Annotated in this window: 55 protein-coding genes and 2 pseudogenes (1 of these 57 running past the window's edge); 23 read left to right on the top strand and 34 right to left on the bottom strand. The window is 41.3% G+C overall.

The genetic code is table 11. The features are described from left to right. The 13 genes from G3O08_RS10560 to G3O08_RS10500 all read right to left on the bottom strand — a co-directional run. Positions 1-1355, bottom strand: the 5' portion of a protein-coding gene (locus G3O08_RS10560; protein ID WP_163285332.1) for an alpha/beta hydrolase-fold protein. 31 nt of this gene lie to the left of the window's left edge; 1355 of the gene's 1386 nt are visible here — the first part of the coding sequence; it begins with the start codon at positions 1353-1355; its stop codon lies off the left edge, out of view. A 439-nt stretch (positions 1356-1794) separates the two neighbouring features. Further along, entirely contained in the window at positions 1795-2172 is a 378-nt protein-coding gene (locus G3O08_RS10555) for a GxxExxY protein (RefSeq protein WP_163285331.1), read from the bottom strand. A 360-nt stretch (positions 2173-2532) separates the two neighbouring features. Further along, positions 2533-3888, bottom strand: coding sequence for an oxygen-independent coproporphyrinogen III oxidase (gene hemN, locus G3O08_RS10550; protein ID WP_163285330.1), 1356 nt, complete (start codon positions 3886-3888; stop codon positions 2533-2535). After that, positions 3885-4586, bottom strand: a complete 702-nt coding sequence (locus tag G3O08_RS10545) for a sulfite exporter TauE/SafE family protein (RefSeq protein ID WP_163285329.1) — start codon at positions 4584-4586, stop codon at positions 3885-3887. Before G3O08_RS10545 ends, hemN begins: the two co-directional genes overlap by 4 nt. Beyond that, positions 4583-5020, bottom strand: a complete 438-nt coding sequence (locus G3O08_RS10540) for a FixH family protein (RefSeq protein WP_163285328.1) — start codon at positions 5018-5020, stop codon at positions 4583-4585. The genes G3O08_RS10545 and G3O08_RS10540 overlap by 4 nt, the downstream gene beginning before the upstream one ends. A gap of 12 nt (positions 5021-5032) precedes the next feature. After that, on the bottom strand, positions 5033-6445 hold the full coding sequence (gene ccoG / locus G3O08_RS10535; RefSeq protein WP_163285327.1) for a cytochrome c oxidase accessory protein CcoG: 1413 nt from the start codon (positions 6443-6445) through the stop codon (positions 5033-5035). Next, positions 6442-7641, bottom strand: a complete 1200-nt coding sequence (locus G3O08_RS10530; protein ID WP_163285326.1) for a cbb3-type cytochrome c oxidase N-terminal domain-containing protein — start codon at positions 7639-7641, stop codon at positions 6442-6444. The genes ccoG and G3O08_RS10530 overlap by 4 nt, the downstream gene beginning before the upstream one ends. Beyond that, positions 7634-7843, bottom strand: coding sequence for a cbb3-type cytochrome c oxidase subunit 3 (locus G3O08_RS10525; protein WP_163285325.1), 210 nt, complete (start codon positions 7841-7843; stop codon positions 7634-7636). Before G3O08_RS10525 ends, G3O08_RS10530 begins: the two co-directional genes overlap by 8 nt. Positions 7844-7845: 2 nt before the next feature. Further along, entirely contained in the window at positions 7846-9978 is a 2133-nt protein-coding gene (gene ccoN, locus G3O08_RS10520) for a cytochrome-c oxidase, cbb3-type subunit I (protein ID WP_163285324.1), read from the bottom strand. A gap of 6 nt (positions 9979-9984) precedes the next feature. Beyond that, positions 9985-10155: a cbb3-type cytochrome oxidase assembly protein CcoS gene (gene ccoS / locus G3O08_RS10515; protein WP_317164057.1), complete on the bottom strand. Its 171-nt coding sequence runs from the start codon at positions 10153-10155 to the stop codon at positions 9985-9987. A 70-nt stretch (positions 10156-10225) separates the two neighbouring features. Then, on the bottom strand, positions 10226-12688 hold the full coding sequence (locus G3O08_RS10510) for a heavy metal translocating P-type ATPase (RefSeq protein WP_163285322.1): 2463 nt from the start codon (positions 12686-12688) through the stop codon (positions 10226-10228). Next, positions 12688-13416 carry a hypothetical protein gene (locus tag G3O08_RS10505; RefSeq protein WP_163285321.1) on the bottom strand — a complete coding sequence of 243 codons (729 nt, stop codon included), beginning with the start codon at positions 13414-13416 and terminating at the stop codon, positions 12688-12690. The genes G3O08_RS10510 and G3O08_RS10505 overlap by 1 nt, the downstream gene beginning before the upstream one ends. A 503-nt stretch (positions 13417-13919) precedes the next feature. Further along, positions 13920-14636, bottom strand: coding sequence for a Crp/Fnr family transcriptional regulator (locus G3O08_RS10500; RefSeq protein ID WP_163285320.1), 717 nt, complete (start codon positions 14634-14636; stop codon positions 13920-13922). A gap of 201 nt (positions 14637-14837) precedes the next feature. On the opposite strand from G3O08_RS10500, the gene G3O08_RS10495 reads away from it, so the two are divergent. Continuing rightward, positions 14838-15992, top strand: coding sequence for a thioredoxin family protein (locus G3O08_RS10495; protein WP_163285319.1), 1155 nt, complete (start codon positions 14838-14840; stop codon positions 15990-15992). Between the two features lie 236 nt (positions 15993-16228). Here the strand turns inward: G3O08_RS10495 and G3O08_RS10490 are convergent, their stop codons facing one another. The 3 genes from G3O08_RS10490 to G3O08_RS10480 are packed head-to-tail and all read right to left on the bottom strand — an operon-like array spanning position 16229 to position 18046. Further along, positions 16229-16951, bottom strand: coding sequence for a TIGR04283 family arsenosugar biosynthesis glycosyltransferase (locus tag G3O08_RS10490; protein ID WP_163285318.1), 723 nt, complete (start codon positions 16949-16951; stop codon positions 16229-16231). Continuing rightward, complete coding sequence (locus G3O08_RS10485) at positions 16948-17550, bottom strand: TIGR04282 family arsenosugar biosynthesis glycosyltransferase (protein WP_163285317.1); 603 nt, start codon at positions 17548-17550, stop codon at positions 16948-16950. Before G3O08_RS10485 ends, G3O08_RS10490 begins: the two co-directional genes overlap by 4 nt. Then, a complete protein-coding gene (locus G3O08_RS10480) occupies positions 17537-18046 on the bottom strand; it encodes a rhodanese-like domain-containing protein (protein WP_163285316.1) in 510 nt (169 codons plus the stop codon). The genes G3O08_RS10485 and G3O08_RS10480 overlap by 14 nt, the downstream gene beginning before the upstream one ends. A 236-nt stretch (positions 18047-18282) precedes the next feature. On the opposite strand from G3O08_RS10480, the gene G3O08_RS10475 reads away from it, so the two are divergent. Further along, a complete protein-coding gene (locus tag G3O08_RS10475; protein WP_163285315.1) occupies positions 18283-18801 on the top strand; it encodes a hypothetical protein in 519 nt (172 codons plus the stop codon). A 342-nt stretch (positions 18802-19143) separates the two neighbouring features. Here G3O08_RS10475 and G3O08_RS10470 read toward each other — a convergent pair whose 3' ends face one another. The 3 genes from G3O08_RS10470 to G3O08_RS10460 all read right to left on the bottom strand — a co-directional run bounded on the left by G3O08_RS10470 (position 19144) and on the right by G3O08_RS10460 (position 22179). Further along, the gene (locus G3O08_RS10470) at positions 19144-19608 is read right to left on the bottom strand and encodes a hypothetical protein (RefSeq protein ID WP_163285314.1); all 465 of its coding nucleotides are present in this window, start codon (positions 19606-19608) and stop codon (positions 19144-19146) included. A gap of 113 nt (positions 19609-19721) precedes the next feature. Then, entirely contained in the window at positions 19722-20309 is a 588-nt protein-coding gene (locus G3O08_RS10465) for a type 1 glutamine amidotransferase domain-containing protein (protein ID WP_163285313.1), read from the bottom strand. A 679-nt stretch (positions 20310-20988) separates the two neighbouring features. Beyond that, positions 20989-22179, bottom strand: coding sequence for a porin (locus tag G3O08_RS10460; protein ID WP_163285312.1), 1191 nt, complete (start codon positions 22177-22179; stop codon positions 20989-20991). Between the two features lie 594 nt (positions 22180-22773). Between G3O08_RS10460 and G3O08_RS10455 the strand changes: the two genes are divergently transcribed. Beyond that, positions 22774-24789, top strand: coding sequence for a glycyl radical enzyme family protein (locus tag G3O08_RS10455; protein ID WP_163285311.1), 2016 nt, complete (start codon positions 22774-22776; stop codon positions 24787-24789). A 259-nt stretch (positions 24790-25048) separates the two neighbouring features. Here the strand turns inward: G3O08_RS10455 and G3O08_RS10450 are convergent, their stop codons facing one another. Then, positions 25049-26329, bottom strand: coding sequence for a dockerin type I domain-containing protein (locus G3O08_RS10450; protein WP_163285310.1), 1281 nt, complete (start codon positions 26327-26329; stop codon positions 25049-25051). Between the two features lie 366 nt (positions 26330-26695). After that, positions 26696-27709, bottom strand: coding sequence for a DNA topoisomerase IB (locus tag G3O08_RS10445; protein WP_163285309.1), 1014 nt, complete (start codon positions 27707-27709; stop codon positions 26696-26698). A gap of 287 nt (positions 27710-27996) precedes the next feature. Between G3O08_RS10445 and G3O08_RS10440 the strand changes: the two genes are divergently transcribed. The 12 genes from G3O08_RS10440 (at position 27997) to G3O08_RS10385 (ending at position 38753) form a co-directional block, all read left to right on the top strand. Beyond that, positions 27997-29283, top strand: a complete 1287-nt coding sequence (locus G3O08_RS10440) for a hypothetical protein (RefSeq protein ID WP_163285308.1) — start codon at positions 27997-27999, stop codon at positions 29281-29283. Between the two features lie 68 nt (positions 29284-29351). Further along, the gene (locus tag G3O08_RS10435; RefSeq protein WP_163285307.1) at positions 29352-29852 is read left to right on the top strand and encodes a c-type cytochrome; all 501 of its coding nucleotides are present in this window, start codon (positions 29352-29354) and stop codon (positions 29850-29852) included. A gap of 26 nt (positions 29853-29878) precedes the next feature. Next, positions 29879-31873, top strand: a complete 1995-nt coding sequence (gene nosZ, locus G3O08_RS10430) for a Sec-dependent nitrous-oxide reductase (protein ID WP_163285306.1) — start codon at positions 29879-29881, stop codon at positions 31871-31873. A 69-nt stretch (positions 31874-31942) separates the two neighbouring features. After that, on the top strand, positions 31943-32536 hold the full coding sequence (locus G3O08_RS10425) for a hypothetical protein (protein ID WP_204336847.1): 594 nt from the start codon (positions 31943-31945) through the stop codon (positions 32534-32536). Further along, entirely contained in the window at positions 32533-32946 is a 414-nt protein-coding gene (locus G3O08_RS10420; RefSeq protein ID WP_163285305.1) for a nitrous oxide reductase accessory protein NosL, read from the top strand. The genes G3O08_RS10425 and G3O08_RS10420 overlap by 4 nt, the downstream gene beginning before the upstream one ends. A 29-nt stretch (positions 32947-32975) precedes the next feature. Continuing rightward, a complete protein-coding gene (gene nosD, locus G3O08_RS10415) occupies positions 32976-34235 on the top strand; it encodes a nitrous oxide reductase family maturation protein NosD (protein ID WP_163285304.1) in 1260 nt (419 codons plus the stop codon). Further along, positions 34222-34932 (top strand): ABC transporter ATP-binding protein, encoded by a 711-nt coding sequence (locus tag G3O08_RS10410; RefSeq protein ID WP_163285303.1) that lies wholly within the window; start codon positions 34222-34224, stop codon positions 34930-34932. Before nosD ends, G3O08_RS10410 begins: the two co-directional genes overlap by 14 nt. Continuing rightward, complete coding sequence (locus G3O08_RS10405; RefSeq protein WP_163285302.1) at positions 34929-35696, top strand: ABC transporter permease subunit; 768 nt, start codon at positions 34929-34931, stop codon at positions 35694-35696. The genes G3O08_RS10410 and G3O08_RS10405 overlap by 4 nt, the downstream gene beginning before the upstream one ends. Positions 35697-35882: 186 nt before the next feature. Continuing rightward, entirely contained in the window at positions 35883-36290 is a 408-nt protein-coding gene (locus tag G3O08_RS10400) for a GxxExxY protein (protein ID WP_163285301.1), read from the top strand. Between the two features lie 793 nt (positions 36291-37083). Next, positions 37084-37332: a hypothetical protein gene (locus tag G3O08_RS10395; RefSeq protein WP_239541144.1), complete on the top strand. Its 249-nt coding sequence runs from the start codon at positions 37084-37086 to the stop codon at positions 37330-37332. A 646-nt stretch (positions 37333-37978) separates the two neighbouring features. After that, positions 37979-38140, top strand: coding sequence for a YqaE/Pmp3 family membrane protein (locus tag G3O08_RS10390; RefSeq protein ID WP_163285300.1), 162 nt, complete (start codon positions 37979-37981; stop codon positions 38138-38140). A 31-nt stretch (positions 38141-38171) separates the two neighbouring features. After that, complete coding sequence (locus tag G3O08_RS10385; RefSeq protein ID WP_163285299.1) at positions 38172-38753, top strand: hypothetical protein; 582 nt, start codon at positions 38172-38174, stop codon at positions 38751-38753. 62 nt (positions 38754-38815) lie between these two features. Here the strand turns inward: G3O08_RS10385 and G3O08_RS10380 are convergent, their stop codons facing one another. Further along, a complete protein-coding gene (locus G3O08_RS10380; RefSeq protein WP_163285298.1) occupies positions 38816-41137 on the bottom strand; it encodes a M1 family metallopeptidase in 2322 nt (773 codons plus the stop codon). A 326-nt stretch (positions 41138-41463) separates the two neighbouring features. Between G3O08_RS10380 and G3O08_RS10375 the strand changes: the two genes are divergently transcribed. Both G3O08_RS10375 and G3O08_RS10370 read left to right on the top strand, forming a co-directional pair. After that, complete coding sequence (locus tag G3O08_RS10375; RefSeq protein WP_163285297.1) at positions 41464-41958, top strand: DUF6702 family protein; 495 nt, start codon at positions 41464-41466, stop codon at positions 41956-41958. Further along, a complete protein-coding gene (locus G3O08_RS10370) occupies positions 41955-42638 on the top strand; it encodes an endonuclease III domain-containing protein (protein WP_163285296.1) in 684 nt (227 codons plus the stop codon). Before G3O08_RS10375 ends, G3O08_RS10370 begins: the two co-directional genes overlap by 4 nt. Here the strand turns inward: G3O08_RS10370 and G3O08_RS10365 are convergent. After that, a complete protein-coding gene (locus tag G3O08_RS10365) occupies positions 42635-43693 on the bottom strand; it encodes a VOC family protein (protein WP_163285295.1) in 1059 nt (352 codons plus the stop codon). The genes G3O08_RS10370 and G3O08_RS10365 overlap by 4 nt on opposite strands. 2 nt (positions 43694-43695) lie before the next feature. Next, entirely contained in the window at positions 43696-44547 is an 852-nt protein-coding gene (locus tag G3O08_RS10360) for an SDR family oxidoreductase (protein ID WP_239541141.1), read from the bottom strand. Between the two features lie 90 nt (positions 44548-44637). Here G3O08_RS10360 and G3O08_RS10355 point away from each other — a divergent pair, with 90 nt between their 5' ends. The 3 genes from G3O08_RS10355 (at position 44638) to G3O08_RS10345 (ending at position 46194) form a co-directional block, all read left to right on the top strand. Next, positions 44638-45312, top strand: coding sequence for a M24 family metallopeptidase (locus G3O08_RS10355; RefSeq protein WP_163285294.1), 675 nt, complete (start codon positions 44638-44640; stop codon positions 45310-45312). Positions 45313-45377: 65 nt separating this feature from the next. Further along, positions 45378-45935, top strand: a complete 558-nt coding sequence (locus G3O08_RS10350; protein WP_163285293.1) for a GNAT family N-acetyltransferase — start codon at positions 45378-45380, stop codon at positions 45933-45935. Further along, positions 45922-46194 (top strand): TMEM175 family protein, encoded by a 273-nt coding sequence (locus tag G3O08_RS10345; protein WP_239541138.1) that lies wholly within the window; start codon positions 45922-45924, stop codon positions 46192-46194. Before G3O08_RS10350 ends, G3O08_RS10345 begins: the two co-directional genes overlap by 14 nt. A 116-nt stretch (positions 46195-46310) precedes the next feature. Here the strand turns inward: G3O08_RS10345 and G3O08_RS21185 are convergent. From G3O08_RS21185 to G3O08_RS10325, 5 genes and pseudogenes are all read right to left on the bottom strand, one after another. Next, positions 46311-46477, bottom strand: a pseudogene (locus G3O08_RS21185) (aldehyde dehydrogenase family protein); the annotation flags it as partial. A 61-nt stretch (positions 46478-46538) separates the two neighbouring features. Next, positions 46539-47228, bottom strand: a complete 690-nt coding sequence (locus G3O08_RS10340) for a hypothetical protein (protein ID WP_163285292.1) — start codon at positions 47226-47228, stop codon at positions 46539-46541. 109 nt (positions 47229-47337) lie between these two features. After that, positions 47338-47943, bottom strand: a complete 606-nt coding sequence (locus G3O08_RS10335) for a c-type cytochrome (protein WP_163285291.1) — start codon at positions 47941-47943, stop codon at positions 47338-47340. A 367-nt stretch (positions 47944-48310) separates the two neighbouring features. After that, positions 48311-49000, bottom strand: coding sequence for an SDR family oxidoreductase (locus tag G3O08_RS10330; protein ID WP_163285290.1), 690 nt, complete (start codon positions 48998-49000; stop codon positions 48311-48313). 74 nt (positions 49001-49074) lie between these two features. Continuing rightward, entirely contained in the window at positions 49075-49359 is a 285-nt protein-coding gene (locus G3O08_RS10325; protein ID WP_163285289.1) for a DUF4235 domain-containing protein, read from the bottom strand. Between the two features lie 267 nt (positions 49360-49626). Between G3O08_RS10325 and G3O08_RS10320 the strand changes: the two genes are divergently transcribed. After that, a complete protein-coding gene (locus G3O08_RS10320) occupies positions 49627-51162 on the top strand; it encodes a carbon-nitrogen hydrolase family protein (protein ID WP_163285288.1) in 1536 nt (511 codons plus the stop codon). A 720-nt stretch (positions 51163-51882) separates the two neighbouring features. Here G3O08_RS10320 and G3O08_RS21715 read toward each other — a convergent pair. From G3O08_RS21715 to recF, 5 genes and pseudogenes are all read right to left on the bottom strand, one after another. Further along, positions 51883-53709, bottom strand: coding sequence for an LTA synthase family protein (locus tag G3O08_RS21715; protein ID WP_163285287.1), 1827 nt, complete (start codon positions 53707-53709; stop codon positions 51883-51885). 53 nt (positions 53710-53762) lie between these two features. After that, positions 53763-54653, bottom strand: a complete 891-nt coding sequence (locus tag G3O08_RS10310; RefSeq protein WP_163285356.1) for a DNA adenine methylase — start codon at positions 54651-54653, stop codon at positions 53763-53765. Between the two features lie 35 nt (positions 54654-54688). Beyond that, positions 54689-54796: pseudogene (locus G3O08_RS21485) on the bottom strand (DNA adenine methylase); the annotation flags it as partial. 173 nt (positions 54797-54969) lie between these two features. Then, on the bottom strand, positions 54970-55263 hold the full coding sequence (locus tag G3O08_RS10300; protein WP_163285286.1) for a DUF721 domain-containing protein: 294 nt from the start codon (positions 55261-55263) through the stop codon (positions 54970-54972). Beyond that, on the bottom strand, positions 55244-56356 hold the full coding sequence (gene recF, locus G3O08_RS10295) for a DNA replication/repair protein RecF (protein WP_163285285.1): 1113 nt from the start codon (positions 56354-56356) through the stop codon (positions 55244-55246). The genes G3O08_RS10300 and recF overlap by 20 nt, the downstream gene beginning before the upstream one ends. Positions 56357-56448: 92 nt before the next feature. Between recF and G3O08_RS10290 the strand changes: the two genes are divergently transcribed. After that, positions 56449-57129, top strand: coding sequence for a tetratricopeptide repeat protein (locus tag G3O08_RS10290; protein ID WP_163285284.1), 681 nt, complete (start codon positions 56449-56451; stop codon positions 57127-57129). Continuing rightward, positions 57129-57623, top strand: a complete 495-nt coding sequence (gene ribH, locus G3O08_RS10285; RefSeq protein ID WP_163285283.1) for a 6,7-dimethyl-8-ribityllumazine synthase — start codon at positions 57129-57131, stop codon at positions 57621-57623. Before G3O08_RS10290 ends, ribH begins: the two co-directional genes overlap by 1 nt. Positions 57624-57671 lie beyond the last annotated feature (48 nt).

The following is a 57671-nucleotide window of genomic DNA, read 5'->3' as shown; positions in this document are numbered from 1 at the left end:
CCGGTTTCAGTTTTAATTTTTACCACATAACTTCCCTTTGCCAAAGCGCTCAAATCTATTTGTTCACGCTTCCGCGAATGCGTTTGCACCAACCTTCCTGCAGCGTCAAAGATTTCAATATTCGCAAAATCATTGCTATCGGAAATGGTAAAATAAAGTGTGTCGTAAACGGGATTAGGGTAAACAGCTATATTATTTTCGGGCTGCCTCTTGGCGATCGCCGTAGCATTAGACAAATATAACCATTCAAAGGCCTCGGGAAATTCCTGCGCCCAAAACCACTCGCTATGCTGGCCATTTGCCACAAACTTGAAATTCGTTTCGCTTTCAGAAAATCCATTTTCTTCCATTGTTTCAATCATGTTATTAACGTCTTGCTGAAGCGATGCACTTTCCTGACCGCCGGCGAGGAAATAAAACTTCATCTCGGCACTATGACCCTGCGATGCAGTAAAATCATAAATATCTGAAGTAAACCAAAATGAGGGTGAGAATACACCGACTTTTGAAAACACATTTTGATACTTCATACCGCCGTAATGCGAAATAAGTCCGCCGAGCGAACTACCCATTATTCCGGTATTTTCGCGATTGGAAAGTGTTCTGAAATTCTCATCGACATACGGTTTTAGCGTGTTTACGATAAACTCCATGTACGCTTCGCCATCGCCGCCACCGTAATCTGCATTTGCCCAAGGCGTGTATTCGTCTATTCGGTAAGAACCGCCATTATCAATTGCCACAACGATAGCTCCGCTATAGCCTTCATTCTCAAAATTTATCAATGCTTCATCCACCTCCCACTCACCGGCAAAAGATTCGCTTGCGCTAAAAAGATTCTGGCCGTCGTGCATATACAGCACAGGATAATCAGTGGTTGTGGCGTCATAATCTGATGGTAAAAACAAGCGAATTCTTCTGTTTCTTCCCAATTGTGGCATAAAGAAATCGGTGCTAAGGGTTATCACATTTGGTGGCAAATCACTCGGCGCTCCGCCTAAATCGAGCCATGATTGCACAGCGATATGAATTGTATCTGTTGTGGCGAAATTAAAAACCCGGTTTGAGATATCTCCTCCTGCTTCATTTCCTTCTACGGTTGCCCAATCACCGCGGGTAATTTTTCCTGGGAAGGAATTGGGAGCAGATTCTGCAAGGGTATAAATCAGACTTCCATCCACCTCCGAAAAAGTAAAATCAGGATCGCCGGGATTCCATGAATTGATGGATCCTGCCAGATAAATGGTGGCTTCGGCGGGTGTATTGGCGGGTGCTGAGTCAATTACGATGGCGCGTTGTGCATTTCCCGCAAAAAACATTAAAAGCGCAATGACGGTGGGAAGAAATATTCTCATTTTCCAAAAGTACGAAAAGTGGTTTGGGTTCGTTCGCTACGCTCACTTTATTCTCTCGCAAAGGCGCAAAGACGCAAAGGAGAATTGGGGTTGCTGGATATGGGGTAGGGTTTGTTCGCTAAGCTCACTTTATTCTCTCGCAAAGGCGCAAAGACGCAAAGGAGAATTGGGGTTGCTGGATATGGGGTAGGGTTTGTTCGCTAAGCTCTCTTTATTCTCTCGCAAAGGCGCAAAGACGCAAAGGAGAATTGGGGTTGCTGGATATGGGGTAGGGTTTGTTCGCTATGCTCTCTTTTTTCTCTCGCTAACACGCTAAGACGCATTGGGGAGCGTCTATGTGGTTGGTGGCGGTGGATAAGGTGGGTGCGGGGGGTTGCGGTGGGCTTGGGCTAATTTAATGATGTGAATTTACTATGCGAGCTTTGTTAAAGTCCATTTCTTAGAGGTTATTTGCTATGCGGGTAATTCCATCTTTGATCAAACTCACATTAAAGTTGATTAAAAGGCCGAGTTTTAAGTCGGTTATTTTCAGATATGTGAGTAATGTTTTTGGGAAAACGGGAGAAATAGCCGCAACTGATTTAAGCTCTACAATGACTTTGTTTTCAATAATCAAGTCGGCTCTAAAACCAACGTTCATTTTTATGTCTTTCCAGATTACTGCAATTGGTTTTTGCCTTTGAACATCCAGGCCCAGACTCACTAATTCATAGACCATTACTTCTTCATACACAGATTCCAATAATCCCGGACCCAGAGTTTTGTGGATGTCAAAGGCTACATTCACAATAATTTTTGCAATTTCATTTTCAGTCATTATGCAATATAGTGATTTTAATATCCTCAAACCTATAAGTCCCCCGTAAGAAGTCCTATAGCCAATCACGAATATTCAAAACGTAGATAAAATCAACTTCTCAAATACAAAAACCTTTGCGCCTTTATTCGCTGCGCTCACCCTACGGGCTCCTTTCAGTCGTGAAAACGCTTCGCTTAGTTGCGAGACCTCAAGCGAAGTGCGAAGCAAAACTAAAACAAAACCTTTGCGTCTTTGCGCCTTTATTCGCTGCGCTCACCCTACGGGCTCCTTTCAGTCGTGAAAACGCTTCGCTTAGTTGCGAGACCTAAAGCGAAGTGCGAAGCACAAGCAAAACAATATCTTTGCGCCTTTGCGAATCTACACCCCCTGCGCATAGCGCTGTTTCACTTCCGCCTGTTGCATATCGGCATCAAAAGCAGCACAAATATGGCGCACAAAAACCTGCCCTTTTTCGGTTACGCGCACGGCGTCGTCACCAATCACTGCTAAACCGTCGTCTGCGCATTCCTCCAACCGAGGAAGGCAACTGCGCATATATTCTTTTTGCTCGGGCGTGCCATCTTTCCAGGAAGTGTGGTGCTTGCAGGTCAGATTCAAAATCTGACCGCGTATAAAGCTATCCGCTTGTGTATGAAGGTGACCTTTGAAAATTGGAAGTATACCGTTGTTTACTTTTTCGATATAAGGCTCTACTGCCTTAATATTCTGTGCAAAACCATTTCTGATATCGCTTATAGATGAAACGCCAAGGCCAATTAAATAATCAGTGCGCAAATCTGAAAAGCCCATAAAATTACGGTGCATGGTACCATTGGCGTAAGCCTTGTATAAACTGTCTGTTTTTAATGCAAAATGGTCAAAACCAATTGCTTCGTATCCCGCATCAAGTAGCATTTGGCGACCCATTGTAAAGATTGCCAGCTTTAATTCAGGACTTGGAAGATCGGCCTCGCTGTATGCGCGTTGACCCGGATGCATCCACGGAACGTGAGCGTAGCTGTAAAACGCAATTCTATCGGGTTTTAATTCGATTACTTTTTCAACTGCATCCTGCACTCCTTCCACAGTTTGAAAAGGAAGTCCGTAAACCAGATCAAAATTTACAGAACGGTAGCCCGCTTTTTTTGCGCCGCTCATTACGCGATCCACATCTTCAACGGTTTGCTTTCGGTTAATGGCCTTTTGCACTTTTGGATCAAAATCCTGAATACCCAGGCTCAATCTGTCAAAGCCGAGGCTTCGCAAAACGTCAAGGTGTTCTTGTGTAGTATTGTTTGGGTGCGCTTCAAAGCTAAACGAGGCATCAGCGAGAATATCTGCACCTTCTAAAATCCCTTCAACAAGCATTTTTAAATTTGCCGGTGAGAAAAAGGTAGGTGTTCCACCACCGAGGTGGATTTCGCGAATACGCGGAGTATGCGTAAAATGGGTTTTCATAAGCGCCCATTCTTTTACTACTGCTTCGGCGTAAGGCACTTCTACTTTATGATTAACGGTTATGCGCGTATTGCAACCGCAGTAAGTACATAAGCTTTCGCAGAATGGAAGGTGCACATAAACAGAAATTCCATCGGCATTGGCCTGTGAAAAACCATTTGTAAGTCTTTCGAGGTAAGATTCTTTATGAAAAGTATCGGGTTTCCAGTTAGGCACTGTGGGATAACTGGTGTAGCGTGGTACGGGAGTATTATATTTTTCTATCAGTGCTTTCATGGGTCACAAGTTTCTGTATTTGTAATGGTAGTGCCCAATTCCGGGCTCAAAAATGGGATGCCCATGCCCAATCCGCGAAGGATAAAAAGCAGGGCAAAAACAGTAGCAATAATGGGTGCTACTTTTCTAAATTGGGAGCGCAGTGAAACACTTATTTGCCTTCCGGTAAAGCCGACAAGGAATAATGCAGGAGCGGTTCCAAGGCCAAAAGCAGCCATAAAAAGGGCTCCGTAAAATGGGTTGTATGTGGCTACCGAACCAGCAAGTGCAATGTATACAAGTCCGCAGGGAAGAAAACCATTAAAAAACCCGAGTCCCAGAAGGGCGGGCAATCTATTGCTTTTAAGCCTTACAGCCATAAACCGGGTAACCCGCGATTGGTATTTTGCCAGACCATGTGTCATTCCAAGCTTTCCGAATAGTTTTGGAAACCAGATAAAAAGTAACATCAATATTCCTATTGTAAGTGAAAGTCCTTGTTGAAAACCTGCCATATTGAGTCCAAATCCCAGAACGCCAAAAAGAAATCCGATAATGGCATAAGCCGAAATACGGCCAAACTGGTAAAGCGAAAAGGCAAGGCCCTGCTGCAGTTTAGTTCCTTTTCCCACCGGTACCGCCATAGCAATAGGACCGCACATACCTACACAGTGCAGGCTGCCGGCAAATCCTAAAACGAAAGCGGGCAAAAGCATCATAGCACCACTTGTTTTTCTTTTAAATAATCTATTCCAGACATTTTAAACCGCACGCTCACTTTGTATCGGCCGTGATCGCCAATGGGTTGAATAAGCATCTTATTATCAGCATTTAGCGCTACATCAATTGTTTGATCAAGACTGCTGTCGTCGGGCTTGTACAACATAACCGTTCCTGTAGGCACATCGCCGGAAGGCAAACCCATAAAGCTCACCAAGATCTGCTTATTTGCACTGGATATATCAACATCGAAATCAGCAGTTTTCAAATTCTTATCGGCATTAATCTTGCCCTGAACAGCCAGTTCATTTTCGTAATAATTTTCATTAACCAACTCGTGTTTTTCCTGCATGCTTAAAATGAGCATAAAGATCATAGAGCCGGCAAAAAGCGCGTAAACAATTCCAATTTTATGTCCCCAATGCAATTTCATACTCTTTTTGTTTTATAGCGGTCCGCTAATTCGAACCTTTACTTTATCTATCAATTTTCCATCAGCATCATATACCTGGAGCTTCGTAAACGTCTTGCCCAGTTCAAATGCAGATTCAGGCGCTGATAGAAAGAAAGCTCCTTCTGCAGTCGATTGCTCGGAAAGCGTTGGGTTATGACCTACCATTTTGATTTTATAACCTTCGTCAATTGGTACAAAGTTTAAAGTCATTTCCTTGTTTGTTTTATTAATAACCTTGTAGCTATATAGGTTGCTGATGCTTCCATCATCGTTTGTTTGATAGAGCATTCCCGGCGTTCTCAAAATATTGAGCTCTACAGAAGTACGCGTAAAAAGCAAAGCTACCAGCACGCCGACAAGGACAACCAAAAGTGTGGTGTAAGCTTTAGCACGCGTACTCAACCTAAACGGTTTGCGCGTATTAATTTGCTCTTCGCTGGTATACCGAATGAGGCCGGTAGGCAGGTTTACTGCTACCATCATTTCATCGCAGGCATCAATGCACGCAGTACAGTTCACGCATTCAAGCTGAGTTCCGTTTCTGATATCGATACCTGTGGGACAAACATTTACGCATTGCAAACAGTCTATACAATCGCCTTTGTTTACCTCGTCGCGGTCTTCATTCTTGCGAAATTTACCTCTGGGCTCTCCGCGCACACGGTCATAAGCCACTACAATAGATTGCCGATCGAGCATTACACCCTGCAATCTGCCGTACGGACAAACAGTGGTACAAACCTGCTCGCGCATAAATGCAAATACGCCATAAAAAACACCTGAAAAAACGGTGATAGACGCAAGCCCGCCCACATGTTCTGTAACGGGCGAAGTAATGATATCGATCAATTCGTCTATTCCGACAATATAAGCCAGAAATGTATTTGCGATGATAAATGATATGGCAAAAAAGATAATGTGTTTAGATGTTTTCTTAAAGATCTTCTTTTGATTCCAGGGTTCTTTATTGAGCTTCATTTGCTGCTTCCAATCGCCCTCTATGAAATACTCAACGCGTCTAAAAACGTTTTCCATAAAGATGGTTTGCGGGCATACCCATCCGCAAAATAGGCGTCCATAAACCACTGTAAAAAGCGCAATAAAGAGCACGAAAATAATCATACCCAGCCCAAAGATGTAAAAATCTTGCGGCCAGAATACCTGTCCGAAAATAATGAATTTGCGCTCAATCAAATTAAAAAGCAAGAACGGCTGTCCGTCAATTTTTATGAACGGTGCACCAAACAGAAAAGCCAATAAAAAGATACTCACCCAACCTCTCGCTGTAGTAAACTTGCCTTTCGGCTTTTTGGGATATACCCATTTTCGCTTACCATCTTCACCAATAGTTGAAATAGAGTCTCTAAAACTCTCGGTATCTTTTATTTGGTCTGGTTCTGTCATTTCACGGCAGCAGTAGCTTTATCAGGTTCTTCTTTTTCAACTTCGGGAGCCGGAGTAATTGGCTCCTCTTTTATTAACGAATCCGGAGCAATTTCATCGCTGTTCTCGGGTCGCCAAACTTCGCCTTGCGGCTCTTTGGGACTTGCTGGCACAGTACCACTCAAGCTATGAATAAAGCTCGACACTTGAGCCATTTGGGTAGGATTAAGTTGAGATTCCCAAGCGATCATCCCTTTTGTGGGAACACCGTATTTTACGGTTTTAAAGATATCAGACATACCTCCACCGTGAATCCAGTATTCGTCTGTAAGGTTAGGGCCAACTCCGCCACCGCCATCTGCCTGATGACAAGCCTGGCAATTGGCGAGGTAAATGGTTTTACCTGCAGCGAGATCGGCAGCATCTTCCAGATAAACAACACTATTTTCGTCAATCAGATTTTTCGCTGTAGCGAGATAGGCTTCTTTTTCCATATCTGCCTGTTTCAATTCTGAAATATACTCTTCTTCCTGGCTTTGGCCGTAAGGCAATACGTGGTAGTAAATAAGATAAACGAATGCATAAATAATGGTGGCATAAAACATCCACACCCACCATGGGGGTAGATTGTTATCAAGCTCGCGGATACCATCATACTCATGATCGAGCATAATCTCATCTTCACGCTCCACCGGTACAGCATCGGTAAACACTTTAGAAAATGTTGTTTGCTTTTCTTCCGCAGCTGCTTCCACCGCTATTTCTTCGGCAGTTTTTGGTGGCATAAGCCATGATACCGTTTTGAAAAGCAAGCGGACTACGTAGGCGAATACGAGTAAAAGCACAAAGTTAAGCACCAATAGCATCAAGGTATTCGGATCCATGCTTGAACCAGAAGCTGCTGCAGCTGTGGCATCCTGGGCGACTGCCATTCCCGAAAATCCGGTAAATACGGCCAAAAGAATCAGATGTTTTACATTTTGGGCATCTTTGATTTTTCGCATTTTTATAAACTGATCTGTTCTTCCAGATATTTTACGGATATATCCTGCCACGCTTACTATAGCAATAAGCTGCGCTATGGCTACCAGACCGAGCATAATATTAGGCCCGTTCATAAATGAGCTACTGCTTGTTGCAGCACCTGTGGCTTGCGCCAGCAGAGGTAAAGCACCTGTTGAAAGGATAATTGTGGCTATGATTTTCGCTTTATTCATGACCGGTTGTATTTGATGCGTTAGTAGTTTCTGTGCTGTCATTTAATGGCAATGCGCTTATTTCATCCACTTCACTTTGCTTCATGCGAATGGCGTAAATAATTAAACCCACGAAGAAGAGGAAGAAAATAAGCACGGAAATGATTGGGAATATTTCTATTCCTATAATCGATTCCATATTGTGTTTTATGAATTTCAACATAACTATTGATTTTCTGAAGTTTGATCGGCCATTTTAATATCGGTACCCAGTCGTTGTAAGTAAGCAATAATGGCTACCAACTCTGAATTCGGCTCGGCTGTAATATTATCAACCGCCAGGCTTTCTACAATTTCGTTTTGCTGAGCTACTACATCGGCATTGGCCTCGTGTTCATAGCCCTCGGCATAAGGAACACCTAGGGTACGCATAGCGTTGATTTTGGCGCGGGTCATGCTGGTATCAATAGGCGTCGTAGCCATCCATGAGTACACAGGCATTATAGATCCGGGCGACATACGCTCGGGTTCAATCATGTGATTGTAATGCCAGCTATCCGGATATTTTCCACCCACACGGTGCAGATCGGGCCCCGTTCGTTTTGATCCCCACAGGTGCGGGTGATCGTAAACGAATTCGCCAGATTTGGAGTACTCGCCATACCTTTCAGTCTCATGCCTGAATGGCCTGATCATTTGAGTATGACAGTTATTACATCCTTCGGAAATGTACACATCGCGGCCGTGAAGCTCAAGCGGTGTATATGGTTTTACCGCTGCGATGGTCGGCACATTCGAATCTACCAGGAATGTCGGTACCATTTCTACAATACCTCCAATAAGAATTACAACAAGAGATGCTACAAGAAGCTGCATTGGTCGACGCTCTAATTTTCTGTGCCAGTGGTCGGTTTCATGACCTTTGTAAACTTTCTCGAGAGCAGGTGCTTCAGCACCTTCGTTTTTCACAAAACTTCCGCGTTTAATAGTAGCACCAAGGTTGTAAACCATCATAAGTGTACCGGTAAGGTAAAGCAACCCACCAAGAGCGCGCATGGCGTACATAGGTAGAATCTGAATTACTGTTTCCAGGAAATTTGGATATGCAAGGAATCCATCTTTTGTAAACTCTTGCCACATAGCCCACTGTGTAAATGCAGCCCAGTAAAGTGGAAGTGCATAGAAGAGAATACCGAGGGTTCCTATCCAAAAGTGTGCATTGGCAAGGCTTCTTGAGTACAATTTAATATTCCACATTTTTGGTATTAACCAATACAGCATACCAAAGGTGAGAAATCCATTCCAACCCAAACCGCCAATGTGAACGTGAGCAATGGTCCAGTCGGTAAAGTGACTTATCGCGTTTATACTTTTAATAGAAAGCATCGGGCCTTCAAAAGTTGACATACCATATGCGGTGATGGCAACGACGAAAAATTTCAGAACCGGATCTTCACGAACACGATCCCAGGCACCACGTAGTGTTAGTAGTCCATTAAGCATCCCACCCCAGCTTGGCGCGATGAGCATAATTGAGAATACGGTACCAAGGTTTTGTGCCCAATCTGGCAATGAGGTGTAAAGCAAGTGGTGCGGGCCCGCCCAAATGTAGAGGAAGATAAGGGCCCAGAAGTGGATAATAGAAAGTCGGTATGAATAAACCGGTCTATTGGCTGCTTTTGGAACGAAATAATACATCAATCCCAGGTAAGGTGTAGTAAGGAAAAATGCTACGGCATTGTGACCGTACCACCACTGCACCAGCGCATCTTGCACCCCGGCGTACCAGCTATACGACTTCATAAATGAGATAGGAAGTTCAAATGAGTTTACGATGTGCAAAACGGCAACGGTAACAAAGGTTCCAATATAAAACCAGATTGCAACGTAAAGATGTCTCTCGCGTCGTTTGATGATAGTCATCATCATATTGAGACCAAAAATAACCCAGATTATTGCGATTGCAATATCAATAGGCCATTCAAGCTCTGCGTATTCTTTAGACGATGTAAACCCAAGCGGAAGTGTAATAGCCGCTGCCACAATAATAAGCTGCCAACCCCAGAAATTGATTTTAGAAAGCTTATCGCTCCACATTCTGCTTTTAAGCAGGCGCTGCAGCGAATAATAGACACCCGTAAAAATTCCGTTTCCTACAAAGGCAAAAATTACCGCATTGGTATGTAGTGGTCGTATTCTACCAAATGTGGTGTAAGGAATTCCGCCAGACAGCCACGGAAACACCAATTGCAAAGCGGCATAGAGCCCTACCAGCATACCTACAACTCCCCAAAGCATGGTGGCATAGGCAAATAATTTTACGATCTGGTTGTCGTAATAGAACTTTTCGATCTTCATGAAAGTTTAATTAGAAGAGTTATCAGGATGGTTTGAATTATTATCTATGTCGTCATCGAATAGCATGCGCACCGATGGAGTAAAATCGTCGTCGTATTGTTTAGAACGAACCGCCCAGAAAAACCCGCCGAGAAAGGCCAGCGCTACTACCAGGCTAATTCCAATTAAAAGAAACATCGCTTCCATTTTTTTCTTTCTTTTCGTTAACAAATAAACTGCCTTTTCCCGCCCTCACCTATGAGTGAAATCAACGAAAAAACTGACTTTTATCATGTTTTTTCCTTGACGGGAAATATTTTCGATAAAATATATTGGTTCCGAATGTAACAAAAAGCACTACAGTTACAGAACTTAAAGGCATTAATATTGCCGCAACAACAGGCGTGAGTATGCCTTGCACGGCAAACAGTATCCCTATTCCATTGTAAAGAAATGAGAACACAAAGCTCGCTCTCACTACATTAAGTGCACTTTTTGAAAACCTAAAAAAGTCGTTGAAGTTATTGAAACTATCTGAAGAAAGAATCGCATCAGATGCCGGCGCAAACCGAAAAACATCATCGGCCACCGAAACACCAAAATCGCTTTCGAGTAAAGCACCTGAATCGTTGAGGCCATCGCCGATCATGGCTGTAACTTGGCCTGATTTGCGCAAACCAGCGATAAATGCCTTTTTATCGTGAGGTGATTGGTTAAAATAAAGCCCTTCTTTTTGATCAAAAATCTGCTCCATTCGTTTTCGCTCGCCATCTCCATCGCCAGAAACCAAAAAGAGGTTAAACTCCTTTTTCACGTTTGAAATCAGCTTTTCGAGTCCTTCGTGGTAGGTTTTATCAACTTTAAATGAACCCCAAATCTGGTTATCAATAGAGATAAATACACGGCTAAAAAGCTCGTTCTTAGCTTCTTGATTGGCGCCTACAAAACTTGCCGAACCAAGCTTATACAGAATTCCGGCAAGCTCTGCCTCCAACCCGGCTCCGGGTATTTCCCGAAAGGTATCAAAGGCCACATCGGTGGAAGCCAAATGATAGTAACGTGCAATATAGCGGCTAAGTGGATGTCCCGACTGGGCTGCCATGGCGGCAAATATTTCTGTTTCCCATTCGCTAAGTTCTTCACCCGAATAAGTTACATCGGCTTCTCCTTTCCGCGTAAGCGTGCCCGTTTTATCAAAAACGATTGTGTTGACCTCGGCCATTTTGGCGAGAGCCTGACCATTTTTTAGATACAGACCCTGCCTTCCCATCAGTCGCACTGCATTTCCAAAAGCGAACGGAAAACTCAATGCCAGCGCGCATGGGCAGGCAACGATGAGTACCGCGCTTACAGAATTTAATATAACTGAAGGATCGCGCACCAGCCAAAAAATACCTGTAGCCACAGCGATAAAAACTACGGCATAAGTAAACTTCTTCCCTACTCTATCTGCCAGTAATTCAAGCTTATGCTCCGCTTTGTCGGTGGTTCCCGAATTCCAGAGTGAAGTGAGGTAACTCTGATCTACCGGCTTTAAAACTTCCAGAACGAGCGATGCGCCCATTTGGCGTCCACCGGCGTATATTTTCGATCCTTCATTGGCCGAAACCTGATCTGACTCTCCACTTACAAAGCTGTAATCTATTGAAGCAATTCCATCAATTAAAACGGCATCGGCAGGTACCAGCTCGCCACTGCGCACCCTGAATCGATCGCCGGTTTTTAAGTTTTCAATTCCTATAGGGCGCTCATTGTCACCATCTAAAACCTGCACTGCAATAGGAAAATAGGATTTATAATCGCGTTCAAACGAAAGGCTGTCGTATGTTTTGTGCTGAATCCATTTCCCGATAAGGAGAAAAAAGAGCAATGCCGCCAAGCTATCCATATAACCACCACCGCCTTCGAAGAAAATCTCAAACGAACTTCTGAAAAACAAGGCGAGAATACCGAGACTAATCGGCACATCCATATTTATTTCGCGGGTTACCACGGCTCGCCATCCCGAACGCAGATAATCGCTGGCTGAATAAAGCAAAACGGGAAGTGCGAGCAGAAAACTGACATACCCGAAAAAACTGCGGTATTTAAAAGCAACTCCATCGGCGCCGGCGATATAATCCGGAAAGCTTAGAAGCATGATATTTCCAAAGCAAAAGCCAGCAATACCGATTTGATAAATCAGCCGCTTACTGGTGGAAGTAGTATTCTTTTTAGAAACATTATCGAGCTTAAGCTCTGGCGGATACCCAATTGCAGCAAGCTGCTCTACAAGGTGGCGAAGTGTGAGAAGCGATGGATCGTAAGTGAAATACACATCGCGTTTTATAAAATTAACCCGCGACTCAATAACGCCTGGCACCAGTTTCCTGAAATTTTCGAGTAGCCAGATGCACGAAGCACAATGCATTGCCGGCAGGTTAAACTTGACTTTTACAATGCTATCATTCGAAAAAGAGATGATTTTCTGGATGATATCAACGTCTTCCAGATATGCATATTCGCCTTGAGCTGGAGCTTTAAGCTGCCTGATACCGGGGTTTTCGGCGTATTTGTAGTAGCCACCCAGATTACAGCTTTGCAAAAGTTCAAAAACACTTTTACACCCATGGCAGCAAAACGCTTTGCCTTCAAACACCACAGTTTCGGCATTACAATGATCGCCGCAATGGTAGCAGATCCCAGCCTCATGTTTGTGAGCCGCTTCTTGATATTTGGGATTAAGAGCCATCAGGTTTCCGAAGGTATGAAAAATACCGAGTTTGTATCATGTAAAATCGGCTCGAGAACTGTTGACCGGTAATTGGCAATTAGTGAACCGTAGGCGCTTAATATTAGCGTATGATCATCGCATTTTACGGGTTTTAACTTTCTTTCTGTAAGCGGTTTAATTATTTTTAAGACACCGAGCTTTTCACAAAATTGTTTTAAATATTCGATAAGAAGTATCTCATCACCGGTTTCAAAATCAGTCTCGAGCAAAAAGAGAAGGGTAACTTCTATCCGTTTTATCTGGTGTGAAAAGAGCTGGGCAAACTGCTTAATCGATTTTATGGATTCCACGGATCCATCCAAGGTAAGCAACACGTGATTTATAGAGCTATAAGCCATTGGCAAAATTATAACCGGGCAGGTGTGCTTACCAAATGCAGTTACAAAATCTGGCTTTTCGAGTAGCCCTTGATGAAGAATGAGCAGATCTGCAAAAGTCGATAATTTGAGTAGCCTCTGCGGATCGTCGCCTATGAGAATGCGCAGGCGCAAAGTAATAGATTTATCCGAACAGAGTTTTGATAGCTGTTCGAGATTCGTCAATGTCGAATTTGAATGCACTGCGTCCTTGTAAACACAAACTGTGAGGTGAATATTTTCACCGCCCAGACAATTGGTCACCAAATTAAATACGCTTGTATCAGCATATTGAGCAGGAAGTGCAAGAATAATTTTCTTATCGGTCATTGGGCAGTTTTTGGAATGCACAAAATCCGAATATTATCTAGGGTATGGAATGATTTGCATCAGCATTAAAACTGACTTTTGTCAGGAAATGGATTTCAGATTTAAGATTTGAGATTTAGGATTTGAGTCCGCTCCGATAACCCAAAATTCAATGATTACGCCCTTGCATACGCACTCCCAAAAGGTCGTTGGCAGTGAGATCGTTACACTAAGTTTTCAACTTTTCCGCCCCTAACCCCTTATCCCGCTTTTTAGCGGGGCACTCCCGCTGGCCGAAAGGGGAACTCGATGAAAATAAATGAATTCTTAAATATTTCGATGCGAGAATTCCTGAACAACCTACTTATCGGAGTGGATTTAGGATTTTAGATTGTTGTGGTATAATTTAGGCATCGGCCCACTGCTTTAGAATTCTGCGGCATGGATAATTAGAATTTCAACAATCGCGGAAGACGGGACAAACGGAGACGCGACTAACGGAGGAGACGCGAGGCATCGCGTCTCTATCGTTTCGATGCCAGAAGAAGGCCTTCCTTGTTTTTCACTTCTATTTTGCGGCCGTGGGTTTCAATCAGTCCGTCCTTTTTGAATTCGTTGAGCAGTCTGATAAGCGATTCGGTGGCGGTGCCTACGATATTGGCGAGGTCTTCACGCGAAAGATTTATTTGAATTTCGCCAATCATATCTTGCTCCAGCCCATAAGTATCGTTGAGCATGAGCAGACTTAATGCCAAGCGTTGGCGCACCGACAATTGTGCCATCTCGGTGATTTTAGACGCAATGACTCCATGCTCTTCACATACGGCTTTTAGCAGATTCATGTAAAAATCAGAACCGGGTTTCAGCAATTCCAGAAAATCATCTTTTGGAATAAAGCAAACAAGACAATCTTCGAGCGCCTCGGCACTAAGGAGATAATGCTGATCTGAAATAAGGGCTTTGTATCCCAAAAGGTCGCCGGCAGCAGAAATCTTAATGATTTGTTCTTTGCCGTCAAGCCCCATTCTATAAACTTTTACACGCCCTGTGCTTACGCAAAACACGCCCATCGGCCGAGTGCCTTCGTGAAAAAGAACCTGACCTTTTTTGTATTTCGTACATGTCTTTGCATTGTCAACAACCGTCTGTTCCTTGTCTGACAACACACCAAACAATGATTTATGATGGCTCTGACAAAGTTTGCAGCCAATGTGTGGCAAAGAATTGCAGGCTATACTCATAATTTGACCTTATTTTGTGAAGCTAATGCTAAATTGCCGAACGACAAAATTTTGTAGATCAATCGGCTCTTTCTTTCATAGAACTACACCAATCTCCATTATTCCAAACGACAATACCGCCGCTTGCATAATTTCATGCAAATTTACCGTTTATAGAGGTATAATCCACTACTTTCGAAACAATTATTTACATTTCAACTTATGCTATTTCAACGGTTTCTTGCGGTAATTATTCTTTTTGCATTTGGCAATTTATACGGCCAGGTAGAGTTTTCGAATATATCATTTGCGGAAGCTGTAAATCAGGCAAGTAAAGAAGGAAAATACGTGTATGTAAACGGCAGTACCGAATGGTGCGCGCCCTGCAAAAAAATGGATGCTGAGACTTTTACTGATTCGTTGCTGGGAAATGAGATGAACCAGCGGCTCATTTCCATGAAAGTTGATCTCGAAGAAGGTGAAGGAATAGATTTTGCCATAAAATTTCGGTCGAGTATGGTGCCCCAGCATTTGTTTTTTGACGACAGCGGTCATCTCATTTTCCGAAGCTGGGGATTTTTCAACCCGACAGATTTTTTGGGTTTGGTAAATTTTGCGCTTGATTCAGCCGTTCGACTCGCACCTCTTCCCCACCCGCTCGATTTCAAGCTTGATTATCCCGATTGGTATCGCGATTTCCGCAAAGGGCCAAATGACCGTATTTTTCCGACTGATGAAGAAATTGAATCGTTTCTGGCTTCGCGCGATTCTTTAACAGACGAAGTAAGCTGGGCTGTACTTTCCACCCTTTCCACACCAGAAAAGTACGCCGAAGTAATTGCCGAAAACAAAGCGATTTTATCGGCGAGATTTGGCAAGGCTGAAGTGCTGGAAGAGCTAAGTTCGTTTGTATACAAAGATGTAAAGCAGGCTATTAAAAACAGTAGCGAATCCGAGCTATATTCCGCCTTGCGCAAGGCCGACAGGTTATTGGGAAGCGATGCCGAAGCGTATAAATTCAGGTATCGCCTTTATTATTATCAGATGTCTTTTGACTGGCAGGCTTACGCCGAAGTTGGGGCAGAGCTTTCGCGAAATAAGGAGCTGGGTGAGGCGTATTGGCTCAACGATCTGGCGGTTACAATTTATCGAAATACAGCAGATTACAAACCTGTTAAAGAAGCGCTTACCTGGATGTATGGTGTTATTGAAACCGAGGAATCTTATCCGTATTTGCTCACTGCAGCGCAGCTTGAGTATACCCTTGGCAATAGGGAAAAGGCGATTGTTTTGACGAAGCGTGGCTTGGCTACGGCTTTTGATGGGCTGGATATTACTGAGGGGGAAGAATTTTTGAGGAAATTGGAGAGGAAGTGAGGGGGATTGATCAATGCCTTCCCGCGCCCCGACCCTTAAGGGAGTCCACCGCATGATTTATTGTTTCATATGAAAACCTAAGATTTTTAAGTGGAATTTTTCGAATCTCATTTATTCAATAAAAATACTACCAACGAATTGTGCGGTTGCGCCTTTCAGGCGTTATGCAGAGCCTGTCGAAGTAGATGGGTCGCGGGCGGGATAACAAGCAAATAGCGGGTTTTTGGAGCCAAACCTTAGACTTGTACTGGTGGCACATCTTTCCGCTCTTCCACATATTTTAAATAAAACCGGTAAATGGTTTTGTTTGAAATGCCCATCCAGTAAAGGATCGTAATAACGGTAAAGAGAAACTGAAGCTTTATGATTCCAACCCTTTCGTATTTGCGCGCCGAGGTAACAAGCGCCGGCCGAAGGATTGCAAAGGTTTTTCGTTTTATAAGCTTCCTGGCCAGGTCAACATCTTCCATTATTTGCCAGGCATTTTTATAGCCTCCCACTTCATCGAAAACGGCGCGTTTTACAAAAAGTCCCTGATCGCCGCCACGGGCTATTGACCATTTAAATTTTGTAAACCAGGCAAATGCAGCCAGAAATCGGCTGCTGGAAGCGAATTTTAATTTAAACGAGCCCGATTCAAATCCATCATTGGCGGAAGCCGAAATAATAGCATCAAAACCCCGTGGTGGCTTGCTGTCAATATGTAGAAAAAACAGGAGGATACCTGTGGCCGCCTTTGCTCCAAAATTTGACTGGAAAGACCGGCGTGCCTTTCCCGCAAATACGTATTTAACACCAAGCGATTCAACATAATTGCGTTTGCTTTCCCTGTCCCACGCATCTACCAATATCACTTCTGTGGTATCACAATCTTCTATTGCCGCCAGAATACCGGGCAGGAATTTTTGCACCGTCGCCGGCGAATCTGAACTGGGAATAATGACAGAGAGTTTTATCAAGCCAGGTGCTTTCGCAATGTGCCCAGATCTTTTTCTTCGTCTACATCACTCAAAGTGGGCAGTAAAGAATAGCTAAGCTTTAGTTTTTTAATATCGAGAAGGGTGTCTAGAAAAACATCTTCTGTACTCCAGATTTTATTCTTGAACAAATGCGGGTAGTGCCGGTCCATTCCCAAAAGGTAGTAACCACCATCGTGCGCCGGGCCTATTACCACATTGTTATCATCGAGTGCTTTTAAGGCATCTTCGATTATTTCAGTAGAAATTTCAATGCAGTCAGAGCCAATTATCACCACTTTGTCGTAGTCTTGCGCAAAGGCTTGTCCAAACGCGCGCTCCATGCGCTCTCCTAAATCTTTTCCCTTTTGCAGAAACTTTGGAAACTTGTAATAATCAAGAATATCAAACTCTTGAACCTTATCTGAATAAAATACTGCCTTATCGGCAAATACCTTATCGGCAATAGCGTGGGTATGCTCAAGCAATTTTACATAAATCATCAGCGCCTGCTCATTGCCTATGGTCTTTGCGAGGCGCGTTTTCACCTTTCCCAATTCGGGATTCTTGGCAAAAATCATTAAAAGGCTATCGTGGTTCATAACATTTATCGTAATTATTAATCCATATTCCCCATAGCGTGCTATACGGATGCACACATCTTACAGATTCATTTTCATCGTTTACCACTTCCATTCCGCGGTTAGTCCAGTCAAAAATACCTCCATAAAGGTTTAACACGTTTTCATAACCGGCGCTTTTTAGCTTTTCGCCTATATCACCACTGCGCTTGCCTATGGAGCAATACACCACAATGGTTTCAGTTTTGGGAACATCAGCTATGCTGCTGATGTCAAAATCGGTATAGCCCACATATTTAGCTCCGCGTATATGGCTTACATCGTACTCTTCTTTCTGCCGGGCATCGAGCAAAATAAAATGTTCATGTTTTTGACGATCCGCCAATTCTGTAGTTCCAATAGTATCTACCTCGCTCGAAATCAGCGAATTTACCATCGTATCAAAGCCCAGCTTATTCTGCCCTCTTGAGAAAAAGCTGAACAATAAAAACACAATCATTATAAATACTCTTTTCATATTACACCACGAAGATAGAAAGAAACAGCGATTTGGTTTTATTTACGCGCCGCATTTCTATTCAGTTTGAGGGTTTGGGTTGGATGGTTTTGCATTTTGACTGGAAGGAGTGCGTGAATGGCGCATGGTGGGTGCTCTAGCCTCCTACCCTTTTCTCACAGTTTTGGCAGCAATGGTAATGCGAAAAATCAGCTAAAAATGATATCTTTCGGAACAATTAAATAACATTTATACTCATGGCAAAATCTAAATACGCTTCTCTGATTTATTTGGCAACGGCAATTTTCTTTTTAAGCTTTGCGTCATGCAAAACCCCTGCAGAGACAGAAACCGGAAGTACTGAAGCGGCAAGTACAGAAACCGAAGAAACAGATACCGGCGATATCGTAAAAACGGAAGAATCTGGAATTTCGCAGCTCTACTTAATGGTGCGACTGGTTAAACCAAAGGGATCTGACGTGCCGGGAGTGATAGGTGTAGAACGAAGCATTTCAGAAAAGCAAGGCAACCCCTTGCCTGTGCAAGGAAGCAATGCTGGTAAACAAGCATTTAAGTGCGCGCTTATAGGCACTGATGGGAGTACCATTTCTACCACAACTCAAAATGCGAGTTATGAATACGGCGCCGGAAAAAATGAAGCTATTTTAAAATTCATTTTACCCGTGGCACAAGAGATTAAAGAAGCCCAGGTTAGTTATCAAACCAAAGCGGGAGACTGGGAAGTTCTGCTGGTTGAAGAGATGAAGGAGGAGTAAACTATAAGAGATAAATCCCCTATTTGCATCGTGTGCCTTAAGAGATATTAAACTCGCCAAATATCAGGTAGCTCTGGGGATGAGTTTTACTGAAATCAATTGTTCGTTTTGAAGAAGGTTAGGAAATTTCCGCAGCATTTCAGCGGAGGGAGAATCCGGCTTCGCTGAAATGCTGCGGAATCAATGCTAAATTCCATCCCGAAAAATCTTTTTCATTAACCAAATTTAATCATTAAGATTTAAGAAAACGAAATCGCAACTTATCCTCTAAAAGACATAAAGAAATTTACCCTTGGCAATATAACACACAATCGGGAATTGAATAATCCTAAAAAGAAACCCCTACACAATCCATTTAATACTATACTTCGTTCCATTCATCTCAAAAGAATCACCCGATTTAAGGTCTTGCATTTCTTTATAAATAGGTGCGGAGGTAGAAATTCCGGTTACGGTGGTGCCATCTACTTCCATATTGTCATGGGCTGCTCCTACCAGAAGGGTTAGTTTATCGGTCTCAACTAAACTGCCAAACTGTACGTGATCCATTTCTAAGTCTTTTGGGATATTGCGGATCTGGAGAATTTCCTTTTCGAGTACTTCTACATTCTTGTTGAGCAAATCCAGCTCGTGAATGGTTTCTTCGGTTTTAGACTCATGCGATTTGTTATCAATATCATCATGGCTGGTCTGTGCCAGTTTATTGCGCTGATTTGATCGAAATTCTTCTAAGTTTTCTTCCTTTTCGCGAAGCATTGCATCTATGGTATGCAGCTTAAATGTCATTTTTGATTTAGTCTTTTCCATGGTTTTTGTTTTTAATGGAACAGCGGTTCCACTGGTTTGGTTCAATCTTATAAAGAAAGAAGCGCGATTTCGCGTCGCGCTTCTTATTATATTCTAAATATATGTGTTTAATATCAGGCTTCTACTGTTTGTTGTCCTGCATGTTTACCCTCGCTGATTTCTTCAAGCATTTTTTCGATAAATGCTGGGATATCTTCGGGTTTTCTGCTGGTAGTCAAACCTTCGTCAACCACAACTTCCTGATCTTTCCATGTAGCGCCGGCGTTTTCAAGGTCGGTGCGTAGTGATGGATATGAAGTTAAGGTTCTTCCTTTCAGCGCATCTGTTTCAATAAGCAACCAAGGTGCGTGGCATATTGCCGAAATTGGCTTTCCAGCTGTAAAAAAGCTTTTGATAAATGATATAGCTTTGTTGTTCATGCGCAGCTGGTCGGGATTCATTACTCCACCGGGGAGCATAAGTGAATCGTAATTTGAAGCATCTGCCTCGTCAAGCGTGATATCTACATTGTAGCTTTCGCCCCAGTTATCAGAGTTCCACGCACGTACTTTACCAGATTCTGGTGCAATAACGTGTACAGTTGCTCCGGCATCTTTTAATGCTTTTAGGGGCTTCGTAAATTCTACTTGTTCAAATCCATTCGTTACAAGGATTGCTACTTTTTTATTATTGAGATCGTATTTATTGTTATCGTAGTTCATAATTTCTGTGTTTGTTTAAAATTTAATTCGAAATTCGTAGTTCGAAATTCGTATTCTGTAATTCACCCTATATAGTGAAAGAATTAGTCCAAAGTCTAAGTGGCTGACGGCCAATGAAAAATTGTGAAGTTTGAGGTGCAAGTACCACAGGTGGTGGGGAAATGAGGGAACGGTTTTAGAATAGTGGTTTTTTAACCGCTCCATACGGACTCCCTTTTGTAGTAACGAGTGAAGAAAGAAATGAGAGAGGAAATATTTACAAAATGACTAAGCCCACGCGCCCCGATCCTCGACTAATCTCATACACATCTTGAATGAAAATTATTCAATCAAAATTTACTCTTTACAAATAACTAACAACTTAGCGCAGCGGTCTCACAACCGACGACCTTTTGGGAGTGCGTATGCAAGGGCGTAATCAGCTCCCTCGCGCGCCCTTGCCCTTCCATACGGACTCATAAAATCGAAAGGGTACTGCCGCACAAGTTATTCATGGGAGCAATATTATTCAATAATATGCTATTCTTTAACATTATTAAAATTAAGCTTCTCCGGGAACGATAATCTGTGCGGTTTGTAACTACATTTCGGAACGACATCCCGTGCGATGGCGCCCTTCAGGGTAGGGCGCGCGCAGGATTGCTATTAATGGCTAAAGCTAAGTTTGAATCAGTTTAAACTAAAACGAGATATCCCACTGCACTCTAAAGCGATACCGGCCATCGACACCAAATCCGGGATCGTCAAATTCAAACCGGGTTATTTCGGCAGTGAGCTTATTTAAATGATTTTTGAAAAAATAGTTTACGGCGAGTGAGTATTCATTGTGTATCACGTCGCGGGTATCAATATGGGGAGTGAATATGGTGTAGCGGCCGGCGATCTCCATTTTTTCAGGAAACTTTGGAAAAAGTTGATGAAAGAAATAACCTGCCTGAAAGTAAGTACCTGCCAGATTTGAGGTGGTGTTGTTTGCTTGGTCGTCTATAATCTTTAAATGGGTTTCGCTTTGCCATGCGAAGCCGCGCTTCATATAGGCTGTTTCAAGATTTAGTTGACTAACATCATAAAATGGTGTGATAGAATCTGGTACATTATAAATATTTGCGCCGCCGTTTGAAGAAAACAAATTGTAAGGGCCTTTATAAGTTGCGCCCGCCAAGGCGATTGCACCTATCCCCTTTTGATGAAATTCGGTATCGCTGCCTTCCATAATCATCTCCTTTCCGCAAAAATTCCATTGCAGGCGTGCGTGGTACATTAGATCGTTAGTGGGATTTTCAGTGGCCGATCTTCCAGAACCTGTAAGCACCGCAGCCCAGTATGAGAAATTTGCCAGCCTGTGGTTTCCTACATTTCCATAGATGGTGACACCTTGCTGCCTGTCGAGTGTAAAATACTGATTGATAAGCGACCTGTCAACGAGCGATTGCTTGCCCGAAGAAATTAACCGCTCGCGCGTGTATTCAATCTTCCACTGACCTACTTTAAATTTGAGCCAATCCCATTTTTCAAACATGACTCTAAAATCTAACAGCGCCCCGCGCTTGAGCTCGTATTCGAAATAATATTTGAGATAGGGTTTGTATGCATTTCCACCTATCTTAAGTCGGGCTCTGTTTATCTCTGCTATTTGCCGTGCAGGCTGCATAAGTTGAATGTGATTTACCGGATCTATATCATAGGGGGTAGCGTATCGAAACTGGAACCGCGCTTGTATTTGCAATTTATAATTATCGTCATCGGTAGCAAGTTCAAAACCTTTTTTACCATAGCTAAGCTTTACGTCAGAAGAATCTTGCGCACGCAAAACATGAGCAGTGCATGTACAGTACAACAGGAATAGAAATATGGATACCAGATTTTTCATTTAATGCAATAACCTGAAAATTAAGATCGCGAAATTACTGTATTAAGTTGAGATGAATTTAATATGAATTTAACTTGAACAACCAAGTCTTTTTGGAGCTTTTTAGCCATTGTTAATACTTTCACAAATTCTGGAAATGTTAATATTTTATTGTGCTGAAATTCAAGTCATCAGAAATAATCACAAAGGCCAATAAACCGAAATCAACGCACTAACAATCAAGCCTTAATGAAAGGAATAAAGCGCTATTAAACATGCCATGTGTATAAGTGCGGGGATTTTATTTCATTTCATCCCATATTGCAGATACATTTGGTCAAAGCGATTTAAAGAGAATTTAAGCCGCTTGTTTTCTCTGGTGATTATAGATGTAAAAACCGCAGCAAATCTGCTGTTAGAAAGAGATTGAGGAAGCATAGAAATTGCCCTTTTTTCAAGATTAACGAAAAGGCGAAAAACCGAAATTTTGGTTGAAAAAGGCTTTTAAGGTTAAAAATGGCAAAGGGCAAATTCGCGGAAGCGGAAACCCGAATGTGAACAAGAATATTAATTCAAGATAATACACACTTATAACCTTAAAAAAACGAAAAATCTATGCTCAGTTTCAAATTAGATCCCGATTTCGTAAGCAAGTATCGTGAAATCACCCCCGACTTTGGCTTTAATGGTCTTGGACTATTAACTTATTACCGCACGTATTCCCGCCTAAAGGAAGACGGTACAAACGAACATTGGTACGAAACTGTGCAGCGTGTTGTAGAAGGTGCATACACCTTGCAGAAAGATCATATTTTAAGGAACGAACTGGGATGGAACGACCGAAAAGGCCAGCGCAGTGCGCAGGAGATGTACGACCGTATTTTTACGATGAAATTTCTTCCGCCCGGGCGTATGCTTTGGGCGCTGGGATCTAAAATTGTACACGAATGCAAGGTGGGTCAGGCACTATTTAATTGCGCATTTGTATCTACTGACAATATAGACCACTCGGTACTTGAGGCTACCAAGCCATTTACATTTATGATGGATATGAGCATGGTAGGTGTAGGCGTAGGTTTTGATGTGGAAGGTGCCGGAAAAATAACCGTGCAGAAGCCAATTGGCTTGGAGACTGAAGTTTTTGACATTCCAGATTCGCGTGAAGGCTGGGTAAAAAGTTTAGAGCTGCTTCTCGCAAATTATTTTAGCGGACATTTTGAATTGTCTGTTGAGAAAGAAACTGTTTTTAACTATGATCTTATTCGCCCTTCAGGTGCTGCGATAGCAGGATTTGGAGGCGTATCAAGCGGGCCTGCACCACTTATCAGAATGCACGATCAAATACGCGATATTCTGAAAGGCCTTGATGGCAAAGAACTTAGCGTAACGGCTATTACCGACATTATGAATATGATAGGCCAATGTGTTGTGGCTGGAAATGTGCGCAGAACGGCTCAAATTGCCCTGGGTGGTGTAGATGACGCCGAATACCGCAAGCTTAAAGACTACGCATGGGATTCTGAAACAAGTAGTTACAAAGGCAATCAAGCGCAAAGAGCTGCGTGGGGCTGGGCATCTAACAACAGTGTAAAGGTTGATAACAAAACCAACTTTAAGGAAGTAGCAAAGCAGGTAGCTATAAATGGCGAACCGGGCTTTGTATTTATGGACAATATTCGCGATTTCTCTCGTATGTGCGACCCGGCAGACTATAAAGACATTAAGGCTAAAGGAACAAATCCGTGTGGGGAGCAATCGCTTGAATCTTATGAGCTTTGCTGCCTGGTAGAAACTTTTCCATCGCGTGCCGAATCAAAAGAAGACTACTTGCGCACCTTGAAATTTGCCTACCTGCTTGGTAAAACGGCTACACTGGTAAGCACTACCTGGCAAGACAGCAACAGAGTGCAAAAGCGGAATCGCCGAATTGGTACATCTGTATCGGGTGTTACAAATTTCATTCACAAATACTCGCTCGAAACTTTTCGCCAATGGTTGATGAGCGGCTACAACGAAATACAGGGTTGGGATGATATTTACTCATCATGGCTTTGTGTACCAAAGAGCATTAAAATGACAAGTGTAAAACCGAGCGGTACGGTGAGTTTGCTTGCTGGAGTAAATCCCGGTTGTCACTTCCCGGAGTTTGACTACTACATACGTCGCGTGCGTGTTGCGAAAAACTCACCGCTTATTCCGGCCATAATAGATTCGGGTTTGCATATAGAAGATGATGTGGTAGACAGCTCATCGGCAGTGGTTTCCTTTCCAGTACACAATGAAGGTCGCAGCCTGAAAAATGTTTCAATTTGGGAACAAGTGTCGCTGGCGGCCTTTTTACAGAAGTACTGGAGTGACAATCAGGTAAGTTGTACGGTAACGTTTAAACCTGAAGAAGCTGATCAGATAGAGCCTGCACTTGATTTCTTCAAATACGAGATTAAAAGCATCAGCTTTTTACCAAAAATAGAAACTGGAGCCTATGCGCAAATGCCGTACGAGGCTATTACCAAAGAAAAATACAAAGAGATGGCAGCGAGAGTTACGCCGCTAAATCTGATTGAAATGTCGCAGGAAGCAAAAGGAGAAAAGTTTTGCAATAACGATACCTGCGAAGTGATCAGCTTGTAAGTTAGTTGAGTTTAGATTAGGAATAAACCACTGCCGGAGAAATCGGGTAGTGGTTTTTTTTGTGCCGGGATTTTTTTGCCACAGATGCACAGATGGCTTTTGCTAAAAAGGGAGCTTTTCGAATATAAATTATAATCGCCGTTTCCAATAAATAATCGAGTGGATATAATTGCGACGAGATATGAATACTAAATCCAATGCTTGCTTAAATTTCCAATATTCGCGGAAGCGTGGCGAACAAATAAAAACAGGACTTTAGTTAATCAAGTGGAACCGAATCTCCCACCATTCCAAAAGAGGAATTGATAACAGAGATGTCCACTATGTTCACAATTCCATCGCAGTTTAAGTCGAGATAGGTCATTGGGTTATCAGCGGGCAGTACCTGATTAAACCAGGTATTGACCATAGATATATCCGTTACATTCACGAAACTATCGTCCGAAACTTCACCACGACGCAGCACACCACCTTCCAGAAAATTTGTTTCATCATCGGTTATTTCCACATCCTGAAAACCTTTTGGAAGGCATCCCTTAACTTTTATGAGCATATCGAATTCACCATCTATGGGATTAATGAGCAAAAAGTGGCCATTATTCTCAATCACAACATCGTACCGAGCCAATAATTGTGTAGTGCCCGGCTGGTAAAAACTAACTTTTGCTGTTCGGGAAGCACAATTTGCGTCCCACATAAAGGTTCCTATCAGATTGCCCGTGCCCGGGGTTTCGCATGATATAAGTGGCAGGGATACACTGTCAACGACGTCTGAACAGTAGTTTTCGCTATCACCGCATAGTACAGTGATATATACGATTTCTGACCCACTTATTTGAGTACTAACCTGCCAGGTGGTATCGTCACGGGTTCCATCAAAGAAAAACAATCCGGAATCAGTAAGAATTTCACATGTTACAAAATCAAGCCAGGCATTGCCATGTGCAATTCCCGAAAGGTCAACATCAACCATTCCATCAGCATCGATACAAGGAGCAATTTGAATTTGATCAATTGATAAATTGCACGGCGGCTGCGGATTAAAACAATTAAGGACGATTTGAAAATTGCTGCCACCATTTATATCATAGCCAAGGGCACGCACAAAATATTGGCTTGCAGGAAGCCCAAAGAAAGCCATATACGTATTATTATCGGCAGCGGGATCACAATATACCAGCTCCAGATTATCGCAGGATCCACTATACACCTCAAAACCCCCATTAACTCCGTAGCCATCCAAAAAATAGTTTAAGGCTCCGGTAAGATCTAACTCAAACCACAACTCGCGCAATTCTAAATTTGGATTAGCCAGCAGGCATGATGCGGTGTCAAGGCCTGCCGCACCACCCTCACTAAAATTTGACGAGAAACTAGTTTGATTTTGGCAGCTAAGCAAAAATGCGTCGTCGCATTCAATGTTATCGGCTAGAGTATCGACTGAGGTATGCCCAGCCTCCATTGCAAATGTATTTGACGAAAACAGAACGGGGAGGTGAAAAACTGTTGTAAAAAGAAAAATTCGGAGAATGGGTTTCATAACGAGGTTTTTTGGTAGCACTGGTGTAAGCTGAATTTTTCTTATTAAATCAGTTTAATACAACCGGAGCAAGATTCGCAAAACAAATAGGATGATTTCTGCTTTAAAACTTAATAATCAAACATGTGCATTTGCTGATGGAAAGTTAGTCAAAACCAATTTAACAAAAAAGGGTGAAAACACCCTTTTTATAGATAGCAAGAAGTCAAACCCAAAAGAGAAATACGATTAGACTCATTTTCAGAATAATATGACCATTTTTCAGCTATTTATACGGCGAAAGTAAACAATTTTAAGTGGCCTTAATACTTTTCACTCCCCATTTCATTACTATAGAAAAATAGGATCAGATAAATAAAACCCGCGCTAATTGTTTAAGATTTCAAGCACCATTTGTTCATCGGGATCAAACTCGGCATAGCGCTTTTTAGATTTCGCGCTCGGTGAAAAGTTTTTATTATTTATGCAGAATTCCAATACATCAGGATGTACATAGTACTTTCTGCAAATCGCCACAGAGTTGCCCAGTTCTTTAGAAACAAGACGAATGAGTGTAGTCTCCATTTTCTTTTTTGGGTTTTCTTCACAAATCTGATGCGCCTCTGCCGCCTTTGAAACACTCAAAACAGTTCCTCCCCAAGTTCTGAAATCCTTTGCAGAGATATGCTTGCCCTCTAATAGATGTTGATTTATATAATGGTTTAAATCAGAAGAATCGATATCGTGCAGACCATTGTCATCTCTATATCTAAAAATATTATATCCGGGTATTTCTGCACATTCCTTAAGCAGTTGTGTCAAAAATTTATCGCTCAGTTCAAGTTCCCTTTCAGAACTCTTTTTTCCGATATAGCTAAAGTGCGCACCGTTTTTGTCAAAATTAACGTGCTTTCGCCGAAGGGTGGTGAGGCCATAGGTTTTATTGGTGGCAGAATAATAAGTGTTGCCCACGCGAAGTAACAGTTCATCCATTAAGGCAGTGGCGAGAGCCAAAACCTTGCGTTGATTCCACTCCGGTTCTTTCAGATCTTTTTCATATCTGCGTCGCAACTCGGGCAGTTGATCGGCAAAATCTACTATATGCGTAAATTTGGTACTACTCGAGTAAACTTCCCAATCCGGATGGTAGCGATATTGTTTCCGCAATTTATCATCGCGGCCGGTAGCCTGCAAATAACCATTTGGCTTAGAGCAAATCCATACATCTTTCCACGCGGGCGGAATTGCAAGCTTCTTTATTCGCTCAATCATATCTTTGTCTTCAAGCCGGTTGCCCGAAGAATCTACGAACATAAAACCTCTACCGCGTCGCTTTCGAGTTAATCCGGGATCTTCGTCGCATACGTATATGAGCCCTTTCGGCAAATCTATTTGAGTCATCGGTATATTATTATCGCAATGAAAAAACCAATCTGAGCGTAAAAAAGTTCGTTCACCTTTCAAATAGACTCATGAAATGTTTAAATAAGTCATGTTATGAAATCGACAAATTATTTTTTTTCATATAAAACAGGCATAAAACCCATTTAGCAGGTTCGAAGTTCACCTTTAGCGGAATTTCATAATTATATAGTTTTTTCAAAATGAGAAAACGCTATAATAAAACAGGATAGATTTAACTTAATTTAAAATAAGACCTATATTTGCGGAAAAGCCCCAAATTGCTGATGACCGACCCTGAAATCGATCAACATGACGCACTTTTCAAAGAAAAATCTGACCGCAATCTCTTCTTGCGAAAATGGTTAGTTATCGGATTCTCCATTTTTCTGATCGCCGGCATTCTGGGTCTCACCATGCGCTATATTTTTGTTTCCGAAATACCTTTCTTAAAATACAAAAATGTGCTTCATGCCCATTCGCATATTGCCATGATGGGCTGGGCATTCATGCTGGTTACTGCGGGAATAATGTATTTCTTTGATCCCCATTTCCGCCTTAAAAAAGTCGCGCGCAACACCCTTTTCTTAAACACCATTGCCGTAATCGGCATGACTATAACCTTTATTTTGCAAGGATATGCCGTAGAGAGTATCGCCTTTTCTGCCATGCACCTATTCACAGCTTACTATTTTGGTATTAACATATTGCTCAAGTTAAAGGGAGCAAAAAAGAGCACGCCACACCGCTTTCTAAAATGGAGTATTTATTGGTATCTTATTTCCAGTCTTGGCCTTTTAGCAATCGGCCCGATAAGCAATATTTTTGGTGCTCACCACCCTTTTTACACAGGTTCCATTCAGTTTTTTATCCATTTTCAGTTCAATGGCTGGTTCACTTTTGGTGCTCTGGCCATACTTATCAAGTTCTTGGAACACCGCGGATACGTATTTGCCATCTCAAACGGCATTTGGATTACGCTTATTCTATCAGTCATTCTTACGTATCTTTTAAGTGTAACATTTAGTACTCCGCTCGATATTCTGTTCTATCTCAACGCCGCGGGCGTGATTTTACAAGCCATTGCATACAGCGTAATCTTGAAAGCTATTTTCAAAGGCATTCGACATATCCGTTTTAATAGCCCGATTATTCGCACACTATTCTTTCTGGGAATCGGCAGCCTTGTAGTCAAAGTTTTCATTCAACTTGTAGTCGTTATTCCTTTTATTGCCGTAATTTCCTATACCATTCACAATTATGTTATCGCGTTTATACACCTTATTATGCTGGGTTCTATAACCTTTACCATTAGCGCTTTGCTGTTGCAAGAAAGACAACTTATACTTACCAAAACAGCAAAAGCCGGTTGGATTATTTTGGCCACTGGATTTACACTTACTGAGCTTATCCTTGTTGTTCAAGGCACTATGTTTTGGATGGCAATGGGTTTTATCCCAAAATATTATGAAATTCTTTTTGGTGCTTCTATACTTCTACCCTTGGGAATAGCTTTTATTATAGTATCTTTTGTCCCAAACAAGTTGGCAAATACCTATCAAAAATCACTTTGAGATATGATAATTATCAGCTTTTTATTTGAATCAACACTATACTTTTAACCCATAAATTAACTAAACAAATGAAAAATTTAAAATCAGTTATTTTTATCCTTTTATCCGTTACTTTTTTGGTTGCCTGCGGCGGTGGAGACAGTAACTCTGAATCTAATGAAACCGATGCTACACAAGAGAAAGCAAAAGAATTAAGCGCCGATCCTAAAGGAGTCGGTGAAGTAAAAAACGTCGAGCTTACTGATCCGCTAAATATGGAAATGATTGCGCAAGGAAAAGGCATTTACGAAATGAAATGTTCGGCATGCCACAAATTATCTGATCAGCGCGTTGTTGGTCCGGGATGGGCCGGTGTTACAAACCGCCGATCTCCCGAATGGATTATGAATATGATTATGAACGTGGATGTAATGCTGGAAGAAGATGCGGAAGCACGAAAACTTCTGGAAGAATGTTTAACACGTATGCCCAATCAAGGTGTTTCGAAAGAAAGTGCACGCGAGCTTGTAGAATTCATGCGTAAAAATGACATGGAAACTGTCGGTAAAAAAGACGGTGCTGTAATATAAATTAACAAACCAATAATCACTTAAATATGCTTAATACTAAATCAATTTTTCACACTTTAATTGCACTCTCTGCAATACTTGTTTTGGGCTCGTGCGAGCAGCGCGACACCAAAACTGTAGTTCAGGGCGACGCCGCGAGCATGGCTTATGTTGCTCCCGGCGAATACGATGAATTCTACTGCTTTATGTCAGGAGGATACAGCGGTCAAGTTACCGTTTATGGACTTCCGTCAGGACGTTTGTTCAAAGAGATTCCTGTATTTTCTCAGTATCCTGAAAATGGATATGGATACAGCGAAGAGACTAAACCGATGTTTAATACCTCTTACGGAATGGTGCCATGGGATGACTCTCACCACATTGAGCTTTCTCAAACGGATGGCGAGTTTGATGGCCGTTGGCTTTTTGTAAATGGTAATAATACGCCGCGTATTGCGCGTATTGACCTTACCACGTTCGAAACTGTTGAGATTTTGGAAATTCCAGATGTAGCCGGTCTTCACTGTGCTCCATTTATCACCGAAAATTCCGAGTATTTGGTATCAGGAACACGTTTTAGTGTGCCGATTCCACAACAAGACGTTCCAATTGATTCGTACAAAGAAAACTTTGTAGGGTTAATTAACTACGTAAAACTGGACCAGGAAACAGGCGAAATGAGCCTTGACTTCCAGATTGAAATGCCCGGGTATAACTATGACCTTGCGCGTAATGGAAAAGGGAAATCACACGGATGGAGCTTCCTTACTACTTACAACTCTGAGCAGGCTCACACCCTTCTTGAAGTAAATGCATCTCAAAAAGATAAAGATCTTCTTGCGATTATCAACTGGAAGAAAGCTGCGGAATATATGGAAGCTGGCAAATTTACTGAGAGAACTACTTCATACTATCACAATACTGTTGATCACTCTACAGGTATTGCTTCTTCAGAAGAAATGAAAACTACCCGTATCCTTAATCCAAAAGATTGCCCAGATATGGTTTATTTTATTCCGGTGCCAAAATCACCACACGGTTGCGATGTAAACCCAACGGGTGAGTACATTGTTGGCAATGGTAAACTTTCTGCCGATATGACTGTCTATTCTTTTGATAAATTGATGAAAGCAATTGAGAATAAAGATTTTACAGGTGATATTGATGGTATTCCCGTAATTAACTACGAATCAGGAGTTCACGGCATTCTTAAAAAACCAGGACTCGGCCCATTGCATACAGAGTTTGATGGAAAAGGATTTGCTTACACGACTTTCTTTATCTCATCTGAAGTTGTAAAATGGAATGTTGAGAAATTGGAAATCGTTGATAGACAATCTACTTTCTACTCACCTGGTCACTTGGTAATTCCCGGTGGTGAAACCAAAAAGCCTTACGGTAAATATTTAGTTGCGATGAACAAGATCACTAAAGATCGATTCTTACCAACAGGCCCTGAACTGTGCCACAGTGCCCAACTTTTTGACATCTCAGGCGACAAGATGAAACTTATTCTTGATTTCCCTACTAAAGCTGAACCACATTACGCACAGGCTATTCCTGCAAGTAAAATTCAGCCTAACAGTGTGAAATACTTCAAAATAGAAGACAACAAGCACCCATATGCTGCACTTGGAGAAGCCAAAGCACGCGTAGAGCGCGAAGGTAAAGATGTACACGTATATATGACAGCTATTCGTAGCCACCTTGCTCCTGATAATATTGAAGGAATTAAGATGGGAGATAAAGTTTATTTCCACCTTACCAACTTAGAGCAAGATTGGGATGTTCCTCACGGATTTGCAGTACAGGGCGCAAACAACGCTGAGCTTCTTGTAATGCCGGGACAAACCAGAACATTGTTGTGGGAACCATTCAAACCAGGCGTATTTGCATTTTACTGTACAGATTTCTGTTCAGCACTTCACCAGGAAATGTCAGGTTATGTTCGCGTTTCGCCAGCTGACTCTGATGTAAAACTGATGTGGGGATTGAACAATGAAAATAAAGACGAAGAGACACTTCGTGAGATGATGAAGTAAGTGTTGAATTAAGAATACGGAAGGCTCGAAAAGCTTGAGCCTTCCGTTTTTTTAAACTAAAAACATACCATGAAAAGATCACAAAGATTACCCCGCATTCTGATGATTTTAGCTGTCGTTTTACTCGGCGGAATCTTTTTGTTTCCCTTGTGGCAAATAAATCTAGAAGCGGCTCAGTTTCCGGGTGGTCTTGATTTAAATATTTGGATCAATCGCATTTCTGGTGCTGATGGTGACGACAGCATTATACAAAATATCAATATTCTTAACCACTATATCGGGATGCAATTTATTGAACCTGATAGTATTCCCGAGCTTAAATACTTCTCGTATGTAGCTTATGCCATGATGGCCTTGGGTGTGCTTATGGCTATTATCAATAATAAATGGGGTTACGGCATTTGGTTCTTAATTATGGCCATACTTAGTGTTTTAGCGGTTTACGACTTTTACTTATGGCTGTATGATTACGGTCATAACCTTGATCCCATGGCACCTATTAAAATAGAAGGTATGACTTTTATGCCACCGCTCTTCGGCGAAAAAGATCTACTTAACTTCTACGTAAAATCGTATCCGCAATTGGGAACTATTTTTATGGGACTTTCTATTGTTGGTGGCTTTTTCGCATTTTGGACTAAGCCTAAAAAAGTAAGATCGTGAAACACCAAATCTTTTTGTTAATTGCGTTAGTTTTTATTGCCGTATCGTGCACAGAAACGCCTGAACCTATTAATTTCGGAAAGGATCAATGTTCATTTTGCAAAATGTCAATTTCCGACCCGAAATACGGAGCAGAATTGGTAACCGATAAGGGAAGAGTGATTAAATACGACGCACTTGAATGCATGATAAACGACTTAAATACCAATGAACCTGCTTATAGTGAACTGTATGCGGTAGCCTTCGACAAGCCTGAAAAACTCATCTTAGTTGACTCTTTGATGTTTGTAATTTCTCCAGAATATAAAAGCCCAATGGGTGCTCATCTGGCTTCTTTTACAAAAGAAAATACACCCGTAGCCGAAGAGTTATTGGACTGGAATGCTTTAAGAGCTGAATTTGATCAGTAGATAAATTTAATCCTTAGAAAATTGTAATCATGCTAAAACACCCGCAATCTCTTGTTGGGATATTTGTATTATTGCTTTCGTGTTTGGTTTCTCAGGCTGCCACATTTACAGTTGATATTAACAAAGGAACTCCGTCAATTAAGGAAACTCTTGCTCATGCCAGTGCGGGAGATACTGTGCTTGTAGAGCCCGGAGTTTATCGGGAACATACTATTATCATAAAGAAACCTGTAACCCTTATTGGAATTGACTTTCCCGTTTTTGATGCCAATAATGAAAAAGTAGAGATTTTGATTATTGGCTCGGACAGCGTGCATGTTTCGGGCTTCATTTTTAGAAATGTTAGCGTAAGCTATATGAACGACCTGGCCGCATTAAAGGTAAAACATGTAAAATATGGATCGATTGTAAACAACAAATTCGAAAATTGCTTTTTTGGTATTTACCTTGAGTACGCACAGCACTATTTGCTGAAAGGCAACACCGTAACAGGTGCCTTTAAGAATGAAGCAGCAGCAGGAAACGCCATTCACGTTTGGAAAGCAAAGCACATTACCATAGAAGACAACGTTCTTTCAAAACACCGCGATGGAATTTACTTCGAATTTGTAGATAGCAGCTATATTTCAAACAACCGCAGTTTTAATAATATTCGATACGGGCTGCACTTTATGTTTTCAAACACTGATGTGTATTCGCATAATGTCTTTAAACACAATGGATCGGGCGTGGCGGTAATGTTTTCGCACAGGGTGCAAATGATTCAAAACACTTTTGAAGAAAATAAAGGTGGCGCTTCTTACGGGCTGCTGCTGAAAGAAATTAGCGACGGGAGCATTAGCCAAAACATCTTTCTTAGAAATACCATTGGCATTATGGCAGAAGGCGCCAACAGATTATTGCTAAGCGAAAACCAATTTACATTGAATGGCACAGCGATAGATATGAAAGGAAACAGCCTGGACAATATAATAGAGCGGAATAATTTTTTGGCCAATACTTTTGAAATCGTTACCAATTCAAATCACAATATCAACAAATACGATTCCAACTATTGGAGTATGTATAGTGGCTACGATTTAAACAGAGATGGAATTGGCGACTTACCTTACAGACCGGTAAATCTATTTGCACGGATTACAAACGAAATTCCATCGGCTACACTTATGCTGCACAGCTTTTTTGTAAATATGCTCGACGCTACAGAAAGACTTTTTCCTGATTTAATTCCCGCCGAACTTGTGGATGAAAATCCCATGATGAAACCTTATATATATGATTTCAATTAAAGACATTTCAAAGACTTTTGGGAAGCAGCAAGCGCTTAAATCCATCAACCTTGAGTTTAAGAAAGGTGAATGTGTTGCCCTTATTGGACCCAACGGCTCGGGAAAGACCACTTTGATAAAGATCATTCTTGGATTGCTTTTCCCCACATCGGGCAACCTGACGGTAAATGGCGTGAACATTGAAAAAAATGTTGATTACCGCGCTGATATCGGCTATATGCCTCAAATGAGCAGACTGCCCGAAAACATGACAGTAGCACAGGTTTTTGCTTTGATGAAACGCCTGCGCAAAGACGTAAAAGAACTCGACACCGACATCTACGAAGCATTTGATATAGATGGCATGAGCAAGAAAGGGCTTGGAAAACTATCTGGCGGAATGCGCCAGAAAGTGAGTGCCGCATTGGCCTTTTTATTCAACCCCGATATTTTAATTCTCGATGAGCCTACTGCAGCACTCGACCCTGTGTCGAACGAAAATTTGAAACAAAAAATAAGCCGAGTGCTGGCCGACGGAAAAATGGTCATTATTACTTCCCACAATTTGAGCGATTTAGATGGAATTGTAGACCGTGTAATTTACCTGATGGACGGAGAAGTGTATTTTGATAAATCAATTGATGAATTGCGCTCAAGCACAGGCGAAGAAAGGCTCAACAAAATGATTGTTAAATCTTTAAAACCTCAACTCGTATGATTCAGATAGCGCGTTATTTAACAATCGACCTTTTAAAGAATAGGGCAGTTATCGGTAGTTTTCTACTCTTTGTTGCTATTGGCTGGGGCTTGTTTTTTATAGAAAACCAACCCGAGAAAGCATTGCTGATGGTTATGCAGGTTACGTTACTATTGCTTCCACTTATTACCCTTATTTTCAGCTGCATCTACTACTACAATTCTTACGAATTTACGGTGCTCCTGCTCTCCAATCCCATTAAAAGAAGCGCCGTAATCCAAGCATTTTTCATCGCCCTTTCTATTTCATTTTCTTTTGCTTACACCATTGGTATTGGGCTTCCGTTATTGCTAAACAACCCTTCACCCGAAAGCGTCATTATGCTCGTTTCGGGCAATTTTCTGCTTTGGATATTTGTGGGCATCGCGCTATTTATCTGCACCAAAGTAAATGACAAGGTGAAAGGAATTGGTTTAGTCTTAATCCTTTGGGCCTTTTTCGCTTTTCTTTTTGATGGATTGCTTATCCTTATAATGTATCAATTTGGTGCCTACCCTATCGAAAAACTTATTTTGATTTTGACCTTTTTAAATCCAATCGATATTTCGCGGATAAGCGTAATCATGCAAACCGATGCCAGCGCGATGATGGGGCTGTCGGGAGCGGTTTTTGTCGATTTCTTTGGAAGTATGAAAGGGTTGGTTATTTCGTTTTCAGCCCTGCTTCTTTGGGTTGCTGTAATGTATTTGGGTTCTGTGAGAAACTTCCGCAAAAGCGATCTTTAGGGGTTTGAACCATTGAGAAAAATCATTAAGAAGTTAAGGGCATTAAGGTTTGGGTCGTGAGCGCTACGGCTTAATTTTCTTAATTCCTTAATGGTTCGAAGACTTAATGGTTAAAATACCTTATGGTTCAAAATATAAAACCATTAGGATCGGATTTATTAGATTCACAGAAAAATAACGAACATTATGGAAACCAAAACATCAATCACCCAACTGTCTTACGATATAACAGGTCTGGCCATAAAAGTACACAAAGCATTAGGACCCGGACTTTTGGAATGTGTATATGAAAAATGTCTGAAATACGAATTGATTAAAAATGGATATGATGTACAGCATCAAATGTTTGTGCCAGTAATCTATGACGATTTGGAAATGGATGTCGATCTTCGGCTCGATTTATTGGTTAACGATACAGTTGTGGTAGAATTAAAAGCTATAGAGAAAACCCAGCCTGTGCATGAAGCACAGTTACTTACGTATATGAAACTACTCAAAAAGCCTCAAGGACTTCTGATAAATTTCTTTACTGAAAACATTACTAAGAGCTTGAAGCCATTTGTGAATGAATATTTCCGCGAGCTACCAGATTAAAAATTAACCATTAAGAAAAATTATTAAGGAGTTAAGGGCATTAAGGTTTGGGTCGTGAGCGCTACGGCTTAATTTTCTTAACTCCTTAATGGTTCGAAGACTTAATGGTTAAAATACCTAATGGTTCATAAAAAAAATTAACCATTAAAAAAAATCATTAAGGAGTTAAGGGCATTAAGGATTGGGTCGTGAGCGCTACGGCTTAATTTTCTTAATTCCTTAATGGTTCGAAGACTTAATGGTTAAAATACCTTATGGTTCATAAAAAAATAACCATTAAGAAAAATCATTAAGGAGTTAAGGGCATTAAGGTTTGGGTTGTGAGCGCTACGGCTTAATTTTCTTAATTCCTTAATGGTTAAAATACCTTATGGTTCATAAAAAAATAACCATTAAGAAAAATCATTAAGGAGCTAAGGGCATTAAGGATTGGGTTGTGAGCGCTACGGCTTAATTTTCTTAATTCCTTAATGGTTCGAAGACTTAATGGTTAAAATACCTTATGGTTCATAAAAAAAATTAACCATTAAGAAAAAACATTAAGGAGTTAAGGGATTTGATAGGAAATATTTTGAAACTTGCTGACCACGAAAAATTGACTTAAACTTGAGTTATGGAAATGAATATTCAAAATGCCAAAATTGAACTTATCCAGTGGCTCACCACATTAGAAGATCATTCTCTATTATCGAGAAGGTCATGGATTTGATGAAAAGCGATACAAAAGATTGGTGTCATTCCATTTCAGACGCAGAGAAGAAATCTTTGGAATCCGGATTAGCAGATGCAAATAATGGGAAATCAAACCCACATTCTGAAGCTGAAAAAATCTATGGAAAGTGGTTATAGAATTCAGTGGACTGACCATGCATTAAATGAATTCGCACTTACTTTTGAATACCTTGAAATTAATTTTTCAGAGAAAGAGCTAAGAAAGTTGGCATTCGTCATTCAGAAAGCTCTTAAGTTAATCTCCATAAATCCTGAACTATTTCCTTTATCAAAATCTCAAGGCGCAAGACGAGTCATAGTTGAAATTTAATCAATGCTTTACAGGATTGAGAATGATACTATTGAAATTCTATCGTTTTTCTCTAATCGGCGGGATCCCGAAAAAATAAAACTAAAATAGGTCATTCGAAAATTCGCTTTCATTCAAGGACTCATCTCAATAGAATTATAAGACTACAGGTAATTTCCCTATATCCCAAAAGATTTTTCCCTATTTTTGATTCTTTAATCTGGCCAAAAAGGCAAATCGACAATGGAAACCAATGAAAATTCGAGAAAGGCGTTTTTCAAAATTGTTGAAAAACAACTTAAAACCAATGACCCACCTGAGACAAAAGAGACTTTCGAGAGATTGAAAAAAAAACGGCTTTTGTACCTTTGTAATCAAAGAATTAATAGGCAAATGTATTGCAGTTGAAATATCTAATACTTTAAAACACAAAGAGACCTATAATAACGAAAGCTACGTGCGACATTTAAAAGCGTTGCCAAGTGCTCTATTTGATGATTAAGGCTGGAAATGATAACCATCTCGTACCATTAAGAAATGAAGGGCCATTACGGGTCTTAGCAAAGCCAATCTGAAATCATAAATCTGAAATCATAAATCTGGAATCTGAAATCATAAATCAATAAATTACTCTCTTATATTTGTACCACACATTAATTCTAAAATTATGGGAATTCTCGAAATTCTTCTCGCCATTTTTCTTCCACCGGTTGCCGTTTTTCTGCGGTTTGGTTTTTCCGGAAAATTCTGGCTCAATTTATTACTTACTATCCTGGGCATCCTTCCGGGAATGATTCACGCGCTATACGTGCTTAGCAGACCTGAATAATTTTATATATTCCTTCTAATGCAATTTCCCTATGGATATTAAAATTATCAGCCTTATCATATCTGCTTTTCTTTTCGCTCCTCTTCAGCTTCTATCACAACAAGCTGAAGCAGATGCATACGCAAAAATGAGAGGACTCGAGTTTCTTGAAGATACTAGCCACACTGTTGATATTTACCTATATGGAATTACAAGTCAGCAACTTGAAGCTTTAGAGAAAGACATCTTACCCAATGTTACCATTACCATGGTAGATTTATATGGAGAAGCCACCCAAATATCCTCATCAGAGGATTTGGCCTTTTACACTCTGCAATTGAAATTTGACAACAAGTATAAAATCTACTTTGAGTATAGCGACATGTACACCAAGTATTTGGAGATTGATACCCGCGATGTAATTGATATTGACCAGGAAGTGGGTTATTTATTCCCTACTGATGTAACGATGATACCGGCAGCCGATTTTGATGTTAAAGCTCTTTATCTTAAAAAACCGGTTGGCAAGGCATATTATGATCGCCGCTTACAAATGTTTACCTGGGATATGAATTATACCGACAAACTAAATGCAGAAGTAGAGAAAATAAAGAAAAAGAAAAAGAAGCGATAAAATTTTAGCTCCGTCATTTCGTATGCTGCCGGGCTTAGCTTTATTTCCCGAATCAAAATTTTCTAATCTTCTATTGGCTTCTCCATCTCGGCACCTCGGGCACGCTGCATAGGATTTGTGCTTTTCATCCTCTTGCTTTTATACAATTCAAAACGGGTAAGCTGATGGCGCGCAGGCCAGGTATTGTTGTCCACATTTACATCAGCAGTTTGCTGGTAAGGATCCAGAAGTACATTGGTTACTTCTTTTTCAGTTACGAAAACTTTGGTCACTGTTTCATCTCCCATTTTCCAAATTTCTGCCGGGATATCGTGAATTTCTGTACTTCCATCTTCAAAAGTGAACTGAACAATTATGGGCATTACAAGACCGCCAATATTCGAAAAACTTATCTGATAAAAATTACGCACATCGCTTAGAGCTGCAATCTCCTGGTCTGTGTAACCCTTTGTTTGTTTGCTAAATCTGACATCATCGTAAGGCGTTTTTTTATAAGGATCGTAGTTCGAATAAAAGTCAATTAGAGTAGAATCGCGCTCAGTGCGGGTTTTATATCCGGACTCGTTATTGCGGATATCTGAAATACTTTTCGCCTCACCATCACGTTTTTCGCGATCAATTCCTTTGGTTGTTCCGGGTAGATTTTCAGCCACTTTTAACCATTTCACCTCATCTATTGAGATGTCAACATGGTCGGTAGTGTAAAACCAGCCACGCCAAAACCAGTCCAGATCAACCGCACTGGCGTCTTCCATAGATCGGAAGAAATCGGCGGGCGTAGGGTGTTTAAACATCCAGCGCTGTGCATAAGTCTTAAATGCAAAATCGAACAGATCTCGACCCATCACAGTTTCGCGAAGAATATTCAACGCCGTAGCAGGCTTTCCATAGGCATTGTTTCCAAATTGATGTATCGATTCAGAGTTTGTCATAATAGGCGAAATACTAGCTTTATCGCCCTTCATGTATCCAACAATATTTCGTGGCTCACCTCTTCGACTGGGGTAGCCTCGTTCAAAATCCTGCTCAGTAAGGTATTGTAAAAATGTGTTGAGCCCTTCGTCCATCCATGTCCACTGGCGCTCGTCAGAGTTTACAATCATTGGAAAATAGTTGTGGCCAACCTCGTGGATTATTACACCAATCATTCCGTATTTCATTCGCTCGGTATAGGTTCCATCTGGCTCGCTGCGACCAAAATTGAAACAAATCATTGGGTATTCCATTCCAATAGATTTAGAATTGACCGAAATAGCCACCGGGTATGGATAATCAAATGTATGACGCGAATAGGTTTCTAGCGTTTGCAAAACAGCCTCGGTAGAGTATCTGCCCCACAGTGGATTGCCTTCTTTTGGATAATAGCTCATTCCCATTACCGTTCTGTCGCCAAACTTCATTCCCTGTGCATCCCAAATAAATTTACGAGAAGATGCCCATCCATAATCACGGACATTCTCAGCTTTAAAATGCCAGGTTTTTAAATCAGCGCTTCTCCCCTTTTCGTTTTGCCGGGCTTCTTCTTCTGTAATTATAAGTGTAGGCTTATCGGCTGTTTTAGCTTTATTGAAGCGATCTATTTGCGTCGGTGTCAGATTGTTGCTCGAATTCTGAAGTTCGCCAGTTGCCGCGACCACATGATCAGCAGGAACAGTAATTTTCACATCAAAATTCCCAAACGGAACCGTAAATTCTCCTCTTCCTAGAAACTGTTTGTTCTGCCAACCCTGAACATCGCTATAAACGGCCATCCGCGGATAAAACTGTGCTATTGTATAAATGGAATTATTCTCATCTTCAAAATATTCATAACCAGACCTTCCGCCCACTTCGTCGCGGTTGTTGATATTGTAATTCCACTTTACCTTAAAACTATAAGCTCCATTTGGCACCAGCGGCTGCGCCAAATCAATGCGCATCATGGTTTTATTAATAACGTAAGGCAAATCAGTGCCTTTTGTATCGGTTACTTTTTCAATTTTAAAGCCCCCGTCAAACCAGGGAACAAGGTTTTTTAATTCGTCGAAGCTGATGCTGTCGCCGATTGAATTTTGCCGTATTTTATAAGAATCGCTGGTCGTGGCGCGTACATTTTGATCTAATTGCACCCAGAGGTAAGTCAACTTATCGGGCGAATTGTTATAGTATGTTATGGTTTCATTTCCAGAAATGGTTTGAGCATCCTCATCTAGTTTCACTTCAATTTGATAATCTGCGCGCTGTTGCCAATACTGCGCTCCAGGCGCTCCCGATGCCGTGCGGTATACATTTGGCGTCGGTAGTTCTTCGTTAAGCTGCTTGAACTTATTTGTATTGTAATTTTTTTGTGCATTGACCTGAACTAAGGCGCCAAGAAAAATAAAAAGGAGTATGCGTTGTTTCATAAAATCTCTGGAAATAAGCCCGCAATTTAAGCAAATGAAAACGCAATTGGCAAGGTCTTTTTAACCGGCATGTAAAATCACTGTTTCCGAGAATCCAATTATACTCTTCGTTCTAAACTCAAACCAATCAGGATGAAACCGTTCAGGCATAAATTTCCTGTATTCGTCTATCATTTTATCTGCTGCCTCTATTGTGTAAATTCATTTGTTGACGTGAATCTGAATGATAAGAATTCAATAGATGCGCGATTTCATCAAAACTTTGTATGGAGTTTCGGCTACGACAGCCTTTATTTTATTCCATTTAAGATGATTAATTTTACGCAATGAAAATGCTTTTAATTCTTTTTTTGGGAATGCTGAATGTCAGTGCATCAACGCACGAATTTTATGTAGGCATGACAGAAATACGGTATTCTGAAAATTCTCAAAGCTATCAGATAACCTTAAAACTTTTTACTGATGATCTTGAGAATGCTATTTACAAAGCTTCGGGCGATAGCCTGAATTTAGGTAATCCAAAAGAACTACCTCAATCTGATAATTTGATTTCCAATTACTTAAGGAAACACCTCTCACTGGAAGACGGAAATGAAAATCCGTTAACTCTGAATGATGTGGGGCGTGAAACAGAACTGGATGTGACTTGGATTTACTTTGAATCTCAAGAAATGAAACCTCAGGATGCGCTTCGCATCAAAAACGACATTTTCATGGAAATGCACCCTGAACAAACGCATATTGTAAACCTAATTCAGAAAGGAATTACCACATCAACGCTCCTGCACAGTGCGAAAACTGAAGCCTTACTAAAACCATGACCAAGAATGAAAAGGCCAAATACGTAATGGATAAACTAGATGCCCTTTATCCTGTGGTGCCTGTCGCACTCGATCATGTAGATTCTTATACACTCTTGGTTGCAGTGTTACTCTCTGCGCAATGTACCGACAAACGGGTTAATCTTGTAACTCCTCACCTCTTTGCACGTGCCGACAATCCATACGACATGGTAAAATTAAGTGTGGAAGAAATTAGAGAAATCATTCGCCCGTGCGGATTGTCGCCCGCCAAAAGCAAAGGAATTTTCGGGCTTTCGCAAATGCTGATTGCCGATCAAAATGGTGAAGTACCCGCAGATATGGAATACCTTGAAACCCTTCCCGGAGTAGGTCATAAAACAGCTTCGGTAGTTATGTCGCAGGCATTTGGCATTCCGGCTTTTCCGGTAGATACGCATATACACAGGCTTATGACGCGCTGGGGATTAACCACCGGAAAAAATGTGGTTAAAACCGAAGAGGATGCAAAGCGACTGTTTCCGAAATCAAGCTGGAATAAGCTGCATTTGCAGATTATCTATTACGGTCGCGAGTACTCGCCAGCGCGTGGGATGGATTTGCGCAAAGATCTAATAACCCGCACCATTGGCCGTAAGCGGGTAATAGCTGAATGGTTGAAGAAAAACCCCACAGTAGATTTTAGCGAGTTGAATAATTAATTTTTTACCCGATTAAACTTAAAGCAATTAAGCAACCATCTCGGAAGTGATTTATCGTGCTTTCGTTTTTTCAAATCCATATACCAGCCCCATTTTTCGACTATTGGAAATTTATGGGTTTCCACAAATTCTATCAAAGCACCGTCGGGATCTTCAACGTAAGCAAATCGACCGGCAGCTTTACCCATGTCAAAAGAATTTGCACTATCAACCGTAAAGGGAGAATTTAATTTTGCCGCTTTTTCTTTCAGTCCGCTCATATTGCGCACATCAAAACACAAGTGGATAAAGCCCTGATCGCCCCAAAATCGATTTTCAAAAATTTTTCTGCCTTTTTTATCTGTTGTCTGAATGAGCTCTATCTGATTGATACCCAGAAGCGGATTAAAAGGGCCTATTCCTTGATTTGACTGACCCAAAATTACGCGGCGCATAGCGTGGTTTGAGCCGGGAACTCCATTAAGGTCGCTTGCCATACCCGAAGTATCGCTTAAAACAGCATCGAAACCGAGGAGATCGCTATAAAATTTAAGCGATTTTTCGATATCGCTTACGCCAATCACCATTCCGTACACACCGCCGGTTATCCCTTTATCATTGCTAAATGAATTGCTGCTTTCTACAACATCAAACCAGTTTCCGGAATTGTCGCTTACGTAATAATGCATATCGCCTGCCGGGTTTTTCACCGGACTTGTCAGCGCAGTTACGCCAATTTTCTTATGTTGCTCAAATGCCTTTTGGATATTGCGCGTTTTCATTCTAGCTGCCAGAAAACCCAGATCGCCAAGTTCAAACGTAAAATCAGCTGGTTGCGCTTTTCGGCTAGTGTATTGCCAAATTTCAAAACCACCACCACCGTTCATATTCAAGGCAAGGGCAGCAACGCGCTTTTGCACTTCACCCCCCGTATAAGCTGTCATAAGAGGCGCCTCAGCAGCATCTTCAAAAATTCGAATATCCATTGCAAACGCTTTTCTATACCACTTCCAATCCCGGTGCAGATCTACCGTACCGATTCCAACCTGTTGAATACCGCAAATATGATTTCCCATAATTACATTTTTAGTTCCCCGCGTGGGTTTTGTTTTGACGCCATTTTAAAGAAAAGTTTTGGCCAAAAAGATTTGAGTTTCACTCCAAATTTTTCTTTAAAGCCTCCAATTATAATTTCTTTCTTTTTATTCGCAATAGCATGAAGCATCTCATTCACAGCCATATCTACAGGCATGCCTTTTTTCTGCATATCGTCCATCTCGCCGGTAGGTTTTCCAGATCCGTCAAGCGCATTGAGCGAAATATCGGTTTGAATAGGCCCCGGCGCAATAAGCGTAATTTCAATACCTTGCTTATTGAGCTCTATATAAAGCGATTCGAAAAATCCGTGCAAAGCATGTTTGGAGGCTGAATATGCCGACCTTACTCCAAATCCAAATTTTCCCACCACGCTTGTTACAACCGCAAAATGGCCTCCACCCGCTTTCAGCATTCGCGGAAGCACCGCTTTGGTAAGCGCAACAGTTCCAAAATAGTTGATTTCCATCAATTTCCGATCTACTGAAATATCGGTATCTACCACGTAAGATCGCTGACTGATGCCGGCGTTGTTAAAGAGCAAGTCAACTTTTCCAAATTGGCTGTACACCTTGGCTACCGCTTCCGCGAATGTTTCGGGATGGGTAAGATCAAGTGGCAAAACAAGTACAGAAGCCGGATTTGATAAACCGCTTTTCAGGTCATTCAGCTCTTTTTCCTTTCGGGATGAAAGAATAAGTTTTGCACCCATTTTGCTTAATTGAATGGCGGCCTCTTTCCCGATTCCCGAGCTTGCACCCGTAATCCAAACGACTTTATCTTTAAACGACTTCATGAATCGGCGAAGATAAGGTTTTGGCTTATAATTATTCATTCTGCCGACGCTTTGTTAATTAATGGGATAAAGGAGTAAAAAAATGATCTGAATGCATTGAATAAACGGCATGAATTTTAATTTTAAGCAATGAAATCGCAAAGAGAGAAATTGGTCGAAGCCGAAATCAATGCTGCTGCACTATTCGCGGAAGCCGAAAAACGGGAACTTATTATACCAGGCAAATCTGAAAAACAACTGAATAATGAACTTTTTGCCCTGGCACTGGAAATGTTTGGAATCAAAAAATACTGGCATAAGCGCATCGTAAGGTCGGGGCCGAATACGCTGAAACCATATGAAGAGAATCCTCCAAATTTAATTTTACAAAAGGATGATATTCTTTTTGTTGATTTCGGGCCTATTTTTGATGAGTGGGAGGCTGACTTTGGGCGCACTTATGTGCTGGGAAATGACCCCGTGAAACTCAAATTAAAAAGAGACATTGAAACGGCATGGCAGGAATGTAAAGCCTTTTTTAACGGGCAGCAAAGCATAACCGGTGCAGAACTATATACACACTGCTGTGAATCTGCGCAGCAATATGGCTGGGAGTTTGGCGGGCCAATTGCCGGTCATCTTATCGGCCATTTTCCGCACGAGAGGCTTGAGACAGAAATAAAAACAAACTACGTACACCCTGAAAATCATCAAGATATGCGCGAGCCGGATAAGGAAGGAAATATGAGAGATTGGATTTTGGAAATTCATTTTGTAGACAGCAGAAAGCAAATTGGTGGATTTTTCGAACAATTGTTAACCTAAACAAATTCATTTCAAAAAAGCGTATCTTGCTGAATACTTTTCTAAATCAACCAAAAACCATTTCTTTGAAGCCTTCGAATAATATTGAGACGGAGAGATTGATTTTAAAACCAACCTCTAACGATGATGCTGAATTTATTTACGATTTGCTCAATTCGCCTAAATGGCTCAAGTTTATCGGAGACAGAAACATCAAAAATCTGGAAGATGCCGTAGCCTATATTGAAGAGCGGATTCGTCCGCAGCAAATCAGGCTAGGTTATAGCAACTATACCGTAATTCGTAAAAAAGACGGCGCTAAAATTGGATCTTGCGGACTTTATGACCGGCCGGGGATTGAAGGCATAGACCTTGGTTTTGCTTTCTTGCCTGATTTTGAAAAACAAGGATATGGTTTTGAAGGTGCCAATATGCTTTTAGATGCCGCCATCAATCAATTTGAACTCGAGCAGGTGAGCGCCATTACGCTTAAAGAAAATAAAGCTTCACAGAAACTTCTGGAAAAGCTGGGCTTAAAGCACATTAGAAACATTGTTTTGCCCCGCGATCCCGATGAATTAATGCTTTATCAATTGAACGTTGATGCAGAGGGAATAAAAAATAATGCTCATGGGAACCAGTAGATTGAAAGCTTTTAGTGATGGAGTTTTGGCCATTACTATCATGATTATGGTATTGGAAATGAAACTTCCCGAAGGCGCTTCTGTGGAATCTTTACAATCAGTACTACCGGTTTTTCTGACCTATGTAGGAAGTTTTATATATGTGGGCATTTACTGGAACAACCACCACCACATGATGCACGCCGCCACAAAATTTCGGGCAAAATACTCTGAGCCAATCTCTTTCTACTTTTCTGGCTTTTGCTCTTTCCTTTTGTAACCGGCTGGATGGGCGAAAATCATTTTGAAAGAATTCCTGTTGTGTTCTATGGATCTGTTTTGTTGATGGCAGCAATTGCGTTTAAAATTCTGGAGAATGTAATTCTTAAAACAGAGTCCATATCCGGAATCTTTAACCCCTCCCAATGGCATTGTAGGTTCTGCGAGTCCAAACGTTTGATGAAAACCATAGCTGTATCAAAATGTTTCTGCGCCAGTTCTACAGCACCCTTCTTATCTTTTGAAAAGACTCCGCCATCGAGTCTAAAACGACTATCAGTTGAGTATAGCTACTTGAATTGTATTGGCAGCTTTTTTACTTATTCAATTGACAAACAGTGATTTCTAATAATAATACGCAATCCACTTAGCATTCTTCGGTACAGCTTGGTATGCTGAGGCAACTACTTTTTTAGCAATTGAAGACAGCCCCTCGTCGTCTCCTTCGTAAACGCTTTCAATTTTATATTCAATGAAATTTAGTCCCTTCTTCAAATCGAGATTCAACTGAAAGTTTGTTTCAATATCACCAGATTCGAGATTGGTAGTTTGCGTACATTCACCCGTGTAAGCAAAATTGGCACTAATATAAACCAGTTCAAACCATGATCCTACCACGGCCTTTTCATAGCCGGGATCATTGATCCACTTTGTGAGTAATGTATCAGAAGCCAGTGTTATAAAACCTGCGAGCTCATTATTTTTCATTAAAAATAACGGACCCAATTCATATGCTTCAATTTTGTTGTTACCAGCAAATAGTTCATTCGAATTATCGCAAAAACTTAAGAGTTCAAGAATAGTGATGCCATAATTACTTCGGTCAGCTTCAGAAATTTTGCTGAAATCCAGTGCAGTATTTACTTGTCCACTTCCCGTTTTTTCAACTCTGCCTACCATCATCGGTTTATCCATTCCAACGGGAGTTAATACCAAATCGAGCGCTTCAGCCGGTGCAGGGCTGATTGTTACAGTAGTTTGCCCAAAAACTAACCCTGCAAAAAAAAGAGCTGAAAGTAGAAAGAATATTTTCATTGACCTTAGATTGATTTGACCAAAGGTAACGAAGAGTTTCCCAAAAACATTGTAGCTAAATCTCGCTATGAATTTGTGAATTAAAGACAATGAAATCTCTACAGTCCACTTAATTCATAGCCATAGGCGGCGTATAAGCAGGTACCTGATTTTCAATTGGTTTTAAGGATTTCAGGTAGGCAAAAATCGCCTTCATATCTGTTTCATCCATTTTTCCCAATGATTGCCATGGCATAGGTGGCATGATGGTTCGGCCTGATTCAATACCTTTGTATTTTCCCTGCGTAAGTGCGAGCTTAAAATTCTCAAAAGTCCAGTTTCCGATACCTGTTGGGTCTGGCGTAAGGTTAGACGCATAGGTAATTCCCCAGGGACCAACAGCGGCAGTGAGATCGCCATTCATCAACACCCATTTGCCGGGAGCAACATTTGCGGCATCATATTCTGGGAGGGGTCGGTCTGCAGGATATCCCATCATATACTTATCTATATCAATAACAGGCCCCTGTGCAGTCATTTTCTTGGGGGAATGGCAATGGTCGCAGCCAATAACTTTGGTTAAGTACTCACCCCGATTTATAACACTTTCCGGAGATTCGACCGCTGCAATTTGTAAATTCGAAGAGGGAATATCTGCTTCTTTCTGCTGGGTGCAAGCCAAAGATAATCCGAGTAAGGCCGTAGCCAAAATGAGCATTTGAAATTTTGCTTTCATAGTTGAAGTATCAGTTGATAGATATGATGTTACCAAAAGTATTTCAACTGCTTCGTTTACTTTTTACTCTATGATGCAAATATTTGTCAATATGATGCAGCCATTTTTTTCAATGCCATTGTACCGCTTTTCAAATTTATTATCGCTGATTATCCTTAATTCAATTCTCGACATAGTCACCACCTTTTTTAAGGCAATAGGTATTGATCATCACCATGATGTATCTTTACGATATTCATTGATACTGATCAATATTTCTTTATGCTTTCATTTCGCATTTCGGTGATATGTCCCGAATACTGAGACATAGAGAAATGCTCATAGATGATGGCTGTAGCTCGAATTTTTATAGGAAAGAGAACTAATTTTACATAACAGATTCAGAAACCGAAATTGACTCAAGTGCCTCCTGAATTTCTACATTACCACTACTTAGTTCAATGGTTTGGTGAACAGTAGAAGGCATATTAATAGTCGCTGCAATTACAGAAGCCACGTCGGCTCGTGAAATTTTTTCTTCATCTAAATCCGTATTCAAGCTTGCTTGAATTTTTCCAGTTCCATCATCATCAGTTAGTTGTACTGGTCTTAAAATAGTATAATCCAGATTTGAGTTTCGCAACGTCTCATCAGCAAAATGCTTCGCTATGTAATAAGGCTTCATTCCTTCGGCTTTATCCCAAAACGCGCGATCGTCGCTATGCGAAGCACTTACGATAATATACCTCGTAACATCCGCCTCTTCAGCAGCCTCCATGGTACGCACTGCACCCTCTAAATCAATAGAGAGAGTTTTCTCAGCACCTGTGCTTCCTCCAGAACCTGCGGCAAAGACTATGCAATCAAATCCTTTAAACTGCTTGGCTAAATTGCTTACAGAATCTTCCAAATCGCCAACAAGAGTTGGTACATTTATTTTTTCAAAGACTTCTTTTTGGCTTTCTTTTCTGATAAATGCAGTGGGTTTATTTGTGCCGGCTTCCGCCAATTTTTTACTGAGAATTTGCCCAATTTTTCCATGAGCTCCGATAATAAGTGTTTTCGAAATGTTTTTCATGCTATTTTGTGTTTTTATGATTTTTAAAAAAGCCGTAAAATGCAAAGAGTCGGCCAACTCATGATTGGAATTAATTACCCTTTCAATTCGTCGGGTAATTCACCATCCATATTTTTCCATTGCCGTGTAACCAAGTCTCGAATGAGCACACTAGCTACAGCTCCAATCACAGCCGTAGCAGAGGTGTAGATAAGAACGTTTAATAAATTGTAATTCTCATCTTGCGGGTTTTTTGGTGGCTCGTCGCCGGTAGAATGCTCATAGCGGTTATCTACTAATTTTTTAGTAGCAGCCGCGGCTCCAAGCGCCAGAATTCCGGTTATAATGCTAAATTTGTTTTTGCTAAGGATATTGCTCATGATGAATGGTTTGAATTTGAATGTTTAAAAGTGCAATTATCGTGCAAGGACCTAAACGCTTGATAACTTGCTCGTTCTTGTCAAAAAAGTGGTGAACAGAATCACCAATCGGGTAGAATTTCCACAGCCGGAAGTTTTTTTATTTTTAAACAAAGTATCCCTTAAAAATGCTATATTGAGCGAAAGCGGATAAAAAATAATTTCCGCACAATCATTAAATCAAACGAAAACACACTTATCTTTCGCACTCGAAAGCACCTATATTTTATGGAAGAAATTGGAACTGTTGAACTTAGAAATCTGAAAGAAAACGACTACGATGAATTGAAAGATTCAATGATAGCCGCTTACGAAAATTGGCCATCGGCATATTGGCAGGAAGAACATATAAAGAAGCTTCTCCGCATTTTCCCAGAAGGGCAACTCGCCATAATCATAGATGGCAAGGTTGTGGGATGCTCGCTTTCAATTATCGTGAAATACGATCTTTTTGACGACGACCACACTTACAAACAGGTTACCGGCGACTACAGCTTTGATACACACAACAATAAAGGCAATGTGCTTTACGGCGTTGATACGTTTGTAGAGCCTGAGTATCGCGGGCTTCGTTTGGGTCGTAGACTATATGATGCCCGAAAAGAAGTTTGCGAGCGACTTAATTTAAAATCAATCGTTTTTGGTGGACGCATTCCGCGCTTAATAGAATATCCAGATTTGGGGCCAAGGGAATACATTCAAAAAGTTAAGCACCGAGAGATTCACGACCCAACGCTCAACTTTCAGTTGGCCAATGACTTTCATATTAAGAAAGTGCTCAAAAACTACCTGGAAGGCGATAAAGAATCGCGCGAATTTGCTGTACTGCTAGAATGGGACAACATTTATTACGAAAAGAAATCGCCTAAATTAAGTACCAGTAAATCTGTTGTCAGGCTGGGGCTTATTCAATGGCAAATGCGGTTGTACAGCGGGTTGGAAGAACTATTTACCCAAGTAGAGTATTTTATTGATGCTGTAGCTGCTTACAAAAGCGACTTTGTGCTTTTTCCCGAATTCTTTAATGCCCCGCTAATGGCTGATTATAACCATCTTAGCGAAGCCGAAGCCATTAGAAAATTGGCTGAATATACCGATGATATTCGCGACCGGTTTGTTAATCTTGCAGTATCGTACAATGTAAATATCATAACCGGAAGTATGCCGCGAACAAGTGAAGTAGATGGCAAACTTTATAACGTGGGCTACCTGTGTCGCCGAAACGGAACGTATGAGCAGTACACCAAAATACACGTTACTCCAGATGAGTCAAAAGCCTGGGGATTATCAGGAGGTGACACCGTAAAAGTTATTCAAACTGATTGCGGCCCCGTGGGCGTTTTAATTTGCTATGATGTTGAGTTTCCGGAGCTTTCGCGAATACTTGCCGAGCAAAAAATGCGTATGCTATTTGTTCCCTTTCTCACCGATACCCAAAACGGGTACAGCCGCGTAAGGTACTGTGCCAGAGCTAGAGCCATTGAAAACGAATGCTATGTAGCCATTGCAGGAAGTGTTGGAAACCTGCCAAAAGTTGACAATATGGATATCCAGTTTGCTCAATCGGTCGTGTTTACCCCATGCGATTTTTCGTTTCCCACAAATGGTATAAAAGCGGAGGCTACACCTAATACAGAGATGATACTCGTAGCCGATGTAGATTTGGATCTTTTGCGCGAGTTGCACGAATTTGGAGCCGTTAAAAACTTGAAAGACAGACGAAAAGATGTTTACGACGTAACTTTGGTGAATAAAAAAAGCTGATGCTTTTTTTAGTCGCGAGTCGCGAGTCTCTAGCCGCGAGGCGGGTACTTCATGGGCAATGGAGAGTTTGGCGGAGTATGGTGTCGAGTTTCTAGTCGCGAGTCTTTAGTCGCGAGTCACTAGTCGCGAGGCGGGTACTTCTCGCTTCATGGGCAATGGAGAGTTTGGCGGAGTATGGTGGCGAGTTTCTAGTCGCGAGTCACTAGTCGCTAGTCTTTAGTCGCGAGTCACTAGTCGCGAGTCGCGAGGCGGGTACTTCTCGCTTCATGGGCAATGGAGAATTTAACAGATTATGGTGGCGAGTTTCTAGTCGGGAGTCTCTAGTCGCGGGGCGGGTACTTCTCGCCTAATGGGCAATGGAGAGTTTGGAGGAACTTGCTATAGTCGCGAGTGGCAAGGGAGTACTTCTGTTTATCGCAATAATAGTATTTAACGGACTTTCTAAAATTTAGATTTCAGTGTAATTCCACTGAGATTGTTAATGATAAATACTTCGTCACACTTCTTGAAAAATTACACCTCGAAGGCAATTATTCCAGCTTTTGGCAAAGTAATAATGTCTCCAAAAGCAAACGAACCCTGCGCAAACCTCTCGCGACTAGCGACGCGAGACAATTTCCTCTCGACCAGAGCTCTGGCACGACTTAAATATTTAGCAAATCGAGATAAGTATTGCGCAAACCCCTCGCGACAAGAGACTCGTGACTCGAGACTCACCTTCTATTTCTCCAAAAAATCCTGATAAGAAACTTCCATATACGCCTTTCCGAATTTGAGTTGAGTGGTGTCAAATCCGGGGTCGAGGTAAACAGTATTTCCTGAGACGTTATCTACGGTGGCTATTCCGTCGGGAGTAACCAATCCAAACCCATTGTTGAATGCATAAAACGCAAATGATTCGTGGGTGTCCATAAGATTTCTGCCCCACTTAAATTGGCTGACATCCATATTCATTTGATACAGAATAGTTGGTGCAATATCGGTTTGCGACCCGATGGTTTCTACCACTCCATTTCGCGAAAGCGATCCGCCGGTAAACACCAGCGGAATGTGAAACTTTGACGGAACGTGATTGGCGTCGTACCCCGGCAAGTGATGACCGTGATCGGCAACTATGGCAATGAGCGTATTGTTCCACCAGGGTTGTGTTTTCGCTTTGGCAATAAAATCGCCGAGAACGCTATCTGTGTAGTAAATGGAATTTTTAAATTGTGTAACCTCGTCGTTACCTACAAAGTGGGTGAGCGGCACATCGTATGGTTCGTGGCTGCTAAGAGTAAACATGGCTTGAAAAAATGGTTGATCCATTTGGTTTAAATCTGTCAAAAAGCGATTGAAAACAAACTCATCGTGCACGCCCCAGGAGGTGGTGCGCTCTGCCATCGGGAATTCATATTTATCAACCAATCTGTCAAAACCGGTATTGAGCAAGTATGCTTTTATATTGGCAAATTCCAATTCGCCGCCGTAAGTAAAGCCGGTAGTATAGCCGCGTTCAGAAAGCATCTTGTTGATTGATGGAAGATTTTGGGTTTTTGTGGGTGTTTTAATAATTGAAGTAATCGCCTGATTGGGATAAGCACTTAAAATAGCCATCAATCCCTTTTCGCTCCTATCGCCTGAAGCATAGAAGTTTGTGAATGCCATCCCGTCGGCAGCTATGGCATCGAGTTGCGGAGTTACACCGGGCGCGCCGCCCAAATATCCAATCCATTTCGCTGTAAAGCTTTCCAAAACAATGATTACAATATTTGGCGTTTTGGTGCTTACAATGGATGGAATAGAATCTGCCTTTGTGGCATATAGCTCATCGACAAGCGTTTTTGCACGCTCAATCGGAAAATAGACAAAAGGATTTTTATCGCTTTGTGCATGCATAAGAGAAAACATAATATTCCACGGGAGATTAACCGCTGCCTGGTTGGCGTAGAGTTTTTTAGAGAAATACACATCGCTCAGGTTCATCGGTATTTTCTGCACGCCTCCGCGGATGGGAATGATTAATAAAGCAATTAAGAATAGTGACAAGCCGATTTGCCAAACACGAATTTGGGTAAACAAGGTTGCGAGTTTTTTATCAACCATTTTTCGGTAAACGACAATAAACACCAATGCCATCGCCAGCCCGATTGAGAGCAGGCTAAAAACCGGTGAGCTTGAAACAGTAGCCGCCATTTCGCCCGGATTTTTGAAATATTGCAATGGCGTATTGTCCATTCTAAATCCCCAGGCAGTAAACAATTCCAGATCGGCAACGGTGAGAAAACATAACATTCCGATAATGATATAGCTGTACCAACGGATAATTGCCTGAACGGGGAAACGTGTGAAAAAGGTGTTCAGAAAAAGAAGAAGGAACGGGATTATGCAGATATAGCCGGCAAAAGAAAAATCGAGCCGCAGGCCGTAATAGAAAACATCAAGTATTTCTCCGAAATTCAAATCGCCTGATAAATTGTGGTGATAAACCAAAAACACCATCCGCGCTGCGATGAAGAAAAAAATCCAAAAAAGAAAATAAACGGGATAGACCAGATATTTTTTCACGGGGCGAAATTAGTTAATCTGGTTGTACGGGAAAGGGCTAATCCCTCAACGGTTTAATTGTATGGAAGAATATCTCCTTTTTCCATCTGCTCGATTGACTCGAACAAGCGTTTTCTATTTGCTTTGGTAGAAAGTAAATGATCCGTTTCTTTTAGGGAATTGGATGTACTCTTTAAGTACTTTTCCATTCTGCCTTCGTCTAAGATTTCATCGTACGATTTTCCTTCCGGTATTTTAACTGAGCCGCATAACTCTTCGATAAGTGGATGTAATTTTAATTCTTTTTTAAGTTGCTTAGATTGTGGTTTTAGCAATTCTTCAGCAGGAATATCACAATTTAATTGACCACTTAAAGCGTCTGAAATATATAGCGATTCGTACGTGATTTCTTGTTGGCCTAATAAAGTAGAAGTAGTAGATCTACCGACTTCTATCATTATTTTTTTTAAACCAAGTGAGGCTGGTAGATCGTTGCCGTATGATTTTGAGCCCAACTTTCCATCAAAGGTTATCAGAAACGGAACATTTTTTAAGTTTAACAGCTTCAAATTAGAAATGAATTCATCAAAATTAAGACCTGCCATATATCTCGAATCTTTCTTTTTAGATATCCCCTGATATGGTAGGTCCATGTACACTAAATCGTTTCTATCCGCTTCTTTAAAAACATCATAATAGTTTTTAGCTGAAAATATTGTTTTGTTTTTTAGCAAATTAGAAACTTGAAATATTTCCTTTCTCATGGTTACTGGAAGTTTGCCTTTCCTTCTATTATCAGGAGATTGATTAAATTCTCCGTCAGCATTGTATCTAACAGCACCTTTTACGCACCTTGCCAGCACATAAAGAAAATCTTCAGTTCCATAATTTGAGTTGAATCGAGCTCTAACTTCGTTATAGTATTCTTTCCCATCACCAAATTGCTTGTTCCAAACCTTTTCCAGTACTTATTCGCTTTAGATTTAATAGCTGTGGCAATTGTGATAGCTGCCGAACCTGCAAAAGGTTCTATGAGCCTATCTACCCTTTCCGGAAAGTATTTGAGGATTAAAGGTGCCAATGTTCTTTTACTTCCTTGATATGGAATTGGCTGTGGTGCTTTCGTATTGTAAATATAGCAATGTTTTAAGTTTCCCTAAGTTGACCATACCGAACCCACATACGCAAGTCCATTCAGTTATTTGGCAAACTAGCCAAGGCTCATAAATTGACTATTTGCCTAACATCCCATAAATTATCCTCCTTGAGCTTAAAAACGACCTATCTCAACTCTACACTTTTAATAATCCGCACCCCGAGCTCTCTGTTGATCTGGGTCATAATTTTGTCCTTAGAATAGCTAAGCTCTTGACGCAAGGCTGCAGATTCTATTTTAACAATCAGCACTCCTTTTTGAATTTTAATGCTTTGCGTGCGCCGCGATACCGCCGGCCCCATTAGCTTTTCCCAATGCGTAACCACAGCAGCGGCGTAATAACCCTCTTCCAGCCCATAAGCTTTCAGCAATCTGTTAATGGCATCGCCTAAGGTTTCTTCATTTTCGTTGCGGCTCATAAATCTCTCCCTCTTTTATTGTAAATATTTTGGCACTATCGCTAATTCCTTCAAAGATATGAGCAATTCGTTCAGAATGGGTATCAGTGATAAAAATCTGCCCAAAATTGTGATCACTTACCAGTTTCATCAAGTGCTGAACCCGCACATCGTCTATCTTGTCAAAAATATCGTCGAGAAGCAAAATGGGAACCCGCTTGGTAGTTTCTTTTATCAAATCAAACTGGGCGAGTTTTAGTGAAATCAAATACGTTTTTTGCTGTCCCTGCGACCCAAACTTCTTTAATGGATGCCCGCCGATTTTAAATTTCAAGTCGTCTTTATGCGTTCCCACATTGGTGTACGACGAGCGCCGGTCTTTTTCCAAACTCGCAGTCATGGTATCGCTAAAGTCTCCTGTGCTTAAATGCGATGTGTATTCAAGAGCTACATCTTCTGCGTTTCCGCTAATGGCGGCATAATGCGCAAGAAATACAGGCTCAAACTGGGCAACAAAGTTTTTGCGTTCGGCATGTATTCGCTTAGCAACTTCTACCAGCTGTATTGTCCAAACTTCCAGATTGTCAGCATCAAAAGTGCGGTTTTCCCAAAAGTATTTCAATAAACTATTCCGCTGGCGCAACAGCTTATTGTAATCGATTAAATCTTCCAAATAAGCTCTGTTGTATTGCGAAATGATGCTGTCCATCAATTTGCGACGCATTTCGCTCCCATCGCTTATCAAATCTTTGTCGTAAGGCGAAATCACCACAGCAGGATACTTCCCGATATGCTCGGCAAGGCGTTCATATTCGGTTTTATTCTTTCGAAAAACTTTTTTCTGACCCTTTTTTACACCACAGTAAATTTTATCGTGCACTTCTTTATTGTCAAAAATTCCTTCCACCACAAAAAACTCTTCACCATGTCGCACATTTTGACTGTCGATGGGATTAAAATAGCTTTTGCAAAAAGCAAGATAATGTATGGCATCAAGAATATTCGTCTTTCCCTGACCATTCAGGCCGGTAAAAATGTTGACATTTGGGTCAAAATCGAATGCTGCCTCGGCATAATTCTTGAAATTTATAAGGCTGAGATGCGCTAGAATCATAGATATTTTGCAAAAATACCAAATCTAATGCGCCTAAACTGTACTGGCAACGAAAAAAGTCTATTTTTGCAATCCGAAATAAACAGTTTAATATGTCGAAAAAAGTGAATAAGCCTGGTGACGACTCAGCGGTAAACGTCGCAGAAGTGTACTCTAAAACAGAGAAATACGTGGATGACAACCGCAATACACTCTTAATAATCGCCGGAATTCTGGTAGTCCTTTTTGCAGGATATTTCGCCGTTACGCGCTTGTATTTGCAGCCGAGAAGCGAAGAAGCAATGAATTTAATGTGGAAAGCAGAGTATTGGTTCGAAATTGATTCGCTCGATAAAGCACTTGTTGGAAATGAATCGTATTACGGATTTGAGTTCATTGCTGATGAATATAGCAATACAAAAGCCGGCGATTTGGCTTCTTACTATTCAGGAGTAATTTATCTGAGAAATAGTGACTATCAAATGGCACTTAACTATCTGAAAAACGCAGATCTTGAAGATGAAATTGTAGGCGCTATGGCTAAAGGTGGCATGGGCGATGCGTATGTGCAGCTGGGTGATTACGACAAAGCTATTTCTTCGTATAGTGATGCCATCTCTCATTCAAAAAATTTGCTTACCGCTCCTATGTATCTCAAAAAACAAGGATTGGTTTACGAAGATCAGGGAAAATTTAAAGAGGCGCTTACCAATTACAAGCGTATAAAAGATGATTTCCCTACAAGCAATGAGGCGCGCAGCATTGATTCTTACATTGCACGCGTAGGCGGATAATGGCAACCGCTGGAAAAAATCTTTCGGCTATTGAGAAGGAAAAGACTCCTTCGGCCACTTTATTCAATTTTGGAATAGTTGTTTCTGAATGGAATGAAGAGATTACTGATGCACTTGCAAAAGGTGCCAAAGAAGCTCTTTTAGAATTGGGAGCTTCTTCGCGCAATGTGCATATCCATTCTGTACCGGGAAGTTTTGAGCTGGCACTCGGTGCCAAGATGCTGATCGATTCTGGAAAGTTTGATGCCATAATTGCCATCGGCTCCGTAATTCAGGGCGAAACCCGCCATTTTGAATTTGTATGCCAGGCAGTAGCCCAGGGTGTAAAAGATGTAACCCTCCAAACCGGAGTTCCGGTAATATTCTGTGTTCTAACAGACGACACCATGGAGCAAGCCAAAGCGCGCTCTGGCGGCAAACACGGAAATAAAGGTGTAGAAGCAGCTGTGGCGGCAGTAAAAATGGCGCACTTGCGGCATAAGCTCGGAGCTTAGTTTTTTTTTTAGTTTTTGGTTTTTAGTTCTTAGTTCTTGGACGAAACT

This window comes from Cryomorpha ignava, from assembly GCF_010686655.1.
Classification (GTDB): Bacteria; Bacteroidota; Bacteroidia; order Flavobacteriales_D; family Cryomorphaceae; genus Cryomorpha; species Cryomorpha ignava.
The sequence above is the reverse complement of the archived record's forward strand: the minus strand, read 5'-3'. Positions and strand labels throughout refer to the sequence as shown.

Bases quoted from the DNA above. Each gene is read 5' to 3' on its own strand.
- G3O08_RS10555 (WP_163285331.1), bottom strand. From the start codon at position 2,172: ATGACTGAAAATGAAATTGCAAAAATTATTGTGAATGTAGCCTTTGAC.
- hemN (WP_163285330.1), bottom strand. From the start codon at position 3,888: ATGAAAGCACTGATAGAAAAATATAATACTCCCGTACCACGCTACACC.
- G3O08_RS10545 (WP_163285329.1), bottom strand. From the start codon at position 4,586: ATGATGCTTTTGCCCGCTTTCGTTTTAGGATTTGCCGGCAGCCTGCAC.
- G3O08_RS10540 (WP_163285328.1), bottom strand. From the start codon at position 5,020: ATGAAATTGCATTGGGGACATAAAATTGGAATTGTTTACGCGCTTTTT.
- ccoG (WP_163285327.1), bottom strand. From the start codon at position 6,445: ATGACAGAACCAGACCAAATAAAAGATACCGAGAGTTTTAGAGACTCT.
- G3O08_RS10530 (WP_163285326.1), bottom strand. From the start codon at position 7,641: ATGAATAAAGCGAAAATCATAGCCACAATTATCCTTTCAACAGGTGCT.
- G3O08_RS10525 (WP_163285325.1), bottom strand. From the start codon at position 7,843: ATGTTGAAATTCATAAAACACAATATGGAATCGATTATAGGAATAGAA.
- ccoN (WP_163285324.1), bottom strand. From the start codon at position 9,978: ATGAAGATCGAAAAGTTCTATTACGACAACCAGATCGTAAAATTATTT.
- ccoS (WP_317164057.1), bottom strand. From the start codon at position 10,155: ATGTTTCTTTTAATTGGAATTAGCCTGGTAGTAGCGCTGGCCTTTCTC.
- G3O08_RS10510 (WP_163285322.1), bottom strand. From the start codon at position 12,688: ATGGCTCTTAATCCCAAATATCAAGAAGCGGCTCACAAACATGAGGCT.
- G3O08_RS10505 (WP_163285321.1), bottom strand. From the start codon at position 13,416: ATGACCGATAAGAAAATTATTCTTGCACTTCCTGCTCAATATGCTGAT.
- G3O08_RS10500 (WP_163285320.1), bottom strand. From the start codon at position 14,636: ATGAGTATAGCCTGCAATTCTTTGCCACACATTGGCTGCAAACTTTGT.
- G3O08_RS10495 (WP_163285319.1), top strand. From the start codon at position 14,838: ATGCTATTTCAACGGTTTCTTGCGGTAATTATTCTTTTTGCATTTGGC.
- G3O08_RS10485 (WP_163285317.1), bottom strand. From the start codon at position 17,550: ATGAACCACGATAGCCTTTTAATGATTTTTGCCAAGAATCCCGAATTG.
- G3O08_RS10480 (WP_163285316.1), bottom strand. From the start codon at position 18,046: ATGAAAAGAGTATTTATAATGATTGTGTTTTTATTGTTCAGCTTTTTC.
- G3O08_RS10475 (WP_163285315.1), top strand. From the start codon at position 18,283: ATGGCAAAATCTAAATACGCTTCTCTGATTTATTTGGCAACGGCAATT.
- G3O08_RS10470 (WP_163285314.1), bottom strand. From the start codon at position 19,608: ATGGAAAAGACTAAATCAAAAATGACATTTAAGCTGCATACCATAGAT.
- G3O08_RS10465 (WP_163285313.1), bottom strand. From the start codon at position 20,309: ATGAACTACGATAACAATAAATACGATCTCAATAATAAAAAAGTAGCA.
- G3O08_RS10460 (WP_163285312.1), bottom strand. From the start codon at position 22,179: ATGAAAAATCTGGTATCCATATTTCTATTCCTGTTGTACTGTACATGC.
- G3O08_RS10455 (WP_163285311.1), top strand. From the start codon at position 22,774: ATGCTCAGTTTCAAATTAGATCCCGATTTCGTAAGCAAGTATCGTGAA.
- G3O08_RS10450 (WP_163285310.1), bottom strand. From the start codon at position 26,329: ATGAAACCCATTCTCCGAATTTTTCTTTTTACAACAGTTTTTCACCTC.
- G3O08_RS10445 (WP_163285309.1), bottom strand. From the start codon at position 27,709: ATGACTCAAATAGATTTGCCGAAAGGGCTCATATACGTATGCGACGAA.
- G3O08_RS10440 (WP_163285308.1), top strand. From the start codon at position 27,997: ATGACCGACCCTGAAATCGATCAACATGACGCACTTTTCAAAGAAAAA.
- G3O08_RS10435 (WP_163285307.1), top strand. From the start codon at position 29,352: ATGAAAAATTTAAAATCAGTTATTTTTATCCTTTTATCCGTTACTTTT.
- nosZ (WP_163285306.1), top strand. From the start codon at position 29,879: ATGCTTAATACTAAATCAATTTTTCACACTTTAATTGCACTCTCTGCA.
- G3O08_RS10425 (WP_204336847.1), top strand. From the start codon at position 31,943: ATGAAAAGATCACAAAGATTACCCCGCATTCTGATGATTTTAGCTGTC.
- nosD (WP_163285304.1), top strand. From the start codon at position 32,976: ATGCTAAAACACCCGCAATCTCTTGTTGGGATATTTGTATTATTGCTT.
- G3O08_RS10410 (WP_163285303.1), top strand. From the start codon at position 34,222: ATGATTTCAATTAAAGACATTTCAAAGACTTTTGGGAAGCAGCAAGCG.
- G3O08_RS10405 (WP_163285302.1), top strand. From the start codon at position 34,929: ATGATTCAGATAGCGCGTTATTTAACAATCGACCTTTTAAAGAATAGG.
- G3O08_RS10400 (WP_163285301.1), top strand. From the start codon at position 35,883: ATGGAAACCAAAACATCAATCACCCAACTGTCTTACGATATAACAGGT.
- G3O08_RS10395 (WP_239541144.1), top strand. From the start codon at position 37,084: ATGGGAAATCAAACCCACATTCTGAAGCTGAAAAAATCTATGGAAAGT.
- G3O08_RS10390 (WP_163285300.1), top strand. From the start codon at position 37,979: ATGGGAATTCTCGAAATTCTTCTCGCCATTTTTCTTCCACCGGTTGCC.
- G3O08_RS10385 (WP_163285299.1), top strand. From the start codon at position 38,172: ATGGATATTAAAATTATCAGCCTTATCATATCTGCTTTTCTTTTCGCT.
- G3O08_RS10380 (WP_163285298.1), bottom strand. From the start codon at position 41,137: ATGAAACAACGCATACTCCTTTTTATTTTTCTTGGCGCCTTAGTTCAG.
- G3O08_RS10375 (WP_163285297.1), top strand. From the start codon at position 41,464: ATGAAAATGCTTTTAATTCTTTTTTTGGGAATGCTGAATGTCAGTGCA.
- G3O08_RS10370 (WP_163285296.1), top strand. From the start codon at position 41,955: ATGACCAAGAATGAAAAGGCCAAATACGTAATGGATAAACTAGATGCC.
- G3O08_RS10365 (WP_163285295.1), bottom strand. From the start codon at position 43,693: ATGGGAAATCATATTTGCGGTATTCAACAGGTTGGAATCGGTACGGTA.
- G3O08_RS10360 (WP_239541141.1), bottom strand. From the start codon at position 44,547: ATGAATAATTATAAGCCAAAACCTTATCTTCGCCGATTCATGAAGTCG.
- G3O08_RS10355 (WP_163285294.1), top strand. From the start codon at position 44,638: ATGAAATCGCAAAGAGAGAAATTGGTCGAAGCCGAAATCAATGCTGCT.
- G3O08_RS10345 (WP_239541138.1), top strand. From the start codon at position 45,922: ATGGGAACCAGTAGATTGAAAGCTTTTAGTGATGGAGTTTTGGCCATT.
- G3O08_RS10340 (WP_163285292.1), bottom strand. From the start codon at position 47,228: ATGAAAATATTCTTTCTACTTTCAGCTCTTTTTTTTGCAGGGTTAGTT.
- G3O08_RS10335 (WP_163285291.1), bottom strand. From the start codon at position 47,943: ATGAAAGCAAAATTTCAAATGCTCATTTTGGCTACGGCCTTACTCGGA.
- G3O08_RS10330 (WP_163285290.1), bottom strand. From the start codon at position 49,000: ATGAAAAACATTTCGAAAACACTTATTATCGGAGCTCATGGAAAAATT.
- G3O08_RS10325 (WP_163285289.1), bottom strand. From the start codon at position 49,359: ATGAGCAATATCCTTAGCAAAAACAAATTTAGCATTATAACCGGAATT.
- G3O08_RS10320 (WP_163285288.1), top strand. From the start codon at position 49,627: ATGGAAGAAATTGGAACTGTTGAACTTAGAAATCTGAAAGAAAACGAC.
- G3O08_RS10300 (WP_163285286.1), bottom strand. From the start codon at position 55,263: ATGAGCCGCAACGAAAATGAAGAAACCTTAGGCGATGCCATTAACAGA.
- recF (WP_163285285.1), bottom strand. From the start codon at position 56,356: ATGATTCTAGCGCATCTCAGCCTTATAAATTTCAAGAATTATGCCGAG.
- G3O08_RS10290 (WP_163285284.1), top strand. From the start codon at position 56,449: ATGTCGAAAAAAGTGAATAAGCCTGGTGACGACTCAGCGGTAAACGTC.
- ribH (WP_163285283.1), top strand. From the start codon at position 57,129: ATGGCAACCGCTGGAAAAAATCTTTCGGCTATTGAGAAGGAAAAGACT.